We start from the raw sequence: 57,135 nt of genomic DNA, 5'->3' as shown, positions 1-57,135 counted from the left end.
TTCCCAGGTGAAGGCGGCCAGGGTGGGATGGTCCTGGTCGCCGATCCTGACCTCGGCGGCCTCCCGGGCCCTTCCGGGGATCACCTCGCTCACCGGGTTGGGCTGGGGTGCGATGAGTGACTTCCGCAGGATGTGCTCGGGCGCCACGACCCGGAGCCGGGCGAGCCTCTCCTCGTGGCCGGGCGACTCCAGGAACCGCTCGCCCTCCTGCCAGAACTCCACGGTGAGGCCGTGGGCGGGGCCGACGACCGTGGGACCCCGGTCGCCGGTCACGTACTCTCCGAGCCGGATCACGGGGGCCCGGCGGAGCCGGCGAAGCCGGAACGGGGACAGCGGCCGGTACCCGTTGGAAGTCTTCACGTACGCACCGCGAAGGCTGTAACAGGACGCGAGGATCGAGAGGACCTCGGTCCTGTCGTCCTCGAGCACGGCGACCGAGTGATGGTACGTGTGGTCGGACCGGGCGATGAAGTAGTCGATCTCCCGTTCACGCAGGAGCTCGGTGAAACGGTTCGTCTGCTGGGCGACGAGTTTCTCGATGTCGAAAGGGCCGGACCAGCGCCGCGCGAGGACGGGTTCGAGCCGATAGGTCGACATTGTGAGCTCCGGGTTCCTTCTTCTGTGCCTCCACACGACAGGAAGGAAGAGGGTATTCCTGGCCGGAATAGGAACCATTCTCCTGAGAACCCTTCTGACCCTCCGGAAGTAATAGGGGAGATTTTGCATGTGGATCCATCCCGTTGCCGTCTTATTTTCGGAAGGGGGATGTGGAAAAGCATTTCTCTCTTCGTGTGCGGTTCGTTACTCCCGGTGTGGGGCGGGAGCCCTCCTCGCCCGCCTCCTGGTCGGAGCCGGGCCGTGCCATGTCCGCAGCATCCAGAAAAATACCGAATCGTTCACCTACCCGAAAGTAGGGCATTCCATGGGTGCAGTGCCAACGGGGTAGGTGCGACTGGGTAGGCAGGGGTGCGACCGCCGCGGTCCCGTGCCGGGGCCGCGGTGTCCGCCACAGGTGTGCGTCAGGGAACGGGGGAGCCGGGCATGTCCTTCCGCGTCGCCACGGAGCCGGGCGGTCCCGGCCGTCCCAACGAGGACTTCGCCGCCGCGACCGCCACCAGCGCGGTACTCCTGGACGGGGTGAGCGCGCCGCCGGGCGTGGACACCGGCTGTGTCCACGGGGTGGCCTGGTACACCCGCAGGCTCGGCGCGCTGCTGTTGGCCGGGGCCGACGCGGGGATCCCCCTGCGCGAGGCCCTGGCCGAGGCGGTCACGACCGCCTCCGCTCTGCACGCCGACACCTGCGACCTGCGCAACCAGGAGAGTCCGTCGGCCACGGTCGTGACGGTGCGTGTGGGCGCCGGTGGGCTGGAGTACCTGGTGCTGTCCGACTCCGTGCTGCTGGTGGAGGGCGCGGACGGGGTACGTGCGCTCACCGACACGCGGCTCGACGTCCTCAGGGACGGGTTGGCCCGTGAGGGGCGGCCGGGAGACGCCATCCGTGCCTACCGCAACGTGGCCGGCGGCTTCTGGACGGCGGGCGCCGATCCCCGGGCGGCGGAGGAGGCGTTGACCGGAACCCTGCCCGTGGGCCGCTTCACCGCCATGACCGACGGGGCGAGCCGAGCGGTCGACGTGTTCGGCGACCTGGATTGGGACGAGGCGTTCGCCCTGGTTTCGGACAGGGGCCCGCATGCCCTTCTGGCCCGGGTGCGTGCGCTGGAATCCGCTGATCCGGAGCGGAGGAAACATCCGCGAGCCAAGGGAAGTGACGACGCCACGGTGCTGGCGTGGACGCCTGAGGGCTAGTTTCGGTCAGTCCTAAAACGGATATTCAGTTACGTTAATTTCCAGGGGCTCCTGCCCGGATCTCTGCTTTCCCAGGTGGCGCCGTTCCCTGTCCTTCTGTCCTGGAGGACGTTTCATCCGGGACTTCAGATGGCCTTTGATGCGCTTTGCCACAGAAGTTCACAGTGGCCCCGGCAAGAGCGGGGACGTCACACACCGAGGAGACCGACGCCTCTCAGGAGTCGGAGCTTTCGGCGCTTTCGTGTGTCGTGTTCATCCGGTAGATTTCCCCGTAACCGAACAGTCGGGGTCGCCTCCACGACAGCCGGTCTCCGGCCCTCGGCGTTCTCTCCCTTTCTTGTGCTCATGCGCGCCGCGCAAGGCGTATCCCCATCGAAGGCATCCACGAATCGACCGGTGAAAGGAGAAGGTTGACCACCACGGGTGTTCTCGAACCCACCGGACCCAACAGGGCCCTCGGCCGCACCAGCTGGCTGGACCGGGTCCTCGCGACCCCCAGCGCCGCCGTCGTCGAGCGCCACCTGCCCGTCCGCGCCCTGGACGGCTACGAGCGGCGTCCCAACCCCCTGAACGCCGAGACCCCCGCAGAGTTCCTGTTGACCATGCGCCGCTATCTCGTCTGGGCGGGCGACTGGTCCTACCTGGAGCTGGAGTACCTGTGCGGGGGAGCGGTGAAGCGGTCCACCTTCCAGCAGGTCCTGGAGGGCACCGAACTGCCCGGGTACGTGTTCCTGATGGCCTTCGTGACCGCCTGCGCGGGCGAGGACGCGGGCGAGCGCCAGCGCTGGATGACCGCTTGGCGCAGGCTCCGCTCCGCCGGGTACTGAGACCTCCCCGGACGGCCCCGCGCACGGGGAAGCCGTCCGGCACGGGTTCGAACGGCCGCCGACCGGGTGGGGACGGCCCACGAGCGCGATCGGCCCCGCACTCAACCGCCCGAGCCGATCGCGGCCACCGCCTCGTCGATGCGCTCGGCCATCTCGATGTCCCTGGTGGTCACGGCGCCGACCGACGCGGTCCGGACGGTGAACGCGATCCCCGTGTCGGTGAACTCGTGCTCGTAGGAGTGGTCGATCTCGTGCGCGGCCCGGTCGATCCGGTTCAGCAGCGGCGTGACACGGACCCTCGGCAGGTCCACCGACCTGGTCAGCCCCGTGGTGTCGCCCTCCCATTCACGGAGCCGGCCCAGGGCGTGTTCGAGCGTGGCCCGGTCCAGGCGGCTCGGCATGCCCGACTGCCCGGTGTCGGAACGGCCCATGGCTCCGTTCGGGTCCTGGGACCACTGGGCGAACTCCTCGGGCAGCCGGGAGGCGAGCGCGTCGGCGAGCTCGGGCTCGCTGAAGTGGATGCCCGAGAGCACCACCCTGGTCAGGTGCGTCGCCCTCTCCGGCGGGCAGCCGATCCGCTCGCCGACCTCCTGGGCCAGCTGGCCGGAGGTGCTCGGGCTCCGACTCCTGGCGCGGGGCCGGGACGCGCTTGCCCAGCCCCGCGGGAAGCTGCTCCACCAGCCGGTCGCGCGTCTCGGGGTCGACGTGCCGCGCCAGCTCGCCGGTCACGGCCTCGAGCGCCCGCTGGGCCTCGTCGTCGGACACGTTTCCGTGCTGGGTGACGTGGTCCATGAGTTCCTGGTACGTGATCATCGTCCCTCCAGAGCACTCGGCGTGCCTCGCTCCTCCTGTGTCCCTCTCTTCTGACCTACCGCCACCTGCTCAAACGCCACACACGGCCCGGATACCGACATGTCAGCGCGAGTCCGGCCGCCCCTGCCCCGGCGGGACCTCCGCAGGTACCACTCGGCGACGAGGAGGTTGGGCACCCAGCACAGCCACGCGATGCCCTGGTAGACCTCCCGGAAGACCGCCTCCTCGTCACCGCCGTGCGCCGGACCGACCAGCGGTGTGAGGGCGGGTAGCAGCAGCATCATCAGCACACGCAGCGTCACCCCGGCCATCGTCAGGGCGAACAGGCGCAGCATCCACTCCCGGTGGTCGGCGTGACGGCCCTGCCGGATCGCGCGGTACCCGGCCGCGCCGACGGAGAACCACAGCACCGCCAGCAGCGAGAAGCCCGCCTGCGCGGCGAAGCCGTAGGTGCTCATCACGCCCACGACCAGCCCGGAGAGCGCCCCGGGGAAGACCCCGGCGAACAGGTGGATCCGGCCGATCACGCGGTGCGCCCGGCCGCGCCGCAGGGCGGGGAACAGTTGGAGGGGGGCGGTGACGAGTGCGAGGACCGACGCGGCCACGTGGACCAGCAGGAACGGGTAGTGGAACGGCCGGTCCGGCCGCAGGTCCACCTGGGATGTGCCGGGGTCCAGCCCCACGTAGGCGGAGGCGGCGAACACGGCGAGCAGCGCGCACAGCACCGTGACCGCGACGAGCACGACCGTGGCGCGGCGCCGGGGGCGGACGGGGTCCGGCCGCGCCGGGGGACGGGAGGAGGTGGGGGATGAGGAGGCCATCGGTCTTCCTTCGGAGGAGCCGGACGGGGACACCTCCAGACTGGTCCGTCGCGTGCGGTGCGCGGTATCGGGTTTCTCCCGGAAGGTTCGGCTGCCACGGACGCGGTCGTGGCCGGTACCCCCCGGCACCCCTAGGGGACGCCGGACCCCGCCCGGTGAGCGGCAGTCGGTCGACGATCAGGCGGTCGCGGCACGAAGCGCGTACCGCGCCCGGTGGCCGCGGTACGCCGGCAGGGCTCGCCCGCCTCCGCGGCCCGGCCGCGGAGGCGGTCCCACCTGCGTGAACGGAAGGCGAACGGAAAGGTCTGACCGTGTCGCTCGCCGGACGCACGTGACCGGCGGAAGAGGATGGACCCCATCGCCGATGCGCAATGGAGACGTCCGTGAAAGCCAAGACCCTGCTCGCCTCCGCACTCTCTTCCACGGTGTTGTCGACCGTGCTGGGCGCCGCTCCCGCGGCCGCCGACGCCGTCCCCTCGCTCACGTACCGGTACAACTCCTTCGAGCGCCCGGCCGCGGGCGGCGCCTATCCCCTGACGGAGTGGGAGAAGGACGGGTGGTACGCCCCCTACGAACTGGGGATGGACGAGCGCACCCTCATCGACGACTCGGTTCCCGCCCACGGAGGCGAGAAGTCGCTGCGCGTGTTCTACCCCGAGGGGGAGATCGGTCCGCGGAACTCCGGCGCGCTGGCGCCGTTCGAGCTCGACCCGGCACACGAGTACTACCTGTCCTACTGGGCGCGTCTCAGCGAGGACTTCAGCTGGGGGAGCACCTCGTTCGGTGGAAAGCTCGGGCTGGGCCTGGCCGGGGGCTCGGCGTGCTCGGGAGGGCAGTCCTGTGACGGCGGGAACGGCTTCACCTCGCGCATGATCTGGCGTCGCGACGGCCGGGCGGCCGTGTACTACTACCACATGGACAAGGAGGGGAAGTACGGCGACGACGCGGTTCTGCGCGTCGACGGCACCGACGTCCACTACCCCCGGGACGAGTGGGTGAACATCGTCCAGCGGCTCAGGACCAACACCGTGACCAACGGCCGGGCCAACCCCGACGGCGAGGTCGAGGTCTTCTACAACGGTGAGTCCGCCGCCCTGGTCACCGGCCTGCGCCTGGTGTCCAACGACGACCTGGTGGACAAGGCCTACTTCTCGACCTTCTTCGGCGGGTCCACCGAGAAGTTCGCACCGGCCAACGACAGCTACGTCTGGTACGACGACATCGAGGTGTCCGCCTCGCGCGCCGACGTCTGCGGCCTCGTCGACTGTCTCTGACCGCTCCGGCGCACGGGGGCGGGCACCGGAGCCTCCGTCACGCGCGGGGGAAGAGGCCGTCGACGAAGGCGTTGCGGAACTTCCCGGCCGGGTCGAGGCCGAGCATCAGGCGTTCGAAGTCCGCGGCGCGCTCGTACCTGTCGGCGATGTCCGGTGCGGCCATCGTGGTGAGCTTGCCCCAGTGCGGGCGGGCCCCCAGCGGCAGGAGGCGTTCCTCCACGGCGGACAGGACCGGCGTCACGGCCTCCGGGTCCTTGAGCCAGGTGAAGTGGAAGGTGACGCAGTCCCGGCCGTGTGCGGGGCTCAACCACAGGTCGTCCGCGCGGACCGTCCGCACCTCCGCGACGTGCAGCGCCGGGGCCAGCAGGTGTCCGATCCCGCGGAGGGCGGTGAAGGCGGCCCCCGCGAGTTCCCGGGGCACGTAGAACTCGGACTGCAGCTCCTCGCCCGCACTCGGCTCCAGCTCGGGCCGGAAGTGGGGGAGGCGCTCGTGCCAGGGGCCGGCGGATCCCATCTGCTCGGTGCTGGACCCCGTGGACATCCCGGGGACGGGGTGCACCGGCCCCGGCGCGGGTCGGCCGCCGCTCCACCCGCCCACCGGCCGGTCGGTGCGGTGTTTGAGCCACACGGCGCCCTCGTCGCGCCAGTCGGTGAACAGGCTGACGCTGTAGGCCGCGCCGAACACGTCGTCGACGTGGTCGGCCACCTCGTCCAGGGGTACCCCGACACGGACCCGCTGGGCCATCTCGAACGCCGGCTCGATCTCCAGCGAGAGCCGGGTGACGACGCCGAGCGCACCGAGCGCGACCACCGCGCCGGGAAAGGCCCCGGGATCCGCCTCGCGGCTCAGCCAGGTCAGGTCGCCGTCGGGGCCGACGAGCTCCACGGCGCGGACGGCGGCGGACAGGCAGCGCCGGCCGTCGCCGGACCCGTGGGTGCCGGTCGCGCAGGACCCCGCGACCGAGATGTGCGGCAGCGATGCCAGGTTGGCCAGCGCGAAGCCCCGTTCGTTCAGCACGGTGACCAGCTCGGCGTAGCGCATACCGGCGGCGACGGTGACGGTCGAGTCCTCCGCGTCGATCCCGGCCTCCGCGGGCAGGCCGTCCAGCCGCACCAGGTCGTGGTCGGAGTCGGCGACGAGGTTGAAGGAGTGGCCGCTGCCGAGAGCGCGGATCCGTGCGCTGTCCCGGACGGTGCGGCGCAGCTCGTCGACGGTCCGGGGGCGGTGGACCCGCGGACTGCCGAAGGTGACGTTGCCGGCCCAGTTGACGACCTGCGTGTGCGGCGTGGACATGGGCCCTCCGGTGGTGGGGTGAGCGGCGTACGGTCCCGGTCGCCCGGGTACCGTCACGGGGTCAGGCGGCACCCCGGAGGATAGTCGCAGGGCTCCACGCGCGGTTCGGGCAGGGGCGCGCCCCGGAGGGGTCCTTCACCGGGCCTCCCCCACGCGCGGAGCGGGGCGGGGACGGGCGGGTCCGGCCGGACGCCTGCGGATGATCCACTCGGCCACGACGACGTTGACCACCCATCCGGCGCCCATGAGCATCGCCCTGCTGAACTCGCCGGGAGCGCCGACGAGCAGTGTCCAGGGCAGATGGGTCAGCACCTGGGTGCCCGCGCCCAGCCCGATCGCGTAGCCGCGGATCATCCAGGCGCTGTGCCGGGCGATGTCCCGCCGCCGCACCGCGGCGAGGCCGAGGACGAGCGACAGGGCCATGGCCGCGCCGAAGACGAGCCGTATGACGGTGAGCAGGCCGGTGTCACCCTCGGGGATGGCGTAGAACAGGGTCATCCACAATCCCGAGAGCGCCGCGGCGAGTCCGAGCGGAACCAGGAGCCGCCCGGCCGCGCGGTGCCAGCCGATCCGCCGCCGGCGGATGCCGGGGACGAACTGGAAGGCTCCCAGGACGCAGTACAGGCTGGCGCTGAGAACGTGCAGCACCACGGGTACGGGCGAGGCGAAGAACCGGGCGTTGTCCGGCGTGATCTGGGCGCCGCCGGTCAGTTCGCCCACGCGGACGGCGCCGGCGGCCAGAGGTACCGCGCTGAGCAGGATCAGCAAGGTGGGAACGAGCCACTCGCGTCGGCTGGAGGAGGTCACGACGAGTCCCTTCGTGTTCGTGGCGACCGTGACTTCGTGTCTTCCGTCGCCATGACTCGATCGTGGCGGTCGAGGGGGTGGCGGCTCATCGGAACATGGGCCTGAACCTGGTCGGCCGATAGTACGAGGACGGGGTCCTACTTCGGTCACGGGTCCAGCACCACGCCTCCGGTGCGGGCCGCCACGCGGTGCCCGGTCAGCGCCGGGGAGCGCCGCCGCGTCCGGACCCGTTCCCGACGCGGTCGGTCTCGTAGGCCCACATAGCGGCCTCGACGCGGTTACGTGCGCCGATCTTGGCCATCAGGCTGGCGATGTGGGTCTTGACGGTGCTGAGAGTGATGTGGAACTCGGCGCAGATCTCGCTGTTGGTCCGTCCACGCGCCACGGCGACCAGGATCTGTTCCTCCCGGTCCGTGAGCGGATCGGTGGGCTGTGCCAGCGGCCCGGCGGGCCCGGTGCCGGCGAACGCCCGGAGCAGTCGCGCTGTGACGCTCGGCGCGATGAGCGCGTCCCCGGTCGCGGCCGCACGGACCGCCTGGGCGAGCAGTTCGGGGCCCGCGTCCTTGAGCAGGAAGCCCCGGGCGCCCGCCTTGAGCGCGGCGTGGACGTAGTCGTCCAGGTCGAAGACGGTGATGACGACGACGGCCATCGGGTCGGCGACGCCCGGACCGGCGAGGGCGCGGGTGGCCTCGATACCGTCGACCCCGGGCATCCGGACGTCGAACAGGCACACCTCGGGCCGCAGCCGCCGGGCGAGCTCGACCGCCTCCCGCCCGTCGGCGGCCTCACCGACGACGTCGATGCCCGGTTGGGCGTCGAGGATCATCGTCAGGCCGGTGCGGACGATCTCCTGGTCGTCGGCGACGACCACCCGGATGCTCATGCCGCCCCGCTCCGGGGCAGCACGGCGGTCACGGTCCATCCCCGGCCGGGGCCGGGCGCGGCCTCGAAGGTGCCGCCCAGCAGGTGGGCGCGTTCGACCATGCCGATGATTCCGTAGCCGGGCGCCGCTCCCGGGCGCAGCGGGCCGGTGTCGCCGTCGTCGCTCACCCGCAGGCGCACCGACGTGTCGTCGGCGGTGACGCGGACCTCGACGCGAGTGACGTTGCGGGCGTGCTTCCGGGCGTTGGTGACCGACTCCTGGGCCAGCCGGTAGACCGCGGTGCCCACGGACGGGGGAAGACCGTCGAGCTGACATTCGAGGTGCACGTCGACGGCCGGGCCCGGCCCCTCCCGGCCCGCGAGCCGTTCGAGGTCGCCGACGCCCGGACTGGGCGCCAGGTCCGCCGGTGCGCCGCCGCGCAGGGCGCGGACCATGGTGCGCATCTCGGTGAGGGTGCGCGAGGCCTCGGCCTCGATCACCCGAAGGGCGTCGACCGCGCCACCCGGCCGCGACGCCGTGGCCAGCCCCGCCTGGGCGCGGATCGCCATCGCCGAGACGTGGTGGGCGACGGTGTCGTGCAGGTCGCGGGCCAGCCGCTCGCGTTCGAGCATCCGCACCTGTTCGAATTCGCGGGCCCTGGCCCCGGCCCGGTACCGCAGTGCCGCGCCCAGGGCGCCGACCGAGAACAGGACGGCGAATCCGCCGACCGCGTCGGTCGAGCCGAAGCCGTCGAAGGCGAGTTGGAGGCAGAACTTGGCGAGCACGACCGCTGAGCCCGCCACGACCTCGCGTCCGGAGCCCCACCGGAACAGCGCGTACGGCAGGAGCAGCAGATACGCCGTCGTGTACATCTCCGCGGACGCGTCACCCGCCACCAAGGGGACCAGTTCCGAGACGCCGAAGGCGATCACGAGCATCAGCAGCGGTCGGGTGCGGCGCCACAGCAGCGTGGGCACCAGTCCCACGACGACCATGACCGACAGGACCCGCAACGGGAGGTCCGGTCTCAGGACCCCTTCGGTCACCGCGATCACCGCGAGCACTCCTACGAGCGCCCAGTCCCACCAGGCTCGCGGTGGCGGGGGAGCGGGGCGGGGTTCGTCCCACACGGAACGGAGGAGACCGTGCACGGGACCATGCTACGGGGCCGGGCCGTGCCGTGGATCGGCCCAAAGTACGAGAAACCACCGCGGCGTAGCTGAGGAGGGCGGAGCGGGGTTCTCCGGCGGCCGCCCTCACCCCTGGGGCGCACCACCCGCACACGTGCACGGCCGCACGGCCAGTGCCCACCGCACGCTCTACCTCCTGTGGCTGGGTACCCCGCGCGTCCTCCGGATCCCCGCGCACGAGGATCACGGTCACCCATATCGGAAGTACGACCGCAGTACCGGGTGCTTCTCGGCTTCGGCCCGGCGCTTCGCTCGTTCTCCGGGCCGTGCTGCCAGGCCGGCGTCTTCTCTGTGCGGCTTCCCGAAAAGACGTCGGAAAAGCTTCAGAGTTTACACGTCATGTCGATGAATTCCAGAAAGATATTTCTCTCGGGGCGGCGCGAGAAAGAGCTGCGGTGTTACTTGATCGTCATTAATGGTTGCCCGCTCAGTGTCCTGTCCGTGGTTAGGATATTCGTTAGGTAATGGTCTGCGCTTTCTGCCTCCGCGTGACCCACCAGACATTCGCTTGCCCGGTTCCCCGTGTCATCGGCCGAGGACCGAGGCCTCCGCGTCCCCCTGCCCGGCCGTATCGAGAAGCACGGCCCGGGTTGATCCGAATGAGGATTTCCTTGAGTTTCCGTTCCAGAATCCCCGCACGCCGTATTCTCCAGGGTGGAGTCACGTTCGCCGCCTTCGGCGCGCTCAGTATCGTGACCGCCGTTCCCGCCCACGCCGAGAACGGAGAGGTCGGTTACGCGCACACGAACGTCGCGGGCGAGGCCGAGCTCACCGCGTTCTACCCGCGAGGCGGCGACATCCACGGCACCTACCGGTACCTGGACGCCTTTGGCGGCGAGGTCTTCGCCGCCTCCCGTACCTCCGTTCTGGTGGACGTGGTCGAGGACGAACTCGTCGCTCGTGCGATGTTCGAAGAGCTCCGTGTCGAATTCACGGAAGCCGATGTCGAGGCCATGCGGGCGGCGGTCGAGGACGGTGTCTCCCAGCCCGGCCTCGAGAACTCCGAGGGAGGATCCGACGAGCTGCTCCTCCAGGCGTCCTTCACCGGCCCCGAGATCGCGGTCACCCAGAACTGGGCGGGGGAGAGGGAGTTCTCCCACGATCCGGGCACCGAGTCCGTCGAGGTGAACGAGATCGGTGCCGAGATCTCCTTCTCCACCGAGACGGCTCCTTGGCACGAGACGCTCGAGAACCAGTCGCTGGTGTACCAGGGACTGGACGCCGAGCAGGAACTGTGGGGCGGGGTCCAGACCCTGGACATGGTCGTGACCTTCCCCGACGAGGGGTTCAGCGTCTCCTACGAGGTCGGCGAGATCATCGTCGCCTCGGACACCGACCCCGCCGGTGCCGGGGGCGATGAGGGCACCGGCGAGGACGAGGACACCGGTGACGGCGGCGGTGACGGCGAGACCGACACCGGCGACGAGCCCGGTACCGGCGGCGGTGACGACGAGCCCGGTGCCGGTGACGAGGGCGACACCGACGGCGAGGGTGACGGCGCCACCGGCGGCGAGGGTGACCCCGGTAAGGGCGGGGAGCCCGCTGACGAGGACGAGCGGGACGCCGTCGAGGAGGGCTCCGAGAACGAGTCCGAGGACGCGCTGGCCCGAACCGGCAGCCCGATCGTCGGCCTGGTCGCGGCGGGTGCCGCGATCGCCGCCGGCGGTGGCGCTGCCGCCTACCTGGCCCGCCGGAGGAAGACCGCCTCCGCGGCTTCCGAGGAGTCCGACGAGGGCTGAGCGAGGACGGCCGTACGAGACCTTGAGGCGGCGCCCGGGCCCACCCCCCGGGTGCCGCGCCGTGTGCGGCGGTGCCCGGCCCCGGTCCTGCCGGGGACGAGAGGACACCCCGCGACAGCTGGTTCGGCTACTCCTTCTCCGCCGCCACGCGCGCCGTGAACGGCAGAGGACAAAAGAAGATGCCCCGGCTGCTTTCGCAGGCCAGGGCATCTTCTTCACTGTCTCAAGGTGGTGCACTCGGGAGGACTCGAACCCCCAACCTTCTGATCCGTAGTGGTCCTACCATCCCATGAATAAGCCCAGGTCAACGGTGCCATGTCGGTCCTGTCGGGGGTGCCCTTCGCCACGGATTCGCCACGCCGCCAGAACCCGTCTCCCGGTCGGTCCCTGAGAGCTCTGCGCACCCTGCGCCGCCCATGCCGTGGGAGCCGGTTCGAGTCCCATGACCGACGTCAGACGGCGGCCGCGGGATGGTCTTGTGCCGCTGCGCAGGCCATGCCGCACGAAACCCACAGAATCTCCTCGGCAGGGCGAGTCGGAGATTCGTGTGAACGTCCCCCGCATGTTCATCGGTCCATCTGAAGGTGTCCACCGCCCGTGGGTTCTGCTGTCCCTGTTCGAGGACAATTCGCGTTTGTCCTCGTTCGAGGACATGCTTACAATGTCCTCGAACGAGGACGGAGAACATGCGATGCCGGAAGAGTTCACGCTGACAGGATGGTCCAAACTCGGCGCCCTGGTCCGCGACACCCGGCTCTCCCAGGGCCTCAGCCAGGCGGCCCTGGCAGCCCGGGCCGGTGTCGCCCGCTCCTGGCTGGCCCGCGTCGAGGCCGGACACCGCGGCGCCGAACTGGAGCCCTTGCTGCGGCTCCTCGCCGCCCTGGACCTCGCCCTCACCCTGCGATCAAACGGCGACGCGCCACAGGCGCAGCAGAGCCCCGATCGGACCCGTGCCGCACCCGCGCAGAAGACGGGCACCCAGCAGGACGAACCGGACGACGTCGGCGCCGACCTCAGGGCGGCCTCGCGAGCGCGCCGGGCCTCCTGGGGCCTGCCGACCGCTGACACCAGGAGCACCGACGATGACTGAGCGTTTGGCCGTCCTGCTGTCAGGTGAGGTCATGGGATACCTGGAACGCGCAGCCTCCGACGAGGACCCTACGTTCTCCTATACGGCCGAGTACGTGCGCGACGGCGAGGTGGCACTCTCCGCGCGCCTGCCCGTCCAACGAGCCGCACACCCGGCGCAGAGAGTCAAGCCGTACCTGTTCGGGCTGCTTCCCGAGAACGAGGACGCGCGCGCCGCGTGGTCCGACCAGCTCGGGGTCTCGGTCGACGATGCCTTCGGCATTCTCGCGGCGATGGGCTGGGACTGTCCGGGGGCCGTCCAGTTCTGTCGGGAGGAGGCTCTGGAGGAGCTTCGGGCCCGCGACGGTGAGCACCACCCGATCAGCGACACCGGGATCGCGGATCGGATCCGCGCACTCGCCGGCGGGAGCCGTCCTGGACGAGGTCGCCGAAGCCATGGACGCCGCCCGGCTGCTGGTGCTCGCCGCGTGAGTCGGGAGCGCACCGACTCCAGCCATGTGCATTGAATGTGCATCGGAGCCCTGAACGGGCCTCTCCAATGGACGGCACAAAAGAAGCCGCCCGAGCTGTTTTACCAGTTCGGGCGGCTTCTCCACTGTCTCAAGGTGGTGCACTCGGGAGGACTCGAACCCCCAACCTTCTGATCCGTAGTCAGATGCTCTATCCATTGAGCTACGAGTGCAGGCTGTTCAGTTGTGTGTCGCCCGGTCTCCCTGGCGACGTCTTTGACTCTATCACGCTGTCAGAGGGCCTCGAACCGTTTTGTGAGTGTGCGACCGGTCATGCCGGTCCGGGCTTCCGGACCGGACCGAGGCGGGGGCGGCACCGACGCGGAACGGTGCGTCGGTGCCGCCGACCCGGAAGCGGGTACGTGTCGGCGGGTCAGCACGCCCCGCCGGGGACGACCCCGTCGACGCGGGAGACGCCGGCGTTGCGCTGCCCGCCCACGCGCCGGTTGACCTCCTCGGGCGCCACGGACTCGCCCTGCTGGTGGTACACCCAGTCGACGTCCTGCACGTAGGTGCTCGGACCGCCGGTGTGGCCGCTCATGTCGACGAACCACTGGTTGAAGTTGATCGACATCGGCGACGACGGGTAGTACTTCCCGTCGTGCTCGGCCACCAGGTGCGTGTCCACGTAGTAGCGGACCAGGCCGCCCTCCACCTGGACCACCAGGTCGCGCCACCCCTCGAAGGAGCGGTCCACCACGTCGCTGGTGTTGTCCGCCACCCAGGGGTCGCGCTGGTAGGTGTGGTACGAGGTCAGGTACATGGCCTCCGCCGGGGCGCCCCAACCCGAGTTGGGCAGGTACTCGAAGTCGAGCTCGCTGTAGTCGGGGTCGTTGTCGTGGGCCAGGGGCGTGATCGTGTAGAAGGTCTGGAGCACGGTGTCGCCGTCCTCGCCGGAGACCGGGGCGTCGGCGAACCTGACCTTGGCGGCGTAGGTCCCCTCGTGGAACTTCTCCTCGCCGAAGGTCAGCTCGGCCTGGCTGGTGCCCGCCGGGGTGCCGTCCGTGGTCGAGGTCAGGCGCAACAGGGAGTCGCCGCCCTCTTCGGTGAAGGAGACGTTGTCAGCGTCCCAGGACGCGCCCGGCACGCCGGGGCCGCCGGCCCAGCTGCGGACGTTCCAGCCCTGGTCGCGCAGGGCCGGGTCGGTGGGGCCGCCGTAGTCGAAGTCGTCGAAGAACAGGCCGCACGACGCGGAGGTCCGGTCGGAGACCGTCTCCGCCTCGGTGGGGGAGCCGGTGGCGCAGGACGTCAGGGGGAGCGCGACGGCGCAGGCCAGGGCGACGCCGCCGACGCGGATGCGGGTGGGCACGGGGAACACCTCGGATTCGGGGAGGGGCCGGGGCGGGCGAGCACCCCGGCCGGGGAACGGCTGGAACGGGGTCAGCGTCACGTCGGGGGACACCGGCGCGTGGTCCCGGGCGTGGGAAGCGAGGTCCGGGACGTCGTCGAAGGCGAAGCCGTGGGCCTCGCCGTCCCCGGTGCTCTCGTGGAGGACCGCCGTGTGGCGGTTGGCGGTCCCGTGGCCGTGGAACGCCGCGGACTCCGCGGCCGGGAGGTGCCGCCGACGCCGGCGGGGGACGCTCCGCCGAGGAACGGTCTTCGGTCGGCCATCGGGATCGCCTCACGTGAGGGGCTGGAGAGACGGCCCCCAATCTGTCGACCGCGAAACCACGGCGTCAACCCGGGTCCGCGATCCTTTCGAGACGTTTTCGTGTTCCTACTGGTAACAAAGTTGCCATGTGGGCCATGTCATAGCCCGGCCGAAGCGTTTTCGGCGTCGCGGGTGAACGCTTTCGTCGCACGCGCGTGTCTGGAGGCATCCGTTGCCGCGGGGCGGACAGCGGGATTCCGCGGGGCCGACTGCCGGTCAGGCCTCCGGCGCCTCCAGGAAGCGTCCGGCCTCCAGCGCCCGGCCGACCAGCTCGTCCCGCGCCTCCTTGGCCGCCCGAGCGGCCAGAACCTCGTTCTGGAGCAGCTCACCGCTGCCCCCGTCGGACGCCGAGCGGGCGAGGAGCTCGGTGAGCTGTGCGCCGCGCGCCTCCGCCCGTTCGAGCTGCTCCCACTCCGTGTGGGCATCCAGTGCCTCCTCGACGGCGACGCCGTACTCACGGATCGCGTCGACCTGTGCCGCCAGCTCGCGGTACGCGGCCTCCTGCCGCTCGTGCTGTTGGCTCAGCAGGGCACGCACCCGGTCGGAGACGGCGTCGCGGGAGTCGGCGCGGTGCTCCTCGCGGAACCGGCCGTGGTGGTACAGCATCGAGGCGATCCGCCACTCCTCGTCGCGTAGCACCGTCAGCGACCGCGCCGGGTCGAAGGAGTCGCCCAGCCGCCGCTCCGCCTCCTCGACGGCGTCGATCGTCCTCTGCACGCGGAGTACCAGTTCGGAGCCGTGCCGACCGAGGTCGCCGGCCACCAGGTAACGGTCCGCGTACGCCGCCGCCAGCCGGTCGTTCCGGGGCCACCACCACCCCGCCCACAGGGCGGCGGCCGTGTACACGGCGCCCGGTGCGTGCCATCCGGCGGTGAAGAGCCAGTCCGGTGCCGGGAAGAGGAGCCATGTCGCCAGGGTGGCGGGCGCGAAGCCCAGGGACAGTACCCTCCACCAGCGTTGTCCCGCCCTGGTGTTCGACCACGGGGGAAGCCGGGGCCGGAACCGTACGCGGGTGGCGGCGAACCCCGCCACACCCACGACCGCGGTCTGGGCCAGGAAGGCGACGAGGTACGGAAGCGGCGACCACGACAGGAGCGGACCGCTCCCCAGCATCCAGGCCGTGCTCAGCGCGGCCACCGCCGTCCCGCCCGCCGCCATGCGCGTTCGGTCCGGAAACCGGGGCTGCCTCGCCCGGGCCGCTCGTGGGACGAGGGCGGACGGCCGCTTCCCGAGCCCGCGTGCGACGCGGGGCGGCAACGCGGGATCGAGTACGGGGCGCGAGCCGCCGCCCATGGCGCTCATGGCCTTCCTCCCGCGACCTGCCACCGGGCTCCTTCCGTCCGACTCCTCCCGTGTCCGACGCACGGCCCCGTCGCACGGTTGCCCCGGAGCGTCCGTCCGTACACGCCACCGCCCACACACGCCACCGCCCCGGCGCGGAAACCGTGCCGGGGCGGCAGTCCACAGACGGGACGGGCCGGGGTCAGCCCGCGACGGCCTCCTCCATGGAGGCCGCCCACAGGGACACCGCGTTGTCGACCTGCTCGCCGTTGACGACCAGCGGCGGGATCATGCGTACCACGTTCCCCTCCGGGCCGCAGGTGAGCAGCAGGAGCCCGTTCCTGGCGGCGGCCTGCTGGGCACGCGCCGCGGTGGCGCCGTCGGGCGTCCCGTCGGCGGCGGTGAACTCGTTGCCGAGCATCAGCCCCCGGCCGCGCACGTCGCCGATCACCTGGTTGGCCTCCGCCACCTTCTCCAGCCCCAGGCGCAGCCGCTCGCCCATGCGCGCGGCGTTCTCCACCAGGCCCTCCTCCTGGATCACGTCCAGGGTGGCGAGCGCGGCGGCGCAGGAGACCGCGTTGCCGCCGTAGGTCCCGCCCTGGGAACCCGGCCACGCCTTCTCCATGACCGCGGAGGGCGCGGCGACCGCCGACAGCGGGAAGCCGCTGGCCAGACCCTTGGCGGTGATGAGCACATCCGGGCGGATGCCCGAGGGCTCGTGCCCCCAGAACGTGCCCGTGCGACCGAAGCCGGTCTGCACCTCGTCGGCGACCAGCAGGAACCCGTGCTGGTCGGCGCGCTCGCGCACCCCCTGGAGGAAGGCGTCCGGCACGGGCACGTACCCGCCCTCGCCCAGCACGGGCTCGACGAACACCGCGGCGGTGTCCTGCGGGGAGGTCACCGTGGCGAGCTGGTAGTCCAGCTCGCGCAGCGCGTACGCGACCGCGTCGGCCTCGGACATCCCCAGCCGGTAGGCGTACGGGAACGGGGACACGGCCACGCCGGGCATCAGCGGACCGATACCCGCACGGATCTTGACGCCGGACGTGGTCAGCGACGCGGCGCCCATGGTGCGGCCGTGGAACGATCCCTGGAACACGATCACGTTCTGCCGGCCGGTCGCCTGCCTGGCCAGCCGCAGGGCCGCCTCCACGGCCTCGCTGCCCGAGTTCACGTAGAACAGCCGGTCGAGTCCCTCGGGCAGCACGTCCCCGAGCCGCTCGGTGAGCCGCAGCAGGGGGCGGTGCATCACGGTGGTGTACTGACCGTGGATCAGGGTGGCCACCTGCTCCTGCGCGGCGGCCACGACCCGGGGGTGGCAGTGCCCGGTGCTGGTGACGCCGATGCCCGCGGTGAAGTCGAGATAGCGGCGGTCGTCCTCGTCGTAGATGTAGGCACCCTCGCCTCGTGCGGCCACGACCTGGGTCGCCTGCTTGAGGATCGGGGAGAGCTCCGCCATGCGATGCCTCGATTCCGTGTTACGAGTTCCGTAGGATTGTTGACAATCGACGCTGCTATGGAAACATCCGGGCAGTGACGGTGTCCAGTGGACGCCCGTTGGGCAGTTCTGACCACAGGCCGGGGGCAGTTCCGAACCACAGGCCGATTCTCGATCGGGAGTAGTGAACATGTCGGATCAGGAAGCACGGGTCGTCGCGCAGGTGGACAAGAGGCTGTTCATCGGTGGGACGTGGCGCGACTCCGCCTCGGGGGACACCTTCCCGGTGGAGGACCCCTCCACCCGCGAGGTGCTCTGCGAGGTCGCGAACGCGGGGAAGGAGGACGCCCTCGAAGCGCTGGACGCCGCGGACCGGGTCCAGTCCGAGTGGATGAGGACGCCGCCGAGGAAGCGCAGTGAGATCCTGCACCGCAGCTACGAGCTGCTCATGGAGCGCCAGGAGGACCTGGCGGTCCTGATGACGCTGGAGATGGGAAAGCCCCTGGCCGAGGCCAAGGGGGAGATCGCCTACGCCGCGGAGTTCCTGCGCTGGTTCGCCGAGGAGGCCGTCCGCATCGAGGGGCGGTTCTCCATCTCACCCGACGGCAAGTCGCGCTTCCTCGTCATGCGCCAGCCGGTCGGTCCCTCCATGCTCATCACCCCCTGGAACTTCCCCATGGCGATGGGCACCCGCAAGATCGGCCCCGCCGTCGCCGCCGGGTGCACCATGGTGCTCAAGCCCGCCCAGCAGACGCCCCTGTCCGCCCTCGCGCTCGCGGGCATCATGGCCGAGGCGGGTCTCCCCGAAGGTGTCCTCAGCGTCATCCCCACCACCGACCCCGGCTCGGTCACGGAGCCGCTGCTGAGCGACGGACGCATCCGCAAGGTCTCCTTCACCGGGTCCACCGCGGTCGGCAAGAAGCTGCTGGAGCAGAGTGCCGGGCAGGTCCTGCGCACCTCCATGGAGCTGGGCGGCAACGCGCCCTTCCTGGTCTTCGACGACGCCGACATGGACGCCGCCGTGGACGGGGCGATGCTCGCCAAGATGCGCAACATCGGTGAGGCCTGCACGGCCGCCAACCGCATCTACGTCCAGGCGGGGGTCGCCGAGGAGTTCGCCGAGCGCCTCAGCCGGCGCATGGGCGCGCTGCGCATGGGCCGCGGCCTGGACGAGGGCGTCACCGTGGGTCCCCTCATCGACGACAAGGCCCGGGACAAGGTGCAGCGCCTGGTGGACGACGCCGTGAACCGGGGCGCCCGCGTGCTGGTCGGCGGCGGACCCGGTGAGGGCGCAGGGCACTTCTACCAGCCCACCGTGCTCGCCGACGTGCCCTTCGAGGCCGAGCTGTCCACCACCGAGATCTTCGGCCCGGTGGCCCCGGTGCTGCCCTTCGAGACCGAGGAGGAGGCGCTGCGGGTCGCCAACGACACCGAGTACGGCCTGGTCAGCTACCTCTACACCCGCGACCTCAACCGGGCCCTGCGGGTCAGCGAGGGTCTGGAGACCGGCATGGTCGGCCTCAACCAGGGCGTGGTCTCCAACCCGGCCGCTCCCTTCGGCGGGGTGAAGCACTCCGGCCTGGGACGCGAGGGCGGCAACGTCGGCATCGAGGAGTTCCTGGAGACGAAGTACGTGGGGATCGGCGGGATCTGACCGGACCGACGTCCGGGACCCGTGTGCCCGTGGGGGTGCGGTACGGCGCCTCCCGCGCTCCCGCCGGCACGCGGACTCCCGAAGGAACGAGGTGTCGCCGCCCCGGCCTCCGCCGGGGCGGTCAGGCGCCGGAGTCCGCCTCCGGGCCCCGGGCACCGTTGTTGATGCGGTCGACCGTGTCCGTCATGTGCGTCTCGATCAGCCGCATCAGCTCGCCCTCCGCCCCGTACACGATCGCGTCCAGGATGCGCCGGTGCTCGTCCAGGAGCTCCTCCGGCTCGGGGTACACGTCCTGCATCACCGTCAGGCACATCCGCGTCTCCACCAGGAGTGTCTGCGCCATGCGCTCCAGACGGCCGTTGCCCGCGCAGCTCACCAGGGTCTGGTGGAAGGCCTGGTCGGCGTCACTCATCGCGTTCCGGTCCCGGCTGGCCGCCGCCGCGACGAGCCGGTCCACGGCCGGGGTGAGCCGTGCGACCGCCTCACCCCGGTTGCCGCGCATGATCAGCTCGCACGCGGTCCGCTCGACGGCGAGCCTGGCCACGTAGATGTCCCGCACGTCGGCCGGGGCCAGCTCGCGCACGAACAGGCCCCTGTGCCGTTCGCTGCGCAGCAGCCCCTCCTGGACGAGGCGCTGCATCGCCTCGCGCAGCGGACCGCGGCTCACCCCGAGCTGTCCGGCCAGTTCCGACTCGCCGAGCTGGTCCCCGGGGGCGAGGGAGCCGTACATGATCGCCGATCGCAGCTGGTCGGCGATCAGCTCGGCGGTGGAGCGCCGGGGCACGGGTCTGAGCTGGCCGGGGGATGGCATGGTCTGCCTTCCTTTCGATTCGCGACATAACAGGACGAAACAGCGGACACGCCGTCGAGGCTAGCGGGAGGCCAGGGCGCTGTTGACGGCAGCCGAACCGGAGCGCAACAGCGTTCCCGGTCCGCTGCTCCGGCCCGCGGTCATCCCCGCCAGGCGCAACCCCTCCCACACGCTCACCTGGTTGGCGGTGAGCACGGTCCTGCCGAGCAGCGCCTCCAGGGGATCGATCAGGTGGGCGCTGTGCAGGGCGGTGTCCGGCACCAGGACGGCCTCGGCCCGCGGGTGGTCGTTGGAGATCACGAAGTCCAGGACGTCGTCCGGGTCCAGGTCGCCGACCTCGGCGGCGGTGGCGATGCCGTGGCTGCCCATCGACAGCACGGTCACCCCGGCCTCGGCCAGGAACTCCACGAACCGCTGGGAGACGTCGTCGGGATAGGTGGCGGCGATCGCCACGCGCGACACGCCCAGCTGGCTCAGCGCGTGCACGAAGGCGAACGAGGTGCTCGACGACGGTGCCCCGGTCACCCGGCGCACCCCCTCGACCTGCTTGCGGGCGCCCTCCCAGCCGAACACGAAGCTTCCGCTGGTGCACGCCCACACCGCCGCGTCCACCTCCATCGCGGCCAGCTCCTGCGCGCCCTTGGCGAGCACCCCCTCGCCGCCGACGTCGAGCAGGGCGTCCACACGGTGTGCGTCCTCGCGCATGAGCGTGTGCACCACGGAGAGTTCGACGTCCCCTCCGAGCAGGTCGGCGAAGGCCTTGTAGTCGTCCTCGGCGCTGAATCCGGGGTAGAGGAAACCGACGCGGGTCATGTGGCTTCTCCTTCTCGTCACGGCCCGCGGGGTCACGCGGCGCTCGGTGCGGCGACGTTGATCAGGCTCTGACCGTGGGCCACGGCCTGGCGCTTGGCGGCGCTCATCACCGCCCACATGGTGACCTGGTTGGCCGCGATCACCGGCTTTCCCAGCTCCCGCTCCAACGGCGCGATGATGTCGTAGGTGAGTACGTTGGTGCAGCTGATGAACACCGCCTGGGCGTCGGGCCGGTCCACCGAGTGCACCGCCGCGGACACCTCGGCGTAGGTGACCCGCCAGATGTGGCTGAGCAGGCCCAGCCCCACGCTGGAGGTCACGGCGACGTGGTGCTCGGCGAGGTAGGACAGGAGCCGGTCGGTCACGCTGTCCACGTAGGGCGTGACGACCGCGATCCGGTCGACGCCGAGCGCGTCCAGGGCCCGGACCAGCGCTCCGGAGGTGGTGACGGCGGCGGGCGCGCCGGCGTCCACCATGGCCTGGTACAGGCGCTGCTCCCCCTCCCGGCCGTGCACGAAGCTGCCCGAGGCGCACGCGTAGCCGATGGCCAGCGGTTCGGGGGCGAGCAGTGCGCGGACCGCCGGGGCCACGTTCTCCTCCTGGCACAGGGCGGCTGCCTGGTCCACCGTCACAGGTACATGTACGTACGGCAGCCGCGTGACATGCAACGAGACGTCGTCCGGCGTCCAGCGCCACAACTCGCGGTCGAGCGCGAAGTCGTAGGGCGCGATGACACCGACTCCCGCCTGCCACGGCGTTCGCGTGCTCGCGGCCAGCTCGACGATCTGGTGCTCCGCTTCGGTGTCCTTCATGTGGTCTCCATCGGTCCGCATCGGTCACTCACCTCCCGGGAATGCGTTGTCGTTCTCCGTCGGCGCGGGTGTGGTCTTCCGTGCTCGGGGCGCGGGTGCCACCCGTGTCCGGTCCCACAGCCGCTACGGGTGCCGCCCGTGCGTGGTGACGCGGACGTGCGGACACCGTGTGGTCCCGGCGCGGGGTCAGCGCTCCAGGCGTTCGTACAGCAGTTGTTCGCCGACGCTCCCGGAGCGCCAGACGTCGTTGCAGGCCTCGGCCATGGCGGGCAGGTTCTCGACGACGGTGGCGAACACGTTGCCGGGAACCCAGCCGACGTCGCCGTTGAGGAGCAGGTTGTTGCGTCCGTAGAACAGGGCGAGGTCGATGACGCCGGGCAGGTGGCCGATCCCCTTGTCCTCCTTGAACGAGCGGTCGAGCATGCCGCCGTCGAAGGAGAAGTAGACGACGTCCCCGGGGATCGGCGTGACGGTGGGGTTCTCCTGGCCGGGCTCGGCCCCGGCGAACCTCGGCACCATCGTGTAGACCTCGTTGCGCGCGTACTTGGCGTGCTGGACGGCGTCGCCCTGCGGCAGGGCGTTCCACACCGCCTCACAGGTGCGGGGCGCGTCCTTGTCCAGGAGTTCGGCCACGCAGGAGACCCCGCGTCTGGCCAGGGTGATGGTCATGTACCTGGGCAACTGGGTCGTCCCTTCGACGGCGGACAGCGGACTTGCGGGGAACAGCCCCCGCAACAGGGATGCTGATTGTCGACAATCCTATGGTCCACAGTCGGGATGCGGCAATAACCCCGGTGTGAGTGGGTATCCCGGGCGCGTCAGAGGTGGTGAGAGAGGTCCCGGTTCGGGGGGAACGACCGATTTGTTGATTGTTGACAATCCTATGTCGGCTCCCTAGCGTTTCCCATGCAGGGCGATCCCCGCATTCCCGACGACCTCTCTGAACCGCCGCAGCCAACCGGAGAGTGCATACGCCCGTGAACCGTCTCACCTCACCGAACAGTCCCAGAGTCCTCGTCCTCCACGGCGGGGCCCTACCGCCCGGACACAAGCGGATAGACGATGATCCACGCCTCGGCGAGGTCGTCTACGCCACCGCCGACGAGCTACCGGCCAAGCTGCCCGGTACGCACGTGCTGCTGGTGTGGGACCTGTTCACCGAGGCACTCGCCTCCGCCTGGCCCGAGGCCGACTCCCTGGCCTGGGTGCACGCCGCCACCGCCGGGGTGGACAACCTCATGTTCCCCGGCCTGGTCGGCAGCGACGCCGCGGTCACCAACTCGCGCGGGGTCTTCGACGAGCCCATCGCCGAGTACGTGCTCGGCCAGGTCGCCGCGTTCGCCAAGGGCTTCCATCAGACCTGGGACCACCAGCGCGAACGCCGCTGGGAGCACCGGGAGACCGAGCGGGTGTCGGGTAGGCGGGCCCTCGTGGTGGGGACCGGGCCGATCGGCCGCCACATCGCCCGCAAGCTGACGGCCGTGGGCATGGACGTGCGCGCCTCCGGCAGCCACGCGCGCGAGGGGGACCCCGACTTCGGCACCGTGGTCGAGTCCAGCCTCTCCGACCGCGGCTCCGACGGCGGCCCGACCCTGCTCGGCGAGCTGCCCGAGGCCGACTACGTGGTGGTCGCGGCACCGCTCACCGACTCCACCCGCGGCCTGGTCGACCGTCGCTTCCTGGGACTGATGAAGCCCACCGCGCGGCTCGTCAACGTGGCGCGCGGGCCCATCGTGGTCCAGTCCGACCTGGTCGACGCCCTGGAGGGCGGTGTCATCGCCGGTGCCGCGCTGGACGTGTTCGAGGACGAACCGCTCAAGGCGACCTCCCCCCTGTGGTGGCTGCCCGGTTCGGTGGTCTCACCGCACATGTCCGGTGACGTCGTCGGCTGGCGCGACGACCTCATGGACCTGTTCCTCGACAACCTCGCCCGCTATCTGGACGGGCGGGAACTGCTCAACGTGGTCGACAAAAGCCGCGGCTACGTGCCCGGCTGACCCCTGATGGCGTGACATGGGAGGCTGAAGTGACGATCCGTTCCGACCGGGCCGGGACCGAGGACGCGGGAGCAGCCGTCGGCACGGCCGAGGGCGCGCTGGAGGCCGCCGCGGTTCCGCACGCGCGGTCCGGCGAGCCCGCGACACCGGCCGACCTGTCCGCGGAGCAGCTGCTCGCGGCCTACGCCGCCGGGGACCTGTCCCCCGTGGACGCCGTCGAGGCCGTCCTGGAGCGCATCGACCGGGACAACCCGGCGCTCAACGCGTTCTGCCTGGTGCGTCCGGACGAGGCCCGTGAGGCGGCCCGTGCGTCCGCCGAGCGGTGGCGCCGCGGCGAGCCCGTCGGTGTCCTGGACGGGGTGCCGACCTCGGTCAAGGACATCCACCTCACCAGGGGATGGCCCACGTTGAAGGGGTCGGTCACCAGCTCCCAGGAGGGGCCGTGGGAGGAGGACTCCCCGGTGACGGCCCGCCTGCGGGAGAGCGGCGCGGTCCTCGTCGGCAAGACCACCACGCCCGAGCTGGCGTGGAAGGGCGTCACCGACGGGCCGCTCACCGGTGTCACCCGCAACCCGTGGGACCTGTCCACCACCCCGGGCGGTTCCAGCGGCGGGTCCGCGGCGGCGGTGGCGTCCGGGATGGGTCCGCTGTCCACCGGCACCGACGGCGGCGGCTCGATCCGCATCCCGGCCAGCTTCAGCGGTGTCTGCGGGATCAAACCCACGTGGGGCCTGGTGTCGCACTACCCGGCCAGCCCGTTCGGCTCGCTGGCGCACACCGGACCGCTGGCCCGCACCGTGGGCGACATGGCGCTGATGCTGGAGGTCGTCGCCCAGCCGGACCCGCGCGACTGGGCCGCGCTGCCGCCGCCCGCGCACGGTATCGGCGACGTGCGGCTGCGCACCGACGCCGAGGAGTTGGTGCGTGGCATGCGGATCGCCTACAGCCCCACCCTGGGCGGGCTGGACGTGGACCCCGAGGTGTCCCGGGCGGTGGCCGAAGCGGTCGCCGTGTTCGAGGCGCTGGGCGCCCGGGTGGAGGAGACCGATCCCGACCTGCCCGACTCCCGGGAGGCCTTCCACGTACTGTGGTACTCCGGAGTGGCCAAGGCCACGGACAAGCTCACCGACCGGCAGCGGGACCTGCTCGACCCGGGGCTGCGGGAGATCGCCGAGGAGGGGCTGACCTACTCGGCGAAGGACTACCTGACCGCGATGGCCCTGCGGATGGAGATGGGTGCCCGGATGGGCCGCTTCCACGCCGACCACGACCTGCTGCTGACCCCGGCGGTGCCGATCACGGCGTTCGAGGCGGGGCTGGAGTCGCCGCCGGAGCTGGAGGGCGAGCGGTGGACCGCGTGGGCGGGGTTCAGCTACCCGTTCAACATGACCCAGCAGCCCGCCGCGAGCGTGCCGTGCGGATTCACCTCGGCGGGCCTGCCGGTGGGGCTCCAGGTGGTCGGGCCCCGTCACACCGACGCCCGGGTGCTGGCGGCCTGCCGCGCCTTCGAGATCGCCCGACCCTGGGCTGACCGGAGGCCGTGACACCGGATTTGTACTGTGGCCCCAGATACGGGTGATGATGTTCGTACCTGGGGTGATCAGGTTCTTTGCCCCCGGGCGAAGGTGAATTATCCCTTTACGGGACCTTCGTCCGGGCAGTTCGGTGCCTAACGACCCACGCGTTGCCCTTCGCACGTATTACCGTTTTCCTCGGAGCGGTGTCTGGATCGCGGTGACACAGGGATGAGGATGGGCCGATGACGGGCGGTGGAGCCAAGGGCGCTCGCAAGCAGATCAGGGTGTTCCTGGTGGACGACCATGAGGTGGTCCGCCGTGGTGTGGCCGCTCTGCTGGAGACCGAGGACGACATGACCGTCGTCGGTGAGGCCGGGACGGCCGAGCAGGCGCTGGCGCGGATCCCGGTGGTACTGCCCGACGTCGCGGTCCTCGACGTGCGGCTGCCCGGCGGATCGGGCGTGCAGGTGTGCCGGGAGATCCGCTCGGACCACCCCGAGATCGCCTGTCTGATGCTGACGTCGTTCGCCGACGACGACGCCCTGTACGACGCCGTCATGGCCGGCGCGGCCGGGTACGTGCTCAAGCAGATCCACGGCGCCGACCTCGTGGGCGCGGTGCGCACCGTGGCCTCCGGCGGCTCGCTGCTGGACTCGGGCAGCACCGGCGCGATGCTGGAGCGGCTGCGCGGAGCCCAGGCCGAGCCGGACCCGCTGGCCGAGCTGACTCCGCAGGAACGGCAGATCCTCGACCTCATCGGCGAGGGGATGACCAACCGGCAGATCGGCGAGCGCCTGTACCTGGCGGAGAAGACCGTGAAGAACTACGTGTCCGCCCTGCTGTCCAAGCTGGACCTCAAGCGCCGCACGCAGGCCGCCGTGCTCGTCGCCGAGCTGCGCGGCCGTCGCTACTGAGGGCGGCATGGCCCTGGGAACCGTCGACCAGCGGGTGGTCAACGCCGCCGCTGCCGCCTCCTCCGCCCGCTTCCGGGTCCCCGTCCTCGGCGGTTGAACCGGTGGACCGGGCTCCGCGGCGGCTCAGAAGCTGCTCGGAGGCGGCACGGCGCCGTCGGGGACGGGCACCCGCCACACCAGCACCGTGCCCCCTCCCTCGTTCCTGCTCGCGGTGAACCCGCCGCCCAGTGCCCGGGCCCGCTGCTCCAGGTTGCGCAGTCCGCTGCGCCGCCCCTCCTCGGGCAGGCCCACGCCGTTGTCGGTCACCGTCAGCGTGAGGACCGTGGAGTGGCCCGTGGTCGTGGTCTCCTCCACCACCACCGACACGTGTACCTCCGTGGCACGCGCGTGCCGGGCCACGTTGGTCAGTCCCTCGCCGAGCACCGCGAGCAGCTGTTCGCCGATGTCGTCGGGCACGGAGGCGTCGATCGGCCCGTCCAGGCTCACCCCCGGATGGCAGCCCAGGCTGTGCGCGGTGTTCTCGGCCAGCCTCAGGATGCGCTCGCGCAGCGACGTGTCCATGTGACTCGGCGGGTTCTGGAGGTCGAAGATCGTCGAGCGGATCTCCCGGATGGTGCCGTCCAGTTCGTCGATGGTCCGCTGCACCCGCTCCTCGGCCTCGGGAGAGGTGATCAGCCGCATGGTGCTCATCAGCGTCATCGCCGACGCGAACAGCCGCTGGATCACCACGTCGTGCAGGTCCTTGGCGATCCGGTCGCGCTCCTCCAGCACCACCAGGCGCTCGGTGTCGCGCCGCGCCTCGGCCAGTTCGAGGGCCACCGCGGCCTGCACCGAGAATCCGTGCAGCATGCGGCGTATCGCCGCGGTGAACGGTACCCGGTCGGACAGTTTGCCCAGCAGCAGCACCCCGCGCGTGTTCCCCGGTGTGCCCAGGGGCACCACCAGGCCGGGGCCGTAGCCGCGGTGGGTGAGCATCGGGCAGTTCGCCCGGCCCAGGTCGGGGATCCCCGTGGCCTCGCCCGTCTCGTACACCCATCCGCAGACGGAGTCGTGGATCTCGACCGGCGTCCCCAGGATCTCCTGCGCTATGGGACCGTCCGCGATCTCCGCGAACAGGTGCCCCCGGGCACGGGAGTCGGGCAGCATGACCACGGCCGTGTCCGCGTCGCCGATCTCCCGGGCCTGTGCCGCCATGTGGGCGAGCACCTCGGTGGTGTCGGCGCCCGACAGCAGGCGGGTGGTGATCTCGGTGGACGCCGCCAGCCACCGCTCGCGCAGCCGCGCCTCCTCGTACAGGCGCGCGTTCTCGATCGCCATACCGGCCGCGGTGGCCAGTGCGGTGACCATCGCCTCGTCCTCCTCGTCGAACTCCCCTCCGTTGGCCTTCTCGGTGAGGTAGAGGTTGCCGAACACCTCGTCCCGGACCTGGATGGGAACGCCGAGAAAGCCGCCCATGTGCGGGTGCCCGTCGGGGAACCCCTCGAAGTCGGGGTGCTCGCGCAGGTCGGTCAGGCGCAGCGGGGCCCGCTCGTGCAGCGGCACCCCCAGCACGCCCCTGCCGTGGGGGAACCGGTGGATCTTCGCGGCCTGTTCCTCGCTGATCCCCACGGGGATGAACTCGCTGAACCCGCCGTCCTCGTCCACCACGCCGAGGCCCGCGTACCGCGCACCGGCCAACTGCGCGGCCACCTCGGTCAGCCTGCGCAGCACGGTCGCCAGGTCCAGGTCGCCGCCGATGGTCAGGACCGCCTGGAGCAGCGAGTGGACACGGCCGTGCGCGGACAGGCGCGAGTCCAGTGAGTGCACCTCGGTTAGCAGGTCGTCCAGGCCCTTGGGGGACAGTGAATGGCTCTGGGGAATCTCGGTCATGTGTGGGTCAACCTCCGCAGAGCCGGTCGGACGGTCTGGCAATGCGCGCTTTTCCTGGGGCGTAATGGTCGAATTGTCGTTGGTTTTTCTCCGGTTTGCCACATCTGCTGTTCAGGGGCCGGTTCCGGAGGGGCAGGAATTCCTGGGGATTGAGGGTTCCGGTCGTCTAATTCATGCTAACGTCGCGTCCAGCGAGCGCACGAAGGTCACCCGACCTCGCGTTCCGCGGCCCGGCACGCACTGTCCACGGCACCGTGACCGGCCCCCGTGTCAGCCCGCGTCCCATGGCGGAAGGAACCCCGGTGTCTGGAGTCCACGGTCTCACGAACGCCTCCGGCGTTCGTTCCGCCGTGCTCCCGGCGTCGGCCCGACGAGCGCTGTTGCTCGCCGCCCTGGTCTTCGGGGTCCTGGCCGGCGCCTGGCTGGCCACCTCCGACTCCGTGCTGGCGCAGGAGAACCCGGCGCCCAGCGCACCGGCCCACGGGGCCGGGAACCCGGCGCACCAGGCCGGACCCGTCGTCGGCGAGAAGGCTCCCGCGGGGCAGACGCCCCCGGAGCAGGCCAACGACGCGGCCCGTCCGAACGCGGGCCGGTCGGGCACAGCTCAGTCGGGTACGGGCCAGGCGGGCGCGGCTCAGTCGGGTACGAGCCAGGCGGGTACGGCTCAGTCGGGTACGAGCCAGGCGGGTACGGGTCGGCCGAACGCCGCCCAGACCACCGCGGCCGACGCAGGCCGGGCTCCCAACGGCCGGGCTGGTTCCGTGCGCACGGACGCTTCCGCTCGCACGGACACGGAGCGCCACGTCCCGGCGGCCCCCGCCAGGCTTGACAAGCCTCTGGACGGGGCGGTCGCCGCCGCGGGGAGGAAGACCACCCGCATGGTGTTCGACACCCCCGCCGCCGTCCCCCCTGCCATCGGGGCCAGGGGTACCAGGGGTAACGGCGTCGCGCAGCAGGTGCGCGACACCGTCCACGGGACGCCCGCCTTCGTGGAGGACCGCCTCGCCACGGACGCCGTGTCCGACACGGCACCGGCAGCCGAGGAGCCGTCCGCCGAGGGCACCGGCCCGGACGGGGACGCACGGCCTCGGGAGGGCGGCGCCGTCCTGACCGGTCCGGTCCACGGTGCTGACGGCACGGTCGCCACCGCACTCCACAGCACCTCGGACACCGCGGCGCGGTACTCCACCGGCAGAACCGCCGAGAGCGCTCCCGTGCCCCTCATGGACGAGGCCGTCGCCTCCTCGGCACCGAACACCACCGCCACCGGCTCCGCGCCGAGTGGCGCGACCGGCGGCGTCGCGGGCTATCTGCCCGCCACCGGCGCTCCCGCTCCGCTCCCCGGCCATCTCCAGGCCGCCTGGCACGTCCTGCGCTCGGTTCCCGCCGAGTCCGCCGACGAGCCGACCTTCTCGCCCGACTAGCGGGCCCTCCCCGGCCGGTCGCTCCGCGACCTGTCTTCTGGCACGCCCTTCCCAGCCCCGGGACGCTCACGGACGACCACGGTGAGCCATGAACCCGGATGCCTCTGGTGATTGACGTGAGCCGCGCACCCGACCGCGGGGTTCACGTCAGTCAGTGGACAGCCAGACCCACGACTGATGACCGGCCGAGCTCCGTCGCTCCCTCCAGGTGCGACAGGCTCCCCCACCGGAAAGCTCGAACCAGACGGACCCTCCTCCCGGCCGGGGGAGCGGATCCGTCGGGCGGCGGACGACCCGGTCCGCCCACGACAGCCACATACGACACTCCGGAAGGACCACACATGTTCAACACCGCCCGCACCTCCGCAAGGACCATGCTGGTGGCCGCCGGCACCGCGGGTTTCGTCGCCCTGGGAGCCGGGATCTCGGGAGCGGACACCCTCGGCGGCGTCACGGACGGGCTGCCCCTGAACGACCTGGGCGGCCAGGTCCCGGCGTCGCTGACGGAAGGTGTCTCCACGCCCCTGGGCGAGCTGGTCAGGGTCGAGCCCGGCCAGCTCTCCGCCCAGCCCGACGTGCGCCGCCAGTCCGCGCCCGGGCAGCCCTTCGGCGGAGTCGTCGGGGACACCGTCTCCACCGACGCCCCGATCGGGACCGGCGAGGACAACGCCGCCGACGTCGGTCCGCTGGACCTGAACACCGCGGCCGACGGCCTGCCGCTGGCCCAGAGCGCAGACCGGGCTCCGTCGGACCCGCTGTCGGGTCTGCTGGGTGGTACGGACGTGCTGAGCGGTTTGGGTCTGGGCGGTGGCACGCTGCCGCTGTCGCACGCTGCTCCGCCCTCCGCGAGCCCGGTGTCGTCGGACCCGCTGTCGGGTCTGCTGGGTGGTACGGACGTGCTGAGCGGTTTGGGTCTGGGCGGTGGCACGCTGCCGCTGAGCCACACCGAGTCGCCCGTGCCCCTGTCCGACTCCACGGAGGAGGTCGACGCCGCCGTCGACCAGCTGGGCTCGGCGGTCGAGCGGGGCACCCACGAGGTCGGCGGCGACCTGAACGGCCTCGACGCCACCCTGCCCACCCCCGGTGAGCCGCTGCCCCTGTCCGCTGCCATGGACGGCCCGGTCGCTCCCGTCAACGGAGAGAACACCGACCTGACCGGCGGCGCCGGTGACATCGTCTCCGAGCTGGTGCTGTCCGACGACGTGGTGCCCATGTCCGCCGGGAGCAGCGCCCTGCCCCAGCTCATCGGCGACGCTCCGGTCGGACCGCTGCCGGTGCCCGAGGTCGCCGACGCCACCGGACTGGTCGCCGACACCGCGCGCACGACGCAGCTGGCGCCCGGCGGCGACTCGCTGGGCAACGACCTGGTCGGCGTGGAGGGCATGCCCGAGCTGGGCCGGCCCGACGTCGACACCGGTGCGCTGGACGACACGCTGTCCGGCGGCCTCGTCTGACCTTCCTGGAACGTGCGCCCGCCGTGATCGGCGGGCGCACCGGCCTCGGGCGGTGAGCGGGACCATCCACCGCTGACTGGGGCGCCGAACGGAACTGTGGGGGTTCCAGGCGCGTACCGGCGGAGGAGTCGAGTTCCCGCCGCCCGAGGCGCACCGCGGCTCCGGACCTGGGGGGATCCGGAGCCGCGGTCTCGTCGTGTCCGGAGCCTGGGAGCTCCGGGCGTATCCGGTGCCGGCCCGCCGGCGCTCCGAAGAACGCCCGCTCGGCACCTACTCGGTCTCCTCCCCCGTGCCGAAGCCCAGGCCGTCGGCACACGGGTCGGACGTGGCGTCGCGTCCCTGGCCCGGACGGGCGGACTCCGGGACATCCGGCGGGGACGCGTTCGCGGAGGAGATGTCCACCGGTGAGGGCGAGGTGCCGGGCGGGTCCTGCGGCGCCGCCGCGTCGTCGGCCGTCAGCGCGCTCACGGGTCGGTCCTCGCGCACGGCGGTGAACAGCGCCGCGGCCTCCTCCTCGTACCACATGACCCGGTTGGGGTCGAAGGGTGCCTGGTACCAGGGAACGGTGTGGAAATCGATGTCGGTCAGGTCCACACCCGAGAGGGTCACGGCGAGCGAGAGCATCCTGTCGAGCGTGAGCGCCTGGTCGGTGGCGCTGTTGCGGGCCACAGCCTGGAGGATGCCGTTCAGCTTGGCCGGGCTGCTCAGTACGTCGTTGCTGGTCACCTGGTCGGCGAGGGCGGCCAGGAACATCTGCTGGCGGTCGATGCGGCCGATGTCGCTGCCGTTGCCGATCTCGTAGCGCGCCCGGACGAACGACAGCGCCTCGTCCCCGTTGAGTATCTGCTGTCCCGCTTCGAGGTCGAGGTCGGAACGGCTGTCCTGCATCGGCTCGGGGATGCAGATGTCCACGCCGCCGATGGCGTTCACCACGTCGCGGAAGCTCATGAAGCTCAGGTGCACGAAGTGGTCGATCCGGATGCCGGTGAGCGACTCGATGGTGCGGACCACGCAGGGCGGGCCGCCGTGGTACATCGCCGCGTTGATCATGCCGAAGTAGGCCTGCGTGCCCTCGGTCTCGCCGTAGGGGGCGCACTGGGGCAGGTCCACCAGGGAGTCCCGGGGGAAACTGATCACCGAGACCCGTTTCTCGGGCGAGATGTGCGCCAGCATGATCGCGTCCGAGCGCTCGCCCTCGAACTCCTGCGTGTAGGCGGTGCTCCCCTCCTCGTAGCCGTCGGTGCCCATGAAGAGGACGTTGACCGCGTCGTTGATCCGCTCGGGGCGGTCCTCCTCCTGGAGGGCCGAGTCGATGTCGTGCTGGACCATGCCCGAGCGCAGCGAGTGGTAGTAGCCGTAGGCGGTGGCGGCTCCGGCGGCCAGGACGAGTACCAGGCCCACGGCGGTCCACATCAGGATCCGGCGCACGCGGCGCCGTTTTCCGCGGACCGGGGGAACGGAGGCAGCGGCCTTGCCGTCCTCGCCCTCGTCCTCGTTCCCGTCACCGGAGTCCTCGGGAGGCTCGGCGTCCCGTGAGCCGTCCCCGTCCCCGTTCTCGTCCCCGTTCTCGGGGGACCCCGGGACCGTCCCACCGGGGTCGTCCCGGTCATTCGGGCGGGTGGCCCCGGCCCGGTCGGAACCGGTGTCCTCGGGACCAGAGCCGTTCTCGGGCGTCTCGTCTGGTGTGTGATCCGCGCCTGAGTCGGCGGAGTTCTCGTCAGCGGGCATCGTGCAATCTCGGTGAGTTCGGACAGCGGGGCGTGCCAACGGTCGGACACCGGTCTGGAGGCTCACGCGTCCAAGGGAATGCGGAGATCGCGCGGGGCAGCGGAGACGGGTGATTGCCGAGTCCGGGGCCTCCTGGGGGACTGGGGACGGCCCACGGGGCACCGGCAGCACCAGGAAACGGCTGCTGCCAACGACACGGGAAAACCGCGCGTGGCAGAGATCCTAGGCGAAGTTCTTCGCCACCGCGCGCCCGGGTCGTCCTTGAGCGGGATACCTGACCACAATTGCGCCGCACAATTCCTCAGCCCCGTGGTTGTCCTGTGGAGCCTGTGCGCCTGACTTTCCCCTCAGGGGCCGTGGGAAAACCTCCTGGACAGGGCGTCGGCGCGGTGCCGGAACCCGCGGCCCGGTTCTGCGCGCGAAGACCCGGTGTTCTCCGGGTCGGGGTCAGTCGTCCCAGAAGGCGCTTTCCTTCTGGGGCTCCTCCTCCGCGGTGGCGGTGGCGGAGCGTCCGCCCTTGGCCGCGGGCTTCGCGGCGGGTTTGGCGGCGGGTTTGGCGGCGGGCTTGGTGTTCTTGCGGGCGGGAGAGGCGGGCTTGGCGCCCTCGGTGTGCCGGGGGCGCGCCGTGACCGCGCTCTTGGTGATGGGCTCGCTGACGGGGCGTGGAGTCTCGCCGGAGTGGATGCTCAGCGCCTCCTCCTCCACGGACAGCATCTTGCGGACCGGGGCGGGTACCTCGGGCAGCCGCTCGGAGCGCAGGTGTGCGCCGAGCACCTCCAGCGCGTGGTCGCACAGCAGTTGGCGGGCGCGCTCGGACTTGACTCCGCTGAGTTCCTCGACCTCGGGCAGCGTCCGCTCGCGCAGCATGCGGATGACGTCGCGCAGCCGGTCGCGGGTCTTGCGGTCGGTCATCGACATGACCGTCAGTTCCGCCTCGGCGAGGAAGCTCTCCTGCTGGTCGGACGTGTCACGCTCGGCGATGAAGGCGCTGGTGAGGTTCCGCGCGGAGGCGCGGGACGCGGTGCGGGTGTCGCCGCGTCTGACGAGGCGTGCCTGGAAGCCGGTCACGACGACACTGGTGACCAGGCTGATTCCGGCACCCAACAGGATCAGGACGAGTGGGTTCTCTAGGAGCACGGCAGGGACCTTTCCGGGCGGGGGCCCGCACGGGCGCGGTCACGGGGTGACGGAGGTGTGCGGCGGGGCGGGAACGGTGCTGGGTGACTATTCGCCACATCGAGGGCGGTTGTCAAGTGCGGGCAGGGGGCGTGCGTTCGCCGCTGACGGCGTCGTCGCAGGTCAGCCTCGATGGCGGGCGGCTGGTTCGGCGCGCGGGGGCAGGGCGGGCATCGGGAGGGCCAAGGTCTCCCCCTGAGGGTTCCCGATCAGACGGAGAGGTAACTTCTCCCGTCCGGAACCTGTGGTCAGGAGCGCCGCCGGGTTCCCCTCACCCGGCCAGGAGCTTGTTCACCGCCTCCGGTGACAGGATCTCCTCGGTCACCATGGCGGCGCAGCCGCGTACGCCCGCATCGTCCCACAGGGAGCTGGCCACCACGCGCAGCTGCCGGGTGGCGAGGGCGGTGCACTGTTGGAACACCACCTCGCGCACGCCCGCGACCAGGTGGTCGTAGGCCTCCGACACGTCGCCGCCCAGAACGATCACCTCGGGGTTGAGCAGGTTCACCGCGCCGGCGAGCGCCTCGCCGAGCCGCCGCCCGGCGGACCGGACCAGGGTCACCGCGACCGGGTCGCCCTCGGCGGCCAGCGCGACCAGGTCCTTGAGGGTGGCCGCCTCGCGCCCCTGCTCGGCGGCGCTGTCCAGGAGCCGCCGCCCGCCCGCGACGGCCTCCAGGCAGTCGGTGTTGCCGCAACGGCAGGGGAGTCCGCCGCCGTCGCGTACCGGGATGTGCCCGATCTCCCCGGCGGCGCCCAGCGAGCCGCGCAGCAGCCGTCCGCCGGACAGCAGTCCGGCGCCGATTCCGGTGGAGACCTTCACGAACACCATGTCGTCGGGATGTCCGTGCCCGCCCGCGATGTGCTCGCCGAGCGCCATCACGTTCACGTCGTTGTCGACCGTCACCGGTACCGGGAAGCGCTCGGCGACCAGCGGGGCCAGGGCCACCCCCGCCCACTTGCCCAGGAACGGGCGGTCGTCGGCGCGGCCCGCGTGGAACTCGACGGTCCCGGGCAGGCCGATGCCCACACCGCGCACGTCACCGGGGTCACGGCCAAGCGAGGCGATCTGGTCGGACCAGGTGTCCAGCAGCCAGGGGAGGGTGGCGTCGGGGCCCTGCTCCATGTCGGGTGAGCCCGGCGTGCGGGCCAGGACGTCGCCGTTGAGGTCGCACACCGCGGCCTGGCTGCGGACCATGCCGAGTGCGCTGGTGAGGATGAGGCCGCTGTCGGCGTTGAACTCCAGCAGGGTGGGCGGTCGGCCGCCGCTGGAGGCCGCTCCCGAGCTCTCGGTGACGAGCCCGCTGTTGATCAGCTCGGTCACACGCAGGGCCACGGAGGGGCGGGACAGGCCCGTGACCCGGCCGATCTCGGAGCGGCTGGTCGCGGTGCCCGAACGTATGAGCTCCAGGATGTGGCCGCTGGTGGCAGCGGAGGACAGGCGTCCCGGGGTTCTGGCCATATGTCATTCAACCATGAGGTTACGTCGCGAAGACTGAGAGGTTATGTAAAGAATTGTTCTCAAGTGTGCTTGGTTTTTTACCATAGTCAGGCTTAGAGTCAGAAGCGGAGAGCGGATCCGGCCGGTCCGCGCCGCTCTCCCACACCCCTCGCCGCGTCACACTCCGCCCCCCGGCCCCCATCCCCTTCCCTCTCCGCTGGAGTAGACCGAAGATGCCGCAGCAGTCCGCGCCCCACCCCACCGACCTGGTGGTTTTCGGGGGCACCGGCGACCTGTCCATGCGCAAACTCCTTCCCTCCCTCTACCTGCTGGACCGCGACGGGCACCTGGACGGGGGGACCCGCGTCGTCGCCGTCTCGCGCGACGGCCTCGCCGACGCCGACTTCAGGGACAAGGCCGCCGCCGCGGTCCGCGGTCACCACGCCGTCCAGATCGCCGAGTCCGACGTGCTCCACCGCTTCCTGGACCGCCTCCACCACGTCACCGTGGACGTGGGCGGCGACCCCTCCGGCTGGGACGCCCTCACCACCCTCCTGGAGCCCGGCCGCGACCGCGTCTTCTACCTCGCCGTCCCGCCGATGATCTCCGGTCCCATCTGCCGCGGCCTGGCCGACGCCGGACTGGTCACCCCCGAGTCGCGCGTGGTCATGGAGAAGCCCCTGGGCCGCGACCTGACCTCGTCCCAGGCCGTCAACGACGAGGTGGGCGCGGTCTTCGACGAGTCGCGGATCTACCGGATCGACCACTACCTGGGCAAGGAGACCGTGCAGAACCTGCTCGTACTGCGGTTCGCCAACGTCTTCCTCGAACCCCTGTGGAACTCCCGCTGGATCGACCACGTCCAGATCACCGCGGCCGAGACCGTCGGAGTGGGCGGGCGGCGCGGCTACTACGACACCTCCGGCGCCATGCGCGACATGGTCCAGAACCACCTGCTCCAGTTGCTCTGCCTGACCGCCATGGAGCCACCGGCCAGCTACGACCGCGACTCCGTACGTGACGAGAAGCTCAAGGTCCTGCAGTCCCTGCGCCCCCTGACCGGTGACCGCGTCGCCGAGGACACCGTGCGAGGCCAGTACGGGCGAGGCGCCGTCCATGGCACCGAGGTGCTCGGCTACCTCGACGAACCCGGCGGACCCGCCAGCAGCGACACCGAGACCTTCGTGGCCCTGCGCGCCGAGGTCGCCAACTGGCGCTGGGCGGGTGTGCCCTTCTACCTGCGCACCGGCAAGCGCATGCCGCACTCCCGCTCGGAGATCGTGGTCCGCTTCCGGGAGGTGCCGCACACGATCTTCCCCGGCACCAACATGCCCGGGCCGGGCAGCCTCGTCATCAGGCTCCAGCCGGACGAGGGCATACACCTGACCATGCTGGCCAAGACGCCCGGCGCCGGAGCGCTGCGACTACGGCCGGTCCCCCTGGAGCTCAGCTTCGCCGACACCTTCGCCGACCGCGCGCCCGAGGCCTACGAGCGGCTGTTGACGGACGTCCTGGCGGGGGACCCCACCCTCTTCATGCGCCGCGACGAGGTCGAGGCGGCCTGGCGCTGGGTGGACCCCGTCATCGAGGCGTGGAACGGCCTGAGCACCACCCCCGAGACCTATCCAGCCGGAAGCGCCGGCCCCGCGGGCGCGCACCGGCTCATCGGCCGTACCGGCCGGACGTGGCACGAAGAGGAGCGACCCCGATGACCGCGCACACCCCCGACAACGCCGACGACACCGGGCACGGACCCGCCGTCCACCCCGTCGTCGCCGACGTCACCCGGCGCATCGCCGAGCGCAGCGCCGAGACCCGGTCCGCCTACCTGGCACGGATCGACGCGGCGACGGCCCAGGGCCCCACCCGCACGTCCCTGGGCTGCGCGAACCTCGCCCACGGGTTCGCGGCCTGCGGCGTCTCCGACAAGCTCAAGCTGTCCGGCGACGTCACGCCCAACCTGGCGATCGTCTCCGCCTACAACGACATGCTCTCCGCGCACCAGCCGCTGGAGTCCTACCCGGCCCTGATCAAGGCCGCCGTGGCCGAGGCGGGCGGCGTCGCCCAGTTCGCGGGCGGTGTGCCCGCCATGTGCGACGGCATCACCCAGGGCCGCGCGGGCATGGAGCTGTCCCTGTTCAGCCGGGACGTCATCGCGATGGCCACCGCCGTGGCCCTGTCCCACGACATGTTCGACGGCGCCCTGATGCTCGGCGTGTGCGACAAGATCGTGCCCGGCCTGCTCATCGGCGCCCTGTCCTTCGGTCACCTGCCGGTGGCGTTCGTGCCCGCCGGGCCCATGCCCTCGGGCCTGCCCAACAAGGACAAGTCCCGCGTGCGACAGCAGTACGCCGAGGGCAAGGTGGAACGCCGCGAGCTGCTCCAGGCCGAGTCGGCCGCCTACCACTCGCCCGGCACCTGCACCTTCTACGGCACCGCCAACTCCAACCAGATGCTCATGGAGGTCATGGGCCTGCACCTGGCCGGAGCCAGCTTCGAGCAGCCGGGAACCCCGCTGCGCGAGGCCCTGACCGCCGAGGCCGGACGCAGCGTGCTCACCCGCACCGCCCTGGGGGAGGACCACAACCCCGTCGGCCGCCAGATCGACGAGCGCGCCATCGTCAATGCCGTGGTCGCCCTGCTGGCCACCGGCGGGTCCAGCAACCACACGCTGCACCTGGTGGCCATCGCGCGCGCCGCCGGCATCGAGCTGACCTGGGACGACTTCGCCGACCTGTCCGAGGTGGTGCCGCTGCTCACCCGGATGTACCCCAACGGCGCCGCCGACGTGAACCAGTTCCACGAGGCGGGCGGCATGGCCTACCTCATCGGCTCCCTGCTGGACGCCGGCCTCCTGCACGAGGACGTGCACACCCTGATGGGCGGGGGGCTGGGCCGCTACCGGCAGACCCCGAGCCTGAACGGGGACGAACTGACCTGGGGCGAGGGCCCCAAGGAGAGCGGCGACACCACGGTGCTGCGCGGGACGGAGGACCCCTTCGCCACGGACGGCGGCCTGCGCATGCTCTCGGGCAACCTGGGCCGCGCCGTCATCAAGGTGTCGGCGGTCGCGCCCGAGCGCCACGTGGTGGAGGCACCCGCGCGCGTCTTCGGGGACCAGTCCGAACTCCAGGACGCCTTCGCCGCCGGTGAGCTGACCGGCGACTTCGTCGCGGTGGTCCGCTTCCAGGGGCCGCGCGCCAACGGCATGCCCGAACTGCACAAGCTCACTCCGCCGCTGGCGGTGCTCCAGGACCGCGGCCAGCGGGTGGCCCTGGTGACCGACGGGCGCATGTCCGGAGCCTCGGGCAAGGTGCCCGCCGCCATCCACGTGTCTCCCGAGGCCGAGGCGGGCGGCGCGCTGGCCTACGTGCGCGACGGCGACCCCATCCGCCTGGACGCCGCCACGGGCACGCTGGAGGTGCTGGCGGACCTGACCGGCCGCGAGCCCGCGCGTCCCAGCGCGGACTCCTCCAGCGGAACCGGCCGCGAGCTCTTCGCCGCCCTGCGCGGCGCGGTCGGACCCGCCGAGACGGGCGCCGGGATCTTCGCGCCCTGACCCTCCGGGCACGCCGGGGGACCGGCCCCACGGCCGCGGCGTGCCCGCCCCCGACCTTCGACCGACCCTGGAGAACACGACATGACGACGAACCCCCGTTCGGGTGCGGACATCCTCGACCTGGCCCCGGTGATGCCGGTGGTGGTCGTCTCCGACGCCGAGACCGCCGTGCCGCTGGCCCGCGCGCTGGTGGCGGGAGGGCTGCCGGGCATCGAGGTGACCCTGAGGACCCCGGGCGCGCTGGGGGCCATCGAGCGGATCGCCGCCGAGGTGCCCGAGGCCGTGGTGGGCGCGGGCACCGTGGTCACCCCCGACCAGGCCTCGGCCGCCGCCAGGGCCGGTGCGCGCTTCCTGGTCAGCCCCGGGTGCACGGCCGGCCTGGCCTCGGCGATGGCCGACACCGGCCTGCCCTTCCTGCCCGGTGTGGGGACCGTGTCCGAGGCGATGGCGCTGCTGGAGCGCGGGGTGTCGGAGATGAAGTTCTTCCCCGCCGAGGCCGCGGGCGGCGCCGCGTTCCTGAAGTCGCTGACGGGCCCCCTGCCCCAGGCGCGGTTCTGCCCGACCGGCGGGATCACCGCGGACTCCGCCCCCACCTACCTGGCCCTGCCGAACGTGGGCTGTGTGGGTGGCAGCTGGCTGTCCCCGGCCGACCTGGTGTCGGCGGGCGACTGGGACCGGATCACCGGACTGGCCCGGAAGGCGGCGGCACTCTAGGCCATCCCCCACGTCCCCCGGTCCCCGTGGCGGTGGCCGGGGGACCGCTCTTTCCCGGTTCAGCGCGAGGTCTGGGGAACGTGGTGCTCCGGCATCCGGAAGTAGATCATCGGGTTGTCGGTGCTGGTGCGCACCGGCTCGCCCAGCCCCAGGTCCTCCCGCAGCTCCAGGAGGGCGATGTGGGGCGCGGGCGCCCGCTTGCGGGAGGGGGTGAAGAAGTCCGTGCCGGTGCGGCGCAGCCACGACAGCACCACGGCGCCCTCGGTCAGCGGCAGGGCCCGCTTGCCGTGGAAGACGTCGTGGACGCTGACCGGGGTCCCCGGAGCGATCCGGGGGAACAGCTCGGACAGGTACCACTTCGCGAACCGGCCGTTGTGCGCGGCGTCCACGAACAGGTAGTCGATCTTCTCGGGGACCTGTGACATGTTCTCGCGGATGTCGCCCTTGTGGAACTCCCACCGGTCCAGGGCCAGGTCGGAGGGCACGTTCGCCACCACGTTGTCCACCATGTCGAAGGAGTGCAGCGTCCCCGTGCCGTTGTCGCGCAGCGCCTGCAGGATCCACGTGGTGGACCAGCCGTGGAAGGTGCCCAGCTCCATCACCGTGTCCGGCCGCGTCTCGCGCAGCAGCATGTAGGTGATCTCCGCCTCGAGGTCGTCGAGCTGCGGCGTCATCCGTCCGCGCGTCCGCCGGAGGAAGTCGCGTTGCGCGTCCCTGACCTTGGCCAGCGGATCCCGGTACCTGCGGTACAGGTCTCCGATCAACGACAGGTCGATGTCCCCCATACCGTTCCCCTCCGGTGTCGTCACGCGCGACGTCGATGCGGGTTTTACCGTACCTCCAGCGGGTCGGATCACGCAGTTCCCACCTGCGGACCGGCGTCCTTTCAGGAGCGGTCCCGCGGGGCGTCCTGAGGGGTCCGTGAGTCCACGAGGGCCTGGACGCCGTCCAGGACGCGCTCCAGGCCGAAGGTGAACTCGTGCTCGGGGGAGTACACCGCCTGGTGCGCACCGCCCACCGCGCTGCCGACGCGTGAGGCGAGCGGGTAGTCGCCGTCCCGCACGAACGTCGCCAGCAGCGGGCCGTGGGTGCGCCACCACTGCCCGTCGGTCATCCCCGAGGACCTCTCGGTCTCACCCGCCGCCACGGCCTGGCTGGCGGCGCCCTCCGCGTAGCTGTTGACCAGGCTGACCGTGGAGTCCATCTCGGCATCGGTCAGGCCCAGTCCGTCCACGGCCGACAGCTCGTACTCGTACTTGGCGATGAGGTGGGGTCCGAGCAGGCGGCTCCGGGGGGTCTGCAGCATCCACGGATGGCGTAGGAACAGGCGCCAGTTCGCGTGGGCGACCGCGCCCAACCGGTCCCGCCAGTGCCCGGGCCGCTCGCCCCCCTCGTACAGGTCCGCGTACGCGGCGTCGAGCATCAGGTCGACCAGTTCGCCCTTGCCGGGGACGTAGGTGTACAGCGACATGGTCCCCACGCCCAGGCGTTCGGCGACCTTGCGCATGGACAGGGCGGCCAGCCCGTCGGCGTCGGCCATCTCCGAGGCCACGGCCACGATCCGGTCCACGCTCAGATCCGGTTTGCTCCGTCGGCTGACGGGCTCCTGGGTCCGCCACAGCAGGGCGAGGCTGCGTGCGGGGTCTCCGCTCCTGGGGTACTGCGTGGGCATCGGCCGTCCTGCTCTCGGTCCGGGTGGGGCCAGTGTAGGGCAGGGCGCCCGCGCGGGCCGGCCGGCGTTCACGCGCCGGGGACGAAGGAGCGCGGGCGTCTCCAGCGGTGCTCAGGCGGGTTTGGCGGGACAGCCGGCCAGGTGGTCGTCGACCACGCCGACGGCCTGGAGGTAGGAGTAGACGATGGTCGTGCCGACGAAGGTGAAACCGCGCTTCCTGAGGTCCTTGCCGATCCGGTCCGACAGAGGGGTGCTCACCGGTACCTCGGACTGGTCGGTGAAGCGGTTGACCACGGACACGCCGTCCACCCAGCCCCACAGGTAGTCGGCGAAGGTGCCGTGCTCCGCGCGCACCCGCTGGAAGGCCCGCGCGTTGCGGGGGAGGGAGGCCACCTTGAGGCGGTTGCGGATGATCCCGGCGTCCTGGAGGAGCCGGTCGGCGTCCTCCTGGCCGTACTCCGCGATCCGGTCGTGGTCGAAGCCGTCCAGGGCCCGCCGGTAGTTCTCCCGCTTGTTGAGCACGGTGGACCAGGACAGCCCCGCCTGCGCGCCCTCCAGGACGAGCATCTCGAACAGGTGGTCGTCATCGTGCGAGGGCCTGCCCCACTCCTTGTCGTGGTAGGCCCTCATCAGGTCGGACGACCCCCGTGCCCAGGCGCAGATCTGGTCGGACATGGCAGCTCCTCGGGGCCGAAGGCGGTGGTCACGTCCATGGTGCCCGGAGGCGGGGACAGTCGGGAGCGCGTCGGCGGCGGCGAGAGGGTCAGGGGGTGCCGTGCCAGGACCTCCACAGGGCGGCGTAGGGGCCGTTCGCGCCCACCAGTTCGCGGTGGGAGCCGAGCTCGGTGATCCTGCCGTCCTCCACCACGGCCACCCGGTCGGCGTCGTGCGCGGTGTGCAGCCGGTGCGCGATCGCGATCACCGTCCGCCCCTCCAGCACCGCCGCCAGGGACCGTTCCGTGTCCCGCGCGGTGGTGGGGTCCAGCATCGAGGTCGCCTCGTCCAGCACCACCGTGTGCGGGTCGGCCAGGACCACCCGCGCCAGGGCCAGCTGCTGGGACCGAGCCGCGTCCAGCGCCGTGCCGCCCGCGCCCAACGGGGTGTCCAGTCCTTCCGGCAGCTCCCGCGCCCAGCCCGCGTCCACCGCCGCCAACGCGGCGAGCAGCGGCACGCCGATCCCCACGACCGCCGCCAGCACCGGGGACACGGCGAAGAGCAGGACGGCGACACCCGTGTAGGCGATGACCGCGCCCACGCCCGGTCCGGTCATGGTGAGCATCCGTGCGATCCGGCCCACGTCCAGGACCTGCATGGTGGACAGCTCACCGGAGGAGAGCCTCCGGGGCAGGGCCGCGCCCAGGAGGGCCGCGTGCCTGGCCACCACGCGCATGGTGCGCAGCGAGGCGTCCATCCGCACGAGCGTCATGGTGCGGTGCCGCATGATCGACACGACGGCGTTGCCCGCCCCCACGAGCGCGAGCACGGTCACCCACAGCAGCAGGGCGCCGCGGTCCCCGGCCCGCAGGCCGTCGTCCACCGCGCGGGCGAGGAGGTAGGGCGACACCACCAGTCCGGCCATCCAGGCGATGCCCCAGAGGGAACCGGTCAGGATCCTCCACGGCTGCGAGGCGATGAGCCACCACAGGTAGCGCCAGGGGCCGCGGACGTCCGGCGTCCCGGGTGGGGGCAGCCGCGGTGAGCGCGTCCCGGTGGCGTGCTCACGTGTGTCCGCGGCCGCCGCCGTCCCGGTGTCCGCCACGGGCCCCTCCGCTCAGATCATGGAATTCATCCCATGAAAGCAGGTCCGGTCCGTCGGCGGAAGGCGTCTCACCCGCCTGTGGACAACTCCGGAGTATTCCGTTCCCTCGCTCGGGATGGTTGATCCTAAGTAACATTAGTGCCACCAGTCACGAAGTTCGCAAAACTACACAAAACGCCGATTGGTGAAGGAATTGTGTAAAGCGTGTGTCACAAAAAAATGATCCCGGACATAAGATTGGGGAGATCGCGCATCATGTGTCAGTGGCAAGCCAGTCATTGGCGCGGTGCGGGAACGAGGGGGCGAGAATGCGCGTCATATGTCATTGGCAGGCAGGAACAGGGGAGAGGAACTGGAGGTGGCCTGGTTGTGACGCATAGCGCGGAGATGCAGGAGGGCTCTGAGGGTCTGGTCGGTCAAGAGGTACAGAATGCTTATTGCGAGGAGCTCATCGGATCCACGTGGTCCGGTCCGCAGGGACGTCGGCGCCCCATCCTTGTCGTTCACGGGCCGCAGGGTTACGGCAAGTCCCACTTCGTTCTGTACAAGGCCCGGGACCTGGAGATGCGCGGCATCCCCTACGCACATCTGGACTTCGCCGCCACCAGGTACAGCTCCAATGTCCCCGACGTCTTCGCGGACATCGCCTCCCACCAGGAGAGAGGCCTTGCTCGCGCGCTGAGGCACTACGGGCGTCTGCAGTTTCCCCGGCTCTGGACCGCTCTGATCACCATTCGCCTGGACCTCGACGTCGACGAGGGCCAGGACGACGAGGGCAGTATCAAGAACAGGAACGACAGGGCGCACGCCCGGATCAGCGATCTGGTGGACCAGGTCTGGCCCAGCGGCCTGGTCCGGCTGGGCAGACTCATAGGCGAGGCGGGTAACCTCCTGCCTCCGGCGGGGCTGGTCGGCGGTGAAGCCCTCTCCGTCGACATCGCCAGGTGGATCGCCGAGGTCTCCGAAATGGGGACCCGCGTCTTGGACCGCGTGTTCGAGTGGTTTCGCAGCCAGGGGCAGGGCACGCAGGCCAGAGAGCAGGTGACCGACTCCCTCTACCACCTGTGGTTCCAGGCACAGGACCCCGACGCCGTCGACGTCGTGTCCAGGATCTCCAACAGGGAGAAGATGGCGCGCTTCCTGAGTGAGGCCCTGTTCGCAGACCTGCAACACGCGTCCTGGTCGATCGGCCACCAGCCCACCCCCGTCCTGTTGTTGGACAACACCGACCGGGGCGTGGGGCCAGTGGTCCTCAGAGCCCTGGCACAGGTGCCGGCCCCCTTCAACAGGTCCACGTTCTTCGGCGGTGCCGGTTTCCCGGAACCGCTGACCATCGTCGCCACCGCGGCGGACACGGTCAGTGGGGTTCCCCTCGGGCAGTTCTACGAGGACGTCCGCCAGTACATGCGGTTCCTGCCCCTGACCCCGATGGGTTCAGCGGACATCGGCAGGCTGTTCTCCCTTTTCGGAGGCGACGACTACGTCTCGGGGGAGATCGCCGACCTCCTGGCGGACTTCACCGGGGGCCATCCCGGGACCACCGCCCAGCTCGTCGAAGCCTGGATCGCGGTCGGGGGAGGCAGTATGCACGCCGCGCTCCACCACCGCCCCAGGGACCCGGTCACCAGGCTGGCGTCCACTATGACGGTCGAGGAACGCATGTTCGAGGCGGCCTTCAACGGCGACCCTGGCCGGCTCGACCACCGCTTGCGAGAGGCACTCGTCACCTGTTCCGCGGCCAGGAACCCCGACGCCGGCCTGTGGCTGAACCGGTGGGGTGACCTCACCGAGCGGGTGGAGGAGGAGCGCCTCCTCGCCCACCCGCTCTGGGACCGGAAGGTCCCGGAGGCGACCACGGTGCTGCGCCGCCTCCTCTCACGGAATCTGGCCAGGCGCCCGACCAGCGCCCCCGGTCACTGGGAGGCCGTGCACAGCAAGCTCGCCGACTACTACCGGAGCGAAGAGGCCGATATTCGGCACTCCGCTGAGCACGAGGTCTACCACCGTCTCTGCGCTGGGCAGTTCGCATATGCGGCCCGGCAGCTCCATAAGCGGCTCAAGGATCCCGGTATCGGAGGCCAGGAGTGGGTTCGGCTGCTTCGTACCACCACCTCCGCCCCCCTGCGGACCCCTCCTTCGTTCTCACTCATGGACACGTGGGTGGACACGTGGCAGAAGCACGCCGCCTCGGAGGACCTGGTGGGGACCCCGGAGGATCCGGAGGAGGCCGAGATCATCCTCAAGCTCGTCGTGGCACGCCACATCCTCCACGGCCCCGAACCCGAGCCCTTCGACCCCGAACGCTTCTGCGAGATCCTGCACTCCTCCTGCCACAGCATGTTGAACGATCTCGGGGGACGGATCCCGTGGGGGGCGACCTACCTCTTCGAAGAGGCGGCCTGGCACCTGCGGATGGTCGCCAAGTACGGGAGGACGGCGTGATCAGCCATTCGCCGGAGAAAGGACGTCCATGCCTCGCCTGAATAGCGCGAGCACACCCGCACCCGTACCCGTACCCGGGGTCAGTGTGCCGGGTCCCCTCTTCATGAACTGGCTGAGGCGGTGGTGGAGACTGGTCGTGCCCGTTCTGGTGCTCCTCATCGTGGTCCCGACCGTTCTCTACTGGAACGTGTTCGCCTGTGGTGGTCCCACCAGCGGTGTGCGGTTGGTAGGAGGACAGTGTGTGGGTGTCACTGACGGCACGTACGTCTATCACAAGCAGTACAACGATGTGCAGGACGCCATCGAGGCTGAGAACGACCGGGTGGCGGAGGAAACCAGCGGGCCTGTCGTCCGGATCGCCTTCCTGGGTACGTTGACCTTCGGCGAAGTTAGCCCCATGGACCCCATCCGTATGCTCAGTTCCCTGGAGGGCGCGTACACCGCGCAAATGCGAGCCAACCACTCCCATGACTTCGGGGATCAAAAACCCCAGATCCAGCTGTTCCTGGCCAACATGGGCGGCCAACAGGAGCAGTGGCAGACGGTCGTGGACGACCTCGTGGCCATGTCCGAGAACGAGGAGAACCCGCTTGTTGCGGTCATCGGCATGGGCGTGAGCATCGACTCCACCCGGGACGCGGCCGAACATCTCAGCGGACACGGCATCCCCATGGTGTCCTCCGCGGTTACCGCTGACAGTCTCGCGCACAGCGAGATCGAGGGCCTGGTACGTGCCGCTCCCAGCAATACCGAGTACGTGCGTGCACTGGGCGCTTACCTTGAGGGCCTGGACGAAACGATCAGGGCCACCCTGGTCTTCGACAACACCGAACCCGACCTGTTCGTCACCACCCTGCGCGATGCCTACAAGAAGTATCTCGGCGAGTACATCCAAGGGCACCCCCAGCAGTATGTCGGCACGACCGTCGGCGACACGCCCACCACGGGCACATTCGCGATAGCGACCAACAACGTGTGCCACTCGGGTAACAACACGGTGTTCTTCGCTGGCCGCACTCCGGACTTCAGGGAATTCCTCAACTCCGTCAAGTCGAACTGCGAAGAGGTGCCCTTGAGGGTGCTGTTCGTCGCCACCGGCCTGACCGCCATGAACGACAAGATGACGGAGCACTTGCACGAAGGAAACATCAACCTGGTCTACGCCTCGGGCATCGATCCCTTCTGGAGCAAGGAGGAGGCACCGCGGGAGGACGTACCGCCGCACTACGAGGACTTCGTGGAAGGTTTCCTCGAGCACGTCGGCAAGGATAAAACCGCCCTCCCCAACGGGTACGCCCTGGTCGGCCACGACGCGTTCGCCGTGGCCGCCAGCGCTGTGCGGGCGACCAACCTGGTGAGGTCGGACGGCCCACTCACCGTGGAAGACGTACAGCAGCGGCTGATGCAGCTCAACACCGCCAACAGGGTCCCGGCCGGCGGTGGCACTCTCAACTACAGCGAAGAACTCGGTGGCGAGGCGGTCGGCAGGTACGTGCCCATCGTCGAACTGCCCCGGCCGGGGGAGGTTCCCCGGCCCGACCCCTACGTCATCGGCGTCAACGAAGGTTTGTGACCCCTCCCGAACCCGAGTCCCTCTCTGAGGTGTGGTTCCGGACCAGCACCTCTCCTCCCGCCTCCGGGAAAGATCTCGTACAGGGTACGAAATCTTTCCCGGGGCTCTTGTGCTCACTGGATCGTAGGGCGTACTGTACGCCGTACGGGACCAGGCGGAGTGAGGGGAGGACGCTGTGGAAGCGACCGGTTACGCGGTCACCGCACGCGGTCTGGGGAAGCGCTACGGGAGGAGCTGGGCGCTGCGGGGGTTCGACCTCGACGTGCCCGTCGGCAGCGTGTGCGGGCTGCTCGGGCCCAACGGCGCGGGCAAGACCACCGCCGTGCGCGTCCTGACCACGCTGCTGCGCGCGGACGAGGGCACGGCCGGTGTCGCCGGGCACGACGTGGCCACGAACGGGGACGGGGTCCGCCGCAGCATCGGACTGGTGGGCCAGAACGCGGCCGTCGACGAGGTGCTCAGCGGGCGGCAGAACCTGGAGATGTTCGGACGCCTGTACCACCTGGGCGCCCGCCGGGCCGCCGCGCGCGCGGACGAGCTGCTGGAGCGCTTCCGACTGGCGGACACCGGCGGCAAGCCGGTCAGCGCCTACTCCGGCGGTATGCGCCGCCGCCTGGACCTGGCCGCGAGCATGATCCTGTCCCCGCCGGTGCTGTTCCTGGACGAGCCCACCGCCGGGCTCGACCCGCGCGGACGGGGCGGGGTGTGGAGCGCGGTCCGCGAACTGGTGGCGGACGGCACGACGGTACTGCTCACCACCCAGTACCTGGAGGAGGCCGACCAGCTCGCCGACCGGATCTCGGTGGTCGACTCCGGCCGCGTCGTCGCCGGGGGCACCCCCGAAGAGCTCAAGTCCCGTCTGGGCGGCGACCGCCTCGACGTGGTGCTGCGCGACGCCGCCGCACTCGACGGGACCGCCGCCCTCGTCGAACGGGTGGTCGGCGAGAGGCCGGGGACCGAGGTCGACACGCGGCGGATCAGCGTGGGCGTGAGGGACCGGGTCGCGGCCCTCACCGACGTGGCACGGGCACTGGAGTCGGAGCGGGTCGCGGTGGAGGACATCGCGCACTGCGCCGTCCCACCCTGGACGAGGTGTTCCTGCACCTGACCGGTGACCGAGTGGAGGAGACCCGATGAACGGCACCACGGCCCGTGCCGGTGGGCCCACGGCCGCCGACCGCCTCCTGTGGGCGCTCGCGGACGGGTGGACCATCACCCGGCGCGACATCGTCCACTGGCTGCGCCGGCCCGGGCAGCTCGTCGCAGGACTGCTGTTCCCCGTCGCCATGGTGCTGATGTTCGGGTTCCTGTTCGGCGGGGCGATGACCGTGCCCGGCGGCGGGGACTACCGGGAGTTCCTGATGCCCGGCATGTTCGCCATGGCGATGGTCTTCGGGGTGGGCGAGACGGTCACCGCCGTGTCCCACGACACCGCGCGCGGGGTCACCGACCGGTTCCGCTCCATGCCCATGGCGCCCTCCGCCGTCGTGGTGGGCCGGTGCGCGGCGGACATGCTCAGGTCCGCGATCACCCTGGCCCTGCTGGTCGTCTGCGGCCTGCTGGTGGGCTGGCAGTGGAACGGCACCCTGGGGGAGGCCGCGGCCGCGCTCGGACTGCTCCTGCTGCTGCGCTTCTCCCTGGTGTGGGTGGGCGTCTACGTCGGCCTGGCCGTCCGGGGCGAGGGGGCGGTCACGGCCGTGCACACCCTGGAGTTCCCGCTGGGCTTCCTGTCCAACGCGTTCGTGGCCACGGCGTCCATGCCGTTCTGGCTGGGCGCGGTCGCGGACTGGAACCCGCTGTCCTCCACCGTCGCCGCGGCCCGGGAACTTTTCGGCAACCCCGGCTGGGGAGGCGAGGGCTGGATCGCGCAGAACGCCGTGCCCATGGCAGTGGTCTGGCCGCTGGCGACCACGGCGGTCTTCCTCCCGCTCTGCGTCCGGCGGTTCCGCTCCCTCGGGCGGTGAGGGTCAGGCCGGGAAGTCGCCGAGGAAGGTCCGGGCCCGCCTGCGGTTGCGTTCGGTGAGCGGCATCGCCAGGAACAGCATGAGGGAGAGCGTCGTCCCGCAGCCGAAGAGGGTCCCGCTGAGGACACCGGCGATGACTCCGTACCGCCGTGGGTTCCGCTGGGCGTAGGTCCGAACGCGGACGAACAGGGCGGGGCGCTGTCGTTTCACCGGACCACCTGCTGGTGGGCCGCGTCGTAGAGGCCGCAGAACCCACGCATCCGTCGACGCCGTGGGAGGACGACCAGGGGAGGGGCGAGCTCCCCGTAGCTCGGGAAGCGGGCGGCCGGGGGCTGGTGCACGGGTCCTCCGCGGGACCCGTGACGGGGGAGCGCGACCGGGCCGGTGCCGCGCCTGCCCGCATCCCAGGCGAGACGGGGCACGGCGGACGCGGGACCGCCTTCGGACACGAGGGTCCCCACGTCTCATCGTCTCCCCGTCCGAGCGCCGCGCCCCGACGGTGACCGTCCCGGGCGCCGGGGTGTGTCGCGGCGCGTCGCCCCGCAGGTTCCCGACCGCATGGACCGACCGCGTCCGGTCGGCCGCGAGCACCACGCCCTCCGTCTCCGCGACCAGCCGCCGCCGCGGCCGACCCCGTCGGACCGCGGCACGGCGGCAGCGGCTCAGCTCGACAGGATCTGGGGCGAAACCGTCTTGAGCATCGCGTCGGCCCAGGTCATCTGCCGCAGCGACCGCGGGTGACACCGCTTGGTGAGCGCGAGCAGTTCGGTGTCCGCGACCACCTGCGCGCCCTGGCCGAGCAGGTCCCAGTCCAGCGAGACGCCCGCGGCCATGCGGTGCAGCCGCCGCAGGTCCGCCAGGAGCAGCAGCTCCGGATCGGAGCTGTCGCCCGACAGCGCGCCCGCCTCCTCGGGAAGCGGCTCCGGGGCGTCCACCTCCGAGTCCCCCAGGTTCAGACCGTAGCGTTCACCGGCCGCGGCGAGTTCGCGCACGTGCTCCCGCGACCAGCGGGCCAGGTCCATGGACACGTGGCGGACCTCGTGCTCGTCCGCGTGCTGGTCGGCCATCCTGAGCAGCTCATCGGCCAGGGCGCTCTCCGAGCCGTACAGTTCGTGTAGCGCCAGGTGGATCTTCATGACACGCCTCCGCCGATGCGCTCCTCGGTGGCGGCGTCGGGGCCGCCATGGGTCTCGGACACCTCGGTGCTGACCGGTCGGGACGCGGTCGTCGTGGGTGCGGGGGCCGGTACGTGCCCGCCCCCGTCAAGCGGGCGCAGCCGGGCCGCCGAGGTCTTGAACAGGGGCTGCTTGGACACCGGGTCCCAGTCGGTGACGGTCATCTCGTTGGCGGCCCGGTCCCTGCCTCCGGCCTCACCGTCCTTCACGGTGTCCCAGTAGCCGTAGTGGAACGGGACGAACAGCACCCCGGGGCGGATGTCGTTGATCCGCGCCCGCGCCCGGATCGTCCCCCGCGGCGAGGCCACCTCGACGAGGTCGCCCTCGGACACCCCTGCCTCCCGTGCGTCGGAGGGCGAGACCTCCACCCAGACCTCGGGGGCCGCCCTCTGCAGCTGCGGAGCGCGCCCGGTCTTGGTGCGCGTGTGGAAGTGGTACAGGGTACGGCCGGTGATGAGCGCGAAGGGGTGCTCCTCGTTCGGCTCCTCGTGCGGAGGCAGGTACTCGGCCGTCCTGATGATCGCCTTGCCGTCGGGGTTCATCGCCTTGTAATCGGAGGGCTCCTGCGGAGCGCCGGTGACCATGTCCCGGCCGTAGGTCTCGCAGACATCGGACGAGGCCCAGAACCGGCCGTCCGCGTAGAGCCGCTCGGTACCGTCCGGGTTGTCGTCGTTGCAGGGCCACTGGACGCCGCTGCCACCGCGCAGCTTGTCGTAGGTGATGCCGGTGTAGTCGCACGGCCGGCCGGCGCTGGCCCGCTTCCAGGCCTCGAAGGCCGACTCCGGGTCGTGCCACTGCGGGAACGGCGCGCCGTCCTTGTCCCGGAAGTCCATCCGCCGCGCGTAGTCCAGGAAGATGTCCAGGTCCGACCGGGCCTCACCGGGAGGGTCGACGGCCTTGTCGGACAGGTGGACGGTGCGGTCGGTGTTGGTGAACGTGCCCGTCTTCTCGCCCCAGGTCGCGGCGGGCAGCACCACGTCGGCGAGCTCGGCCGTCTCGGTCATGAAGAGGTCCTGCACGACCAGGAACAGGCCCTCCTGCGCGAGCAGCGAGCGGATCCGCTCCAGTTCGGGCAGTGACACCGCCGGGTTGGTGGCGCTGATCCACAGGAACCGGATCGACCCCTTCTCGGCGTAGCGCATGATCTGCATCGCGTGGGTGGGCGGGGAGTAGTGCGGGATCCTCATCGGGTCGACGTTCCACACCGCGGCGAGGTCCGCGACGTGCTCGTCGTTGCTCCAGTTGCGGAAGCCCGTGAGGTCGCCGTCGGCACCGCACTCGCGCGTGTTCTCCGCCGTGGGCTGACCGTTCATCTGCAGGACGCCCGCGCCGGGCCTGCCGAGCATGCCGCGGACCAGGTGGATGTTGTTGACCTGTACCGACGCGGCGGTCGCCTGGTGTGACTGGTAGAAGCCCTGGAGCACGGTCGACAGCAGTCGCTCGGCGCTTCCGAGCAGCGCCGCCGCCTCGCGGATCTGCTCCGCCGGGACGCCGCAGATCTCGGCGGCGTGCTCGGGCGGGTAGTCGGCGACCATCTCGGCCAGACCGTCGTAGCCGACCGTGTGGGCGTCGACGTAGTCGTGGTCGACCAGGTCCTGGCGGATGATCTCGTGCAGGATGCCGTTCATCAGCGCCATGTTGGTTCCCGGAAGCGGCGCCAGGTGCAGTGCGGCCTCCCGTGCCACCGGGGTCGGCCGGGGGTCGACGCACAGGATCCTGGGCGGATCGGACCCGGCCAGCCGGTCGAGCACGCGTGCCCACAGCACCGTCTGCGTCTCGGCCATGTTGTGGCCGTAGAGGGCGATGACGTCGGCGTGGTCGATGTCGGTGTAGGAGCCGGGCTGGCCGTCGCAGCCGAACGACTCCTTGAGCGCCGCGGACGCGGTCGCCGTGCACAGGCGGGTGTTGCCGTCCAGGTGGTTGGTGCCGATCGCACCGCGGCTGATGGCGGCGAGCGTGTAGTACTCCTCCAGGAACAGCTGCCCGGTGGTGTAGAAGCCCAGCGCGCTGGACCCCTGTTCGTCGAGCAGCTCCTTGCTGCGCCGCACGACCATGTCCATCGCGGTGTCCCAGTCGGTCTCGACCAGTTCACCGTCCCGGCGGACCAGCGGCCGGGTGAGCCGGTCCCGCGAGTCGTTGGCCTGCCACCCGTAGAGGTCCTTGGGGCCGAGGCGCCCGTGGTTGACGCGGTCCTGGCTCCTGCCGCGTACCCCGACCATCCGCCCGTCCTTGACCGCGATGTCGAGCGCGTCGCCGTTGGAGTGCAGGATCGACGCGGACCTCACCCACCGGTCCACCTGGTCGGGCGTCACACCCTCGGCAAGGTGGCTGTCCACCCTGACCGGCCACTCCTGGCCGGACCCGTACGGGGTCCGGGAGCCCCATGGTTCGGCGATCCGATCCTTCGACACCACCGACACCACCCCCTCTCGCTACGGCTGGAACGCGTGGGCGCCGCTACCCACGGGGGGAAGGCGTAAACGGTGCGTGTCCCGGTGCCGCCACGCCCGTCCTCGACGAAGGACCCATGCCGCCCGCCGTGCCCGGACCTTCGATAGGGCCCGGGCGGCGAGTACCGCCGGGCAGGCCAGAGCGGTGAGGACGACGAAGGCCGGCCCGGCGGGTACGCCGTGGAAGCGCCGGGGCTCTGGAGGTGGAACGGGCCCCGGAGGCGGAGGACCACCGACGCGGCGCCGCCGGGCCGGGGGCGGGCGTGATCAGTCCGGTGGAGTGGTCGCAGGTGCGCGAGCGGCCGTCACCAGACGACGCCCGGCCACCGGCACACGGTCGGCTGCCGGGAGTCCACAGGAGAGGGGTTTCTCAGATTCCTCCGCGCTCCGATGCGACGACCTTCTCGGCAGTCTCGGCCTCGGGGCCGCGGAACGGGCTGCGGGAGAACTCACCGCCGCGCAGGCGTACGGCCAGGACGAGCGTGGCCAGACCGACGAGGGTGATGCCCGCGCCCGTCCACAGGGGCGAGGTGTAGCCGAGCCCCGCCGCCAAGCCGAGGCCGCCCGCCCAGGCTCCGAGGGCGTTGCCGACGTTGAACGCGGCGATGTTGGCACCGGAGGCCAGGGTGGGCGCCCGGTGGGCGAAGCGCATGATCCGCATCTGGAGTCCGGGGACGGTCGCGAATCCGAAGGCGCCCATGAGGAGCAGGGCCGCCAGCGCCGCCCAAGCCAGATGCGCGACCAGGGCGAACACGGCCAGGACCAGGGCGAGCACGGTGAACAGCACCAGCAGGGTACGGCCGAGGGCGCGGTCGGCCAGGTGTCCGCCGAGCAGGTTCCCGGCGAACAGGCCCACCCCGAACAGGACGAGCAGCCAGGGCACGGTGGTCGAGGCGAACCCGCTGACCTCGGTGAGGGTGAAGGCGATGTAGGTGAATCCGCCGAACATGCCGCCGAAGCCGAGTACGGTGACGGCCAGGGACAGCCACACCTGGACGCTTCTGAAGGCCCCGAGTTCGGCGCGCAGCCCTCCTTCGGCGTGCTCCTGCCCGGCTCCTCGGCCGGGGACGAGCAGGGCGATACCGACGAACGCGGCGATGCCGATGGCGGTGATCGCCCAGAAGGTGGAGCGCCACCCCAGTGCCTGGCCGAGGAAGGTGCCGAAGGGCACGCCCAGGACGTTGGCGGTGGTGAGCCCGGCGAACATGAGGGAGATCGCGGCGGCGACGCGGTGCGGAGGCACGATGCGGGCGGCCAGTACGGCGCCGATGCCGAAGAAGGCGCCGTGGCACAGAGCGGCCAGCACGCGTCCGGCGAGCATGACTTCATAGGTGGCGGCAAGCGCGGAGACCGCGTTGCCCGCGATGAACAGCACCATGAGCAGCAAAAGCGCGCGTTTGCGATTGACGGTGTTGAGCAGGGCGGTCAGGCCGACGCCCCCGACGGCGACGGCCAGGGCGTAACCGGAGACCAGGTAGCCCGCGACCGTGGGCGTGACGTCGAAGTCGGCGCCCACCTCGGGTAGCAGACCCATGATGACGAATTCGGTGAGTCCGATGCCGAAGCCCCCGACGGCGAGGGCGTACAAGGCGAGCGGCATGGGAGGTGCTCCTCGGAGAGACATGTCATTGCATGCGCACTAGTTGCAGACGCAACATTATGGTTGCACGCGCCTCCTATCCGCGCAAGCTGCTATCGTGTTTCCTCCAACATGCCGTGTCGCCCGAAGGAGGCTGGGGAGCATGGGCATCGCCGACGACGCCGTCGAGATCCGCGCGCACGGGTGGCGCGCGCTCGCCGCGGTCTACAGCCTGATCGAGACCGCCCTGGAGAGGGCCCTGCAGTCCCGGCACGGCGTCTCCGTGGTGGAGTACACCGTCATGGACGCTCTGGACCGCCAGGACGGCTGGCATATGCGCATGCGTCAGCTCGCCCGCGCCGCGGCCCTGTCCAACAGCGCGGCCACCCGCCTGGTCACCCGCCTGGAGGATCGCGGCCTGCTCGCCCGGGTGCTGTGCGCGGACGACCGGCGCGGCATCTACACCGAGCTCACTCCCGCCGGGAGGACCCTGCTAGCGGAGGCGCGCCCCACCCACGACGCGGTGCTCAGGGAAGCGCTGGAGGAGGCCGAGGGCACACCCGAGCTGGCGCCCCTGGTGGCCGCCCTGCGCGACCTCGCGCCCCAGTCGCTCACCTAGGCCGTGCCGGACACCGCCTCGGGGTGCCGACGGTGCCGGGCTTCGGTCCGTTGAAGGAGTCGCGCGGCTGCCAGGCGACCACTCGGAGGGGCGGGTCCACCTGCGGGCCCCACGTGGGGTGGGACCCCCACGGGCCCGGGGCTACGCCGTCCGGGACGCGGGACAGGAGAAGGGCCCGCCGTGGTCCGGGGGTTCCAGTGGTCGTCGCAACGCTCCGCCCCAGGGGACGCGACGGACTTCCGTGACGCACTACGGAGCGCCGGCGCCCCCGCGGTCCCGGTCGTCGAGGCCCGGTTCCGACTCGCCGTCGAACGGCCCATACCCGGCGTCGTAGGCCTTCATCAGCCTCTGTGCGTTGCGCTTGTGCTTGCGCGCCCACGGCCAGGCGACGGCGAACACCACGACGATGAACAGCGCCAGGAACAGCTGGAAGATTTGCCCTGTGCCGTTCGAGAACTGGATCCCCGTGAACACCAGGTAGGGCACCCCGGCGGCCAGGGCGGCAAACGCGAAGAATCTGTTGGAGTTGGCGCGTTCGGCCTGGGGTGCCAGGTGCCGGGCGAGCCGGTCCACCCGGGGGTCACCGCTGAGTTCGCCCCGACGCAGGTGGCGCTGTGCGGCACGCAGGGTGTTCGGATCGGCGTCGTGGGGAACCTTCGCTTCCTTGATGGTCCACCGCATCATCAGCACGCCGATGCCTGCGCCCAAGGCCGCGCAGACGGCCATGCCCGCCAGAACACCGAGCATCCACGGCCAGATCTGTGACAGCGGTGTGTCGCCGAACACGGCGATCGGTACGAGGCAGAGGGCGAGCAGGGCCGCACCGTAGACAGTCACGATCAGTGCGACCCTCAGCATGTATTTCCAAGGATGGTTCTGGCCGTAGCGCTGAAGCAGCATGAAATGCCGGATGGGATTGAACCGGCCCATGCGGGGGTTATGCGTTTTCTCCGTCATGTCCACACCCTTGCCTTGGCAGCGCCGGGCAAACGAGCGCAACAGTTAATCGCGGTCCTGAAGCAGCTCAAGACCTTCTACGAAGGTGAACAGGTCGTGCTGGTCTGGGACGGGCTTTCCGCGCACTGGAGCCGGGCCATGCGTACCTGGGTCGCTGATCAGGACTGGCTGACTCTGGAACGGCTGCCCGCCTATGCCCCCGAACTCAACCCCGTGGAGATGCTGTGGTCAGCGATCAAGACCCGGGAGTTGGCCAACGTGGCCGGTGACCACCTGGCCGATGTCGCCGACGCGGCGGAGCAAGGCATCAACCGTGTCTGCGCAGAGGGCCGACTCCCATGGTCCTTCCTGGCTCACACCGGGCTGGAGATCCACCCTCCAACCCCACACAACTAACGAAAAACTCAGTAGGCCTCATCGGTCTGCGAGTGCAGCCAGCTGACCTGCCAGTTCATGCTTCTGTACGAGACACCCCATTGTCGTTGGCGACGTCAATGCCGTCAGCAGCACCGCGTACTGGCCTTCAGCTTGTTCTGCGGGGACGAAGGGTTAGTTCATAACTTTTTCGTTATGAATCTAGCTAGCTCATGGGGGTTTAGCGCCATGTCAGTCCCCAAGTGAGTAGACGGTTCGGATCCTTCCTGGTGTCGGTAGAGATTCTTGGGGGTTGTGAGCGTGATGAGTCCTCAAGTGCCTTCCTGTCCGATTTAACTTGTCCACGGTCTCGCGGGACCGACCGCACAACACCAGACTGGCATCCCCCATGCGTCGCTCCCTGACCCGTGCGACAGCGGTGACCACCGCTGCGGCACTGGCTCTGTCGTTGCTCACTCCCTCGACGGCACTTGCTGAAGAAAACGATCCCGTTCTCACAGAAGAGGCCCGAGCTGAACAGGCCGCCCTCGAACAGGCAGCCGAAACAGGAGAGTCCGTACCGGTTGAGGAACTCCTGGGGGAGCGTCGCGATGTCGTGGCCAACCCTGATGGCACTTTCACCGCGACCGAGTACGTCCAGCCTGTTCGCACCAGGCAGGACGACGCATGGGTGGACACAGACCCCACCCTGGTGGAGAGGGAGGACGGCCGTCTTGCTCCGCGCGCGTCCACCCTTGGGCTCTCCCTTTCCAACGGTGGTGAAGGACCGATTGCGGTCTTGGCCCGTGCTGGCAAGAAGCTCGAGCTGGGATGGCCGACTTCGCTGCCCGAACCGGCGATTGACGGTGAGACTGCAACCTATCCTCAGGTCCTTCCTGGTGTGGACTTGGTTCTCAGAGCCAGTGTGGATGGCTTCTCTCAGGTCCTGGTGGTGGAGGATGCCGAAGCTGCGGCCCAACCGGAGATCGCACAACTGCGGATGTCCGTCAGTGCGGACGGCTTGCAGATGGCGACTACTGACCATGGGGGCATCAGGGCACCGGAGTTCTCGTGCTTTGTCGGGGAACGCACGAACGCCGGAGTTGAACGGTTCATAGGAGTATGACCGGGGTTCTGACATGCGAAAACGGGCACGGACCTGAAGGATCATGGAGTTGTCGAGAAACCACGATCCGTAAGGCCGCATGCCCGCCGTGTCATCCTCCCGCACTCCACACCTGTCTTCAACCGCACCCGCGCAACCACTCACCCCTGACCTGATGGACCACCTGGCCACCATCGACGACCCG

General features: G+C 70.7%; 50 protein-coding genes, 1 tRNA gene and 2 pseudogenes (2 of these 53 cut by a window edge). 23 read left to right on the top strand and 30 right to left on the bottom strand.

Annotation, left to right across the window (positions count from 1 at the left end; translation table 11 throughout):
* Positions 1-597 carry the start of a stealth family protein gene (locus FYX01_RS15400; RefSeq protein WP_223830485.1) on the bottom strand. It extends 948 nt beyond the left edge of the window, so the window shows 597 of its 1,545 coding nt (coding positions 1-597); the start codon lies at positions 595-597; its stop codon lies beyond the left edge, outside the window.
* 444 nt (positions 598-1,041) lie between these two features.
* Here FYX01_RS15400 and FYX01_RS15395 point away from each other — a divergent pair, with 444 nt between their 5' ends.
* Both FYX01_RS15395 and FYX01_RS15390 read left to right on the top strand, forming a co-directional pair.
* Entirely contained in the window at positions 1,042-1,806 is a 765-nt protein-coding gene (locus FYX01_RS15395) for a PP2C family serine/threonine-protein phosphatase (protein WP_150241877.1), read from the top strand.
* A gap of 410 nt (positions 1,807-2,216) precedes the next feature.
* Positions 2,217-2,633 (top strand): hypothetical protein, encoded by a 417-nt coding sequence (locus FYX01_RS15390; protein ID WP_150241876.1) that lies wholly within the window; start codon positions 2,217-2,219, stop codon positions 2,631-2,633.
* Positions 2,634-2,734: 101 nt separating this feature from the next.
* On the opposite strand, the gene FYX01_RS26680 is transcribed toward FYX01_RS15390, so the two are convergent.
* The 3 genes and pseudogenes from FYX01_RS26680 to FYX01_RS15380 form a co-directional block, all read right to left on the bottom strand.
* Complete coding sequence (locus FYX01_RS26680; protein WP_223830484.1) at positions 2,735-3,166, bottom strand: 4a-hydroxytetrahydrobiopterin dehydratase; 432 nt, start codon at positions 3,164-3,166, stop codon at positions 2,735-2,737.
* 145 nt (positions 3,167-3,311) lie between these two features.
* Positions 3,312-3,425: pseudogene (locus FYX01_RS27045) on the bottom strand (DUF2267 domain-containing protein); the annotation flags it as partial.
* Between the two features lie 17 nt (positions 3,426-3,442).
* Positions 3,443-4,267: a DUF2306 domain-containing protein gene (locus FYX01_RS15380; RefSeq protein ID WP_150241874.1), complete on the bottom strand. Its 825-nt coding sequence runs from the start codon at positions 4,265-4,267 to the stop codon at positions 3,443-3,445.
* Positions 4,268-4,650: 383 nt separating this feature from the next.
* Here FYX01_RS15380 and FYX01_RS15375 point away from each other — a divergent pair, with 383 nt between their 5' ends.
* Entirely contained in the window at positions 4,651-5,541 is an 891-nt protein-coding gene (locus tag FYX01_RS15375; protein ID WP_150241871.1) for a polysaccharide lyase, read from the top strand.
* 37 nt (positions 5,542-5,578) lie between these two features.
* On the opposite strand, the gene FYX01_RS15370 is transcribed toward FYX01_RS15375, so the two are convergent.
* The 4 genes from FYX01_RS15370 to FYX01_RS15355 form a co-directional block, all read right to left on the bottom strand.
* Positions 5,579-6,835, bottom strand: a complete 1,257-nt coding sequence (locus tag FYX01_RS15370; RefSeq protein WP_150241869.1) for an FAD-binding protein — start codon at positions 6,833-6,835, stop codon at positions 5,579-5,581.
* Positions 6,836-6,970: 135 nt separating this feature from the next.
* Positions 6,971-7,642, bottom strand: coding sequence for a DUF2306 domain-containing protein (locus tag FYX01_RS15365; RefSeq protein WP_150241867.1), 672 nt, complete (start codon positions 7,640-7,642; stop codon positions 6,971-6,973).
* Positions 7,643-7,838: 196 nt separating this feature from the next.
* Positions 7,839-8,525: a response regulator gene (locus FYX01_RS15360; RefSeq protein WP_150241865.1), complete on the bottom strand. Its 687-nt coding sequence runs from the start codon at positions 8,523-8,525 to the stop codon at positions 7,839-7,841.
* The gene (locus tag FYX01_RS15355; RefSeq protein ID WP_150241863.1) at positions 8,522-9,655 is read right to left on the bottom strand and encodes a sensor histidine kinase; all 1,134 of its coding nucleotides are present in this window, start codon (positions 9,653-9,655) and stop codon (positions 8,522-8,524) included. Before FYX01_RS15355 ends, FYX01_RS15360 begins: the two co-directional genes overlap by 4 nt.
* A 650-nt stretch (positions 9,656-10,305) precedes the next feature.
* Between FYX01_RS15355 and FYX01_RS15350 the strand changes: the two genes are divergently transcribed.
* From FYX01_RS15350 to FYX01_RS15340, 3 genes are all read left to right on the top strand, one after another.
* Positions 10,306-11,433, top strand: coding sequence for a hypothetical protein (locus FYX01_RS15350; RefSeq protein WP_223830483.1), 1,128 nt, complete (start codon positions 10,306-10,308; stop codon positions 11,431-11,433).
* A 691-nt stretch (positions 11,434-12,124) separates the two neighbouring features.
* The gene (locus tag FYX01_RS15345; protein WP_223830482.1) at positions 12,125-12,523 is read left to right on the top strand and encodes a helix-turn-helix domain-containing protein; all 399 of its coding nucleotides are present in this window, start codon (positions 12,125-12,127) and stop codon (positions 12,521-12,523) included.
* Complete coding sequence (locus tag FYX01_RS15340; protein ID WP_223830481.1) at positions 12,516-13,028, top strand: HipA N-terminal domain-containing protein; 513 nt, start codon at positions 12,516-12,518, stop codon at positions 13,026-13,028. The genes FYX01_RS15345 and FYX01_RS15340 overlap by 8 nt, the downstream gene beginning before the upstream one ends.
* Positions 13,029-13,128: 100 nt before the next feature.
* Here FYX01_RS15340 and FYX01_RS15335 read toward each other — a convergent pair.
* The 4 genes from FYX01_RS15335 to FYX01_RS15320 form a co-directional block, all read right to left on the bottom strand.
* Positions 13,129-13,204: transfer RNA gene (locus FYX01_RS15335), tRNA-Arg, on the bottom strand.
* Positions 13,205-13,404: 200 nt separating this feature from the next.
* Positions 13,405-14,340 carry a glycoside hydrolase family 16 protein gene (locus FYX01_RS15330; protein ID WP_223830480.1) on the bottom strand — a complete coding sequence of 312 codons (936 nt, stop codon included), beginning with the start codon at positions 14,338-14,340 and terminating at the stop codon, positions 13,405-13,407.
* A 558-nt stretch (positions 14,341-14,898) separates the two neighbouring features.
* Positions 14,899-15,984: a hypothetical protein gene (locus FYX01_RS15325; protein WP_223830479.1), complete on the bottom strand. Its 1,086-nt coding sequence runs from the start codon at positions 15,982-15,984 to the stop codon at positions 14,899-14,901.
* 181 nt (positions 15,985-16,165) lie between these two features.
* Complete coding sequence (locus FYX01_RS15320; protein WP_150241855.1) at positions 16,166-17,422, bottom strand: aspartate aminotransferase family protein; 1,257 nt, start codon at positions 17,420-17,422, stop codon at positions 16,166-16,168.
* Between the two features lie 169 nt (positions 17,423-17,591).
* On the opposite strand from FYX01_RS15320, the gene FYX01_RS15315 reads away from it, so the two are divergent.
* Positions 17,592-19,055 carry an NAD-dependent succinate-semialdehyde dehydrogenase gene (locus tag FYX01_RS15315; RefSeq protein ID WP_150241854.1) on the top strand — a complete coding sequence of 488 codons (1,464 nt, stop codon included), beginning with the start codon at positions 17,592-17,594 and terminating at the stop codon, positions 19,053-19,055.
* A gap of 121 nt (positions 19,056-19,176) precedes the next feature.
* Here the strand turns inward: FYX01_RS15315 and FYX01_RS15310 are convergent, their stop codons facing one another.
* The 4 genes from FYX01_RS15310 to FYX01_RS15295 all read right to left on the bottom strand — a co-directional run bounded on the left by FYX01_RS15310 (position 19,177) and on the right by FYX01_RS15295 (position 22,160).
* On the bottom strand, positions 19,177-19,866 hold the full coding sequence (locus tag FYX01_RS15310; RefSeq protein WP_150241852.1) for a GntR family transcriptional regulator: 690 nt from the start codon (positions 19,864-19,866) through the stop codon (positions 19,177-19,179).
* Between the two features lie 60 nt (positions 19,867-19,926).
* Positions 19,927-20,679 (bottom strand): maleate cis-trans isomerase family protein, encoded by a 753-nt coding sequence (locus tag FYX01_RS15305; RefSeq protein WP_150241850.1) that lies wholly within the window; start codon positions 20,677-20,679, stop codon positions 19,927-19,929.
* A 32-nt stretch (positions 20,680-20,711) separates the two neighbouring features.
* Complete coding sequence (locus FYX01_RS15300) at positions 20,712-21,512, bottom strand: maleate cis-trans isomerase family protein (protein WP_150241848.1); 801 nt, start codon at positions 21,510-21,512, stop codon at positions 20,712-20,714.
* A 165-nt stretch (positions 21,513-21,677) separates the two neighbouring features.
* On the bottom strand, positions 21,678-22,160 hold the full coding sequence (locus FYX01_RS15295; protein WP_150241935.1) for a DUF3830 family protein: 483 nt from the start codon (positions 22,158-22,160) through the stop codon (positions 21,678-21,680).
* Between the two features lie 308 nt (positions 22,161-22,468).
* Here FYX01_RS15295 and FYX01_RS15290 point away from each other — a divergent pair, with 308 nt between their 5' ends.
* The 3 genes from FYX01_RS15290 (at position 22,469) to FYX01_RS15280 (ending at position 25,919) form a co-directional block, all read left to right on the top strand.
* Positions 22,469-23,488, top strand: coding sequence for a D-2-hydroxyacid dehydrogenase (locus FYX01_RS15290; protein ID WP_150241846.1), 1,020 nt, complete (start codon positions 22,469-22,471; stop codon positions 23,486-23,488).
* Positions 23,489-23,517: 29 nt separating this feature from the next.
* Positions 23,518-25,032: an amidase gene (locus tag FYX01_RS15285; protein WP_150241844.1), complete on the top strand. Its 1,515-nt coding sequence runs from the start codon at positions 23,518-23,520 to the stop codon at positions 25,030-25,032.
* A gap of 215 nt (positions 25,033-25,247) precedes the next feature.
* Complete coding sequence (locus tag FYX01_RS15280) at positions 25,248-25,919, top strand: response regulator (RefSeq protein ID WP_077692712.1); 672 nt, start codon at positions 25,248-25,250, stop codon at positions 25,917-25,919.
* Between the two features lie 123 nt (positions 25,920-26,042).
* On the opposite strand, the gene FYX01_RS15275 is transcribed toward FYX01_RS15280, so the two are convergent.
* On the bottom strand, positions 26,043-27,788 hold the full coding sequence (locus tag FYX01_RS15275) for a sensor histidine kinase (RefSeq protein ID WP_150241842.1): 1,746 nt from the start codon (positions 27,786-27,788) through the stop codon (positions 26,043-26,045).
* Between the two features lie 302 nt (positions 27,789-28,090).
* Here FYX01_RS15275 and FYX01_RS15270 point away from each other — a divergent pair, with 302 nt between their 5' ends.
* Complete coding sequence (locus tag FYX01_RS15270; protein ID WP_150241839.1) at positions 28,091-29,212, top strand: hypothetical protein; 1,122 nt, start codon at positions 28,091-28,093, stop codon at positions 29,210-29,212.
* Positions 29,213-29,553: 341 nt separating this feature from the next.
* A complete protein-coding gene (locus FYX01_RS15265) occupies positions 29,554-30,666 on the top strand; it encodes a hypothetical protein (RefSeq protein ID WP_150241837.1) in 1,113 nt (370 codons plus the stop codon).
* Between the two features lie 270 nt (positions 30,667-30,936).
* On the opposite strand, the gene FYX01_RS15260 is transcribed toward FYX01_RS15265, so the two are convergent.
* The 3 genes from FYX01_RS15260 to FYX01_RS15250 all read right to left on the bottom strand — a co-directional run bounded on the left by FYX01_RS15260 (position 30,937) and on the right by FYX01_RS15250 (position 35,029).
* A complete protein-coding gene (locus tag FYX01_RS15260; RefSeq protein ID WP_150241836.1) occupies positions 30,937-32,394 on the bottom strand; it encodes an LCP family protein in 1,458 nt (485 codons plus the stop codon).
* Between the two features lie 447 nt (positions 32,395-32,841).
* Entirely contained in the window at positions 32,842-33,531 is a 690-nt protein-coding gene (locus FYX01_RS15255; protein WP_150241834.1) for a hypothetical protein, read from the bottom strand.
* A 310-nt stretch (positions 33,532-33,841) separates the two neighbouring features.
* Positions 33,842-35,029: an ROK family transcriptional regulator gene (locus FYX01_RS15250; protein WP_150241832.1), complete on the bottom strand. Its 1,188-nt coding sequence runs from the start codon at positions 35,027-35,029 to the stop codon at positions 33,842-33,844.
* 212 nt (positions 35,030-35,241) lie between these two features.
* On the opposite strand from FYX01_RS15250, the gene zwf reads away from it, so the two are divergent.
* From zwf to eda, 3 genes are all read left to right on the top strand, one after another.
* On the top strand, positions 35,242-36,720 hold the full coding sequence (gene zwf / locus FYX01_RS15245) for a glucose-6-phosphate dehydrogenase (RefSeq protein ID WP_150241830.1): 1,479 nt from the start codon (positions 35,242-35,244) through the stop codon (positions 36,718-36,720).
* Positions 36,717-38,567, top strand: coding sequence for a phosphogluconate dehydratase (edd, locus tag FYX01_RS15240; RefSeq protein WP_150241828.1), 1,851 nt, complete (start codon positions 36,717-36,719; stop codon positions 38,565-38,567). Before zwf ends, edd begins: the two co-directional genes overlap by 4 nt.
* Positions 38,568-38,648: 81 nt before the next feature.
* On the top strand, positions 38,649-39,281 hold the full coding sequence (eda, locus tag FYX01_RS15235) for a bifunctional 4-hydroxy-2-oxoglutarate aldolase/2-dehydro-3-deoxy-phosphogluconate aldolase (RefSeq protein ID WP_150241827.1): 633 nt from the start codon (positions 38,649-38,651) through the stop codon (positions 39,279-39,281).
* Between the two features lie 59 nt (positions 39,282-39,340).
* Here eda and FYX01_RS15230 read toward each other — a convergent pair whose 3' ends face one another.
* The 4 genes from FYX01_RS15230 to FYX01_RS15215 form a co-directional block, all read right to left on the bottom strand.
* A complete protein-coding gene (locus tag FYX01_RS15230; protein WP_150241825.1) occupies positions 39,341-40,066 on the bottom strand; it encodes a class I SAM-dependent methyltransferase in 726 nt (241 codons plus the stop codon).
* A gap of 101 nt (positions 40,067-40,167) precedes the next feature.
* A complete protein-coding gene (locus FYX01_RS15225; protein ID WP_150241823.1) occupies positions 40,168-40,953 on the bottom strand; it encodes a TetR/AcrR family transcriptional regulator in 786 nt (261 codons plus the stop codon).
* Positions 40,954-41,064: 111 nt separating this feature from the next.
* Entirely contained in the window at positions 41,065-41,628 is a 564-nt protein-coding gene (locus FYX01_RS15220) for a DNA-3-methyladenine glycosylase I (protein WP_150241822.1), read from the bottom strand.
* 88 nt (positions 41,629-41,716) lie between these two features.
* Positions 41,717-42,643 carry an ABC transporter transmembrane domain-containing protein gene (locus FYX01_RS15215; RefSeq protein WP_394350472.1) on the bottom strand — a complete coding sequence of 309 codons (927 nt, stop codon included), beginning with the start codon at positions 42,641-42,643 and terminating at the stop codon, positions 41,717-41,719.
* Positions 42,644-43,081: 438 nt separating this feature from the next.
* On the opposite strand from FYX01_RS15215, the gene FYX01_RS15210 reads away from it, so the two are divergent.
* The 4 genes and pseudogenes from FYX01_RS15210 to FYX01_RS15195 all read left to right on the top strand — a co-directional run bounded on the left by FYX01_RS15210 (position 43,082) and on the right by FYX01_RS15195 (position 48,691).
* Positions 43,082-45,154 carry a hypothetical protein gene (locus tag FYX01_RS15210; protein WP_223830478.1) on the top strand — a complete coding sequence of 691 codons (2,073 nt, stop codon included), beginning with the start codon at positions 43,082-43,084 and terminating at the stop codon, positions 45,152-45,154.
* A gap of 28 nt (positions 45,155-45,182) precedes the next feature.
* Entirely contained in the window at positions 45,183-46,727 is a 1,545-nt protein-coding gene (locus tag FYX01_RS15205; protein WP_223830477.1) for an ABC transporter substrate-binding protein, read from the top strand.
* A gap of 175 nt (positions 46,728-46,902) precedes the next feature.
* Positions 46,903-47,864: pseudogene (locus FYX01_RS15200) on the top strand (ATP-binding cassette domain-containing protein).
* The gene (locus FYX01_RS15195; protein WP_150241817.1) at positions 47,861-48,691 is read left to right on the top strand and encodes an ABC transporter permease; all 831 of its coding nucleotides are present in this window, start codon (positions 47,861-47,863) and stop codon (positions 48,689-48,691) included. Before FYX01_RS15200 ends, FYX01_RS15195 begins: the two are co-directional and overlap by 4 nt.
* Before the next feature lie 3 nt (positions 48,692-48,694).
* Here FYX01_RS15195 and FYX01_RS26200 read toward each other — a convergent pair whose 3' ends face one another.
* The 5 genes from FYX01_RS26200 to FYX01_RS15175 form a co-directional block, all read right to left on the bottom strand.
* On the bottom strand, positions 48,695-48,901 hold the full coding sequence (locus FYX01_RS26200; protein ID WP_190394340.1) for a hypothetical protein: 207 nt from the start codon (positions 48,899-48,901) through the stop codon (positions 48,695-48,697).
* Positions 48,898-49,032, bottom strand: coding sequence for a hypothetical protein (locus tag FYX01_RS27040; RefSeq protein ID WP_263363748.1), 135 nt, complete (start codon positions 49,030-49,032; stop codon positions 48,898-48,900). The genes FYX01_RS26200 and FYX01_RS27040 overlap by 4 nt, the downstream gene beginning before the upstream one ends.
* 321 nt (positions 49,033-49,353) lie before the next feature.
* A complete protein-coding gene (locus FYX01_RS15185) occupies positions 49,354-49,827 on the bottom strand; it encodes a hypothetical protein (protein WP_150241813.1) in 474 nt (157 codons plus the stop codon).
* The gene (locus FYX01_RS15180; protein WP_223830476.1) at positions 49,824-52,202 is read right to left on the bottom strand and encodes a molybdopterin oxidoreductase family protein; all 2,379 of its coding nucleotides are present in this window, start codon (positions 52,200-52,202) and stop codon (positions 49,824-49,826) included. Before FYX01_RS15180 ends, FYX01_RS15185 begins: the two co-directional genes overlap by 4 nt.
* A gap of 484 nt (positions 52,203-52,686) precedes the next feature.
* Complete coding sequence (locus tag FYX01_RS15175; RefSeq protein WP_150241808.1) at positions 52,687-53,916, bottom strand: MFS transporter; 1,230 nt, start codon at positions 53,914-53,916, stop codon at positions 52,687-52,689.
* 142 nt (positions 53,917-54,058) lie between these two features.
* Between FYX01_RS15175 and FYX01_RS15170 the strand changes: the two genes are divergently transcribed.
* Positions 54,059-54,514: a MarR family winged helix-turn-helix transcriptional regulator gene (locus FYX01_RS15170; RefSeq protein WP_150241806.1), complete on the top strand. Its 456-nt coding sequence runs from the start codon at positions 54,059-54,061 to the stop codon at positions 54,512-54,514.
* Between the two features lie 249 nt (positions 54,515-54,763).
* On the opposite strand, the gene FYX01_RS15165 is transcribed toward FYX01_RS15170, so the two are convergent.
* Positions 54,764-55,372, bottom strand: a complete 609-nt coding sequence (locus FYX01_RS15165) for a hypothetical protein (RefSeq protein ID WP_150241804.1) — start codon at positions 55,370-55,372, stop codon at positions 54,764-54,766.
* Between the two features lie 12 nt (positions 55,373-55,384).
* Between FYX01_RS15165 and FYX01_RS15160 the strand changes: the two genes are divergently transcribed.
* The 3 genes from FYX01_RS15160 to FYX01_RS15150 all read left to right on the top strand — a co-directional run.
* Positions 55,385-55,867, top strand: coding sequence for a transposase (locus FYX01_RS15160; protein ID WP_223830475.1), 483 nt, complete (start codon positions 55,385-55,387; stop codon positions 55,865-55,867).
* A gap of 397 nt (positions 55,868-56,264) precedes the next feature.
* A complete protein-coding gene (locus FYX01_RS15155) occupies positions 56,265-56,951 on the top strand; it encodes a hypothetical protein (protein WP_150241802.1) in 687 nt (228 codons plus the stop codon).
* 154 nt (positions 56,952-57,105) lie between these two features.
* A protein-coding gene (locus FYX01_RS15150; RefSeq protein WP_190394339.1) for a transposase crosses the window boundary here: on the top strand, positions 57,106-57,135 show its beginning. Its footprint extends 828 nt past the window's final position; only the first 30 of its 858 coding nucleotides appear in the window; the start codon lies at positions 57,106-57,108; the stop codon falls past the right edge of the window.

Origin of the sequence: Nocardiopsis quinghaiensis (assembly GCF_008638365.1) — a bacterium.
GTDB lineage: Bacteria > Actinomycetota > Actinomycetes > Streptosporangiales > Streptosporangiaceae > Nocardiopsis > Nocardiopsis quinghaiensis.
This window is presented reverse-complemented; position numbering and strand designations above follow the sequence as displayed.

Bases quoted from the DNA above. Each gene is read 5' to 3' on its own strand.
- FYX01_RS15395 (WP_150241877.1), top strand. From the start codon at position 1,042: ATGTCCTTCCGCGTCGCCACGGAGCCGGGCGGTCCCGGCCGTCCCAAC.
- FYX01_RS15380 (WP_150241874.1), bottom strand. From the start codon at position 4,267: ATGGCCTCCTCATCCCCCACCTCCTCCCGTCCCCCGGCGCGGCCGGAC.
- FYX01_RS15370 (WP_150241869.1), bottom strand. From the start codon at position 6,835: ATGTCCACGCCGCACACGCAGGTCGTCAACTGGGCCGGCAACGTCACC.
- FYX01_RS15360 (WP_150241865.1), bottom strand. From the start codon at position 8,525: ATGAGCATCCGGGTGGTCGTCGCCGACGACCAGGAGATCGTCCGCACC.
- FYX01_RS15345 (WP_223830482.1), top strand. From the start codon at position 12,125: ATGCCGGAAGAGTTCACGCTGACAGGATGGTCCAAACTCGGCGCCCTG.
- FYX01_RS15340 (WP_223830481.1), top strand. From the start codon at position 12,516: ATGACTGAGCGTTTGGCCGTCCTGCTGTCAGGTGAGGTCATGGGATAC.
- FYX01_RS15325 (WP_223830479.1), bottom strand. From the start codon at position 15,984: ATGAGCGCCATGGGCGGCGGCTCGCGCCCCGTACTCGATCCCGCGTTG.
- FYX01_RS15320 (WP_150241855.1), bottom strand. From the start codon at position 17,422: ATGGCGGAGCTCTCCCCGATCCTCAAGCAGGCGACCCAGGTCGTGGCC.
- FYX01_RS15315 (WP_150241854.1), top strand. From the start codon at position 17,592: ATGTCGGATCAGGAAGCACGGGTCGTCGCGCAGGTGGACAAGAGGCTG.
- FYX01_RS15310 (WP_150241852.1), bottom strand. From the start codon at position 19,866: ATGCCATCCCCCGGCCAGCTCAGACCCGTGCCCCGGCGCTCCACCGCC.
- FYX01_RS15305 (WP_150241850.1), bottom strand. From the start codon at position 20,679: ATGACCCGCGTCGGTTTCCTCTACCCCGGATTCAGCGCCGAGGACGAC.
- FYX01_RS15300 (WP_150241848.1), bottom strand. From the start codon at position 21,512: ATGCGGACCGATGGAGACCACATGAAGGACACCGAAGCGGAGCACCAG.
- FYX01_RS15295 (WP_150241935.1), bottom strand. From the start codon at position 22,160: ATGACCATCACCCTGGCCAGACGCGGGGTCTCCTGCGTGGCCGAACTC.
- FYX01_RS15280 (WP_077692712.1), top strand. From the start codon at position 25,248: ATGACGGGCGGTGGAGCCAAGGGCGCTCGCAAGCAGATCAGGGTGTTC.
- FYX01_RS15275 (WP_150241842.1), bottom strand. From the start codon at position 27,788: ATGACCGAGATTCCCCAGAGCCATTCACTGTCCCCCAAGGGCCTGGAC.
- FYX01_RS15265 (WP_150241837.1), top strand. From the start codon at position 29,554: ATGTTCAACACCGCCCGCACCTCCGCAAGGACCATGCTGGTGGCCGCC.
- FYX01_RS15260 (WP_150241836.1), bottom strand. From the start codon at position 32,394: ATGCCCGCTGACGAGAACTCCGCCGACTCAGGCGCGGATCACACACCA.
- FYX01_RS15250 (WP_150241832.1), bottom strand. From the start codon at position 35,029: ATGGCCAGAACCCCGGGACGCCTGTCCTCCGCTGCCACCAGCGGCCAC.
- zwf (WP_150241830.1), top strand. From the start codon at position 35,242: ATGCCGCAGCAGTCCGCGCCCCACCCCACCGACCTGGTGGTTTTCGGG.
- edd (WP_150241828.1), top strand. From the start codon at position 36,717: ATGACCGCGCACACCCCCGACAACGCCGACGACACCGGGCACGGACCC.
- eda (WP_150241827.1), top strand. From the start codon at position 38,649: ATGACGACGAACCCCCGTTCGGGTGCGGACATCCTCGACCTGGCCCCG.
- FYX01_RS15230 (WP_150241825.1), bottom strand. From the start codon at position 40,066: ATGGGGGACATCGACCTGTCGTTGATCGGAGACCTGTACCGCAGGTAC.
- FYX01_RS15225 (WP_150241823.1), bottom strand. From the start codon at position 40,953: ATGCCCACGCAGTACCCCAGGAGCGGAGACCCCGCACGCAGCCTCGCC.
- FYX01_RS15220 (WP_150241822.1), bottom strand. From the start codon at position 41,628: ATGTCCGACCAGATCTGCGCCTGGGCACGGGGGTCGTCCGACCTGATG.
- FYX01_RS15205 (WP_223830477.1), top strand. From the start codon at position 45,183: ATGCCTCGCCTGAATAGCGCGAGCACACCCGCACCCGTACCCGTACCC.
- FYX01_RS15195 (WP_150241817.1), top strand. From the start codon at position 47,861: ATGAACGGCACCACGGCCCGTGCCGGTGGGCCCACGGCCGCCGACCGC.
- FYX01_RS15185 (WP_150241813.1), bottom strand. From the start codon at position 49,827: ATGAAGATCCACCTGGCGCTACACGAACTGTACGGCTCGGAGAGCGCC.
- FYX01_RS15175 (WP_150241808.1), bottom strand. From the start codon at position 53,916: ATGCCGCTCGCCTTGTACGCCCTCGCCGTCGGGGGCTTCGGCATCGGA.
- FYX01_RS15170 (WP_150241806.1), top strand. From the start codon at position 54,059: ATGGGCATCGCCGACGACGCCGTCGAGATCCGCGCGCACGGGTGGCGC.
- FYX01_RS15165 (WP_150241804.1), bottom strand. From the start codon at position 55,372: ATGCTGAGGGTCGCACTGATCGTGACTGTCTACGGTGCGGCCCTGCTC.
- FYX01_RS15160 (WP_223830475.1), top strand. From the start codon at position 55,385: ATGGTTCTGGCCGTAGCGCTGAAGCAGCATGAAATGCCGGATGGGATT.